The sequence below is a fragment of the Lentzea sp. NPDC054927 genome (assembly GCF_053610285.1).
Map to the genome: position 1 here is coordinate 56,468 of NZ_JBSGXZ010000028.1, position 54,808 is coordinate 111,275.

A 54,808-nucleotide genomic window follows, 5' to 3' on the forward strand; every position below is an offset into this window, starting at 1 on the left:
GGAACCTCGTCCGACTCGTCGTAACCGGCGTGGGAGACCGCCAGGAAACTGCCGGGAGCGAGGCGGTCTCGATAGTCGCCGACGATGCCCTCCGGGTCTTCCTCGTCCGACACGAAGTGCAGCAGCGCGATCATCAGGACCGCGATCGGCTGGTCGAAGTCGAGCTGCTCGGCGACCTCCTTCGAGGCCAGCACGGTCGCCGTGTCGCGGACGTCGGCCTGCAGCACGCTCACCTGGTCGTTGCCGGTGAGCAGCGAGCGGCTGTGCGCGACGGCGACCGAGTCGATGTCGACGTAGACGACGCGGGCGCCGGGGTCGGTGGCCTGCGCGATCTCGTGCACGTTGCCCACGGTCGGGATGCCGGAACCGAGGTCGAGGAACTGCCGGACGCCGGCGCCGACCAGGTAGCGGACGGCCCTGCGGAGGAACGCGCGGTGGTTCAGCACGACGCTGCGGACCTGCGGCATCGTCTCCAGGGTCTGCTGCGCGATGGCGCGGTCGGCGGCGAAGTTGTGCGCGCCACCTAACCAGTAGTCGTAGACGCGGGCGACGCTCGGCCGTTCCAGGTCGATGTCCCCCGGCGCCCAGTTCGGCCGCTCCACCAGCTCACCTCGTTCGCGATCGGAGAGGTTCAACCCCATCATCTGCCGATAAGTCAGCCTGGCACACCACCTGCTTGGCAGAATGCCGATCTCGTGAGGTTCCTGCCGGCCGCCGGTGCGCGCAAGCACCGCCGCGCGCAAAGTTTGCTGCTCGTGACCATTCTCGCGTCGCTGGGCGCGTTTGCCCTGGTCGGTGGCGCCCTGCTGCTCATCGACCCCGGCGCGCCCAAGCACGAGGCGATCAAAACAGGTGGCCTCGCGGGCGGCGCGATCGTGGCGCTGTACGCGTTGTGGCTCAACGACCGGCGGCGCAAGGTCGAGGAGGCCCGCCAGGAGCTCGAGAGCCAGCGCATCGAGCACGACAGGTCCCGCGTGGCCGACGAACGGTTCGCGCGCGCCGTGGAGCTGCTGGGGCACGACGCCGCGCAGGTGCGGGTGGGCGCGATGCACGCGCTGGCCGGCCTCGCGAAGTCCCGGCCGGAATACACGCAAACCGTGCTCGACATCCTCTGCGCCTACCTGCGCCGGCCGTTCCAGCACCACGAGGACGACCTGGAGGACTTCGACGCCGTGCAGAACGAGATCGAGCTGGAGGTCCGGCTCACCTCGCAGCGGCTGATCGAGGACCTGCTGCCACGCGTCGAGGAGAAGGACCCGGTCCGCTACGACCTCAACCTCACCAAGGCGCACCTCGAGTACATGGACCTGTCGTACCGGCACGTCGGCGACCTGATCCTGCGCGTCGCCCGGCTCAACGAGGCGAACGCGTTCCACCACATGGTGATCCACGGCGACGTCTACCTCACCGAGGTCGAGTCGACCGGCCGGTTCTACATGCACCACACCGAAGTCCGCGGCAAGGCGTGGTTCAGCCGGTTCAAGGCTCGCGGCCTCGCGGTGCTCACCGAGTCGAAGTTTCTGGGCGAGACCAAGTTCAAGGGCTCGGAGTGGACGGACGTGAAGGCGGACGGCTGTACGTTCGCGATGAAGGCCGAGCTACCCGAAGCGTGGAGGAACTGACGTGAAGTGGCTGTTCGCGGTCGTCATGGCCGCGGTCGTCACGGCCGCAACCGCGGTCCTGCTGTACTTGCTGCGCGCACCCGCGGTCGAGATGGTGAAGACCGCCGGCGTGGCCGGCGGTGCCGTCGTCGCGCTCTACGCGTTGTGGCTCAACGACCGGAAGCACTTCCTGGAGAGCGAAAAAGTCGCCGACGAACGGTTCGCGCGCTCGGTCGAGTTGCTCGGCAACGAGGCCGACCAGGTGCGGGTGGGCGCGATGCACGCGCTGGCGTGGCTGGCGAAGTCGACCCCGCGATACCGGCAGACCGTGATCGACGTGCTGTGCGCATACCTGCGTCGTCCCTTCGAGCACCCCGCTCATCTGGCCAGGCCGGAGGACCCGGACCAGGACTTCAGCGCAGAGGTGTCGCCGGAGATCCGGCTGGAGCACCAGGTTCGGCAGACCGCGCAACGGTTGATCAAGGACACGCTGTCGTGGGGGAAGAAGCGCAAGCACGACCACCTCGACCTGGACCTGACCGGTGCGAGCCTCGAGTACTTCTCGCTGGACGGCAGGCACGTCAACAGGTTCGTCGCCCGGCGCGCGCAGTTCTACGGCATCACGAACCTGCGCAACATGCACGTGCAGCGGGTGACGCTGTTCTCCGGCGGCAAGTTCCACGGCAGGTTGCAAATGGCCAACGCGACGTTCGAGCACGGGGTCTCGTTCCAGGAAGTCACCTTCGCCGGTGAGGTGGAGCTCAGCAACCCCAAGGACGGCGTCTCGAAGGTCGGCAACTTCTGCCACCCGTCCAACCAGCCGCCCGCACACCAGACCGGTGAGATGGAGGTGCTGGAGGGCACCGAGTTCCGCAGGCCCGCGACCGGCTGGCAGCTAACCGGCCACACGGAGGCGGCCGGACTTGGCCTCTCCGACCATGTCCAGCAGAACGCTCGCGGCGGCGCTGACGGTGTTGCCGGTGACGACCACCGTCTCGGCAACGGGCAGGTCGCCGCGAAGGCTGACGAAGCACGCGCGGTTCGTCTTGACGACGAAGGACTGCGGGACTAGCGCGACCCCCAGGCCGAACCCGACGAAGTCCAGGAGCGAGTGCACGTCGTTGACCTCGACGGCGACGTGCCGCTCGACACCGGCAGCGGCGAGCATGCGGTCGACGTCGTCCCGCGTGCCCCAGTCCGGGTTGAAGTCGACGAAAGCCTGCCCGGCGAGCTCCTCCAGTCCGACGAAGTCCCTGTCGGCGAACGGACTTCCCACCGCGCACGCGAGCATGAGCGGTTCACTGGCCAAAGTGGACACCCGCAGGTCGTCCGCGATCTTCGGCTGCCGCGTGACGAACGCGAGGTCGAGCCGGCCCGCCCGGACCTCCTCGACCAGTTCGGCGTTGCCGGACTGGCGCATCCGGATCTCCACACCGGGGTGGATCTCGTGGAACCGCGCCAGCACCGCGGGCAGGTGCACCACGTGCAGGCACTGCAGGCTGCCGACGGACAACGTGCCGCGCAGCAGCCCCTGCACCGCGGCGACGGCGTCTCTGGCCGACTCGACGCTGCTCAGAGCCCGGCGCGCCTCCGGCAGCAGGGCACGGCCGGCCTGGGTCAGCTCGACCTGGCGGGTGGTGCGCAGGAACAGCGGCGCGCCCAGCTCCACCTCGAGCGCCCGGATCGACGCTGACAGCCCCGACTGGGAGACGTGCATCCGGCGCGCTGCCCTCGTGAAATGACACTCGTCGGCGACCGCGAGGAAGTACTCCAGCTGTCTGAGTTCCACGATTCATCACCCCCAGTGCTCAATGAGATCACTTCTTTGCGTTGGACAGCTTAATCCAGAGGGTCCAGAGTGGAGTACATGCAGAAGCGTCGTATCGGAGAAGTGGAAGTCAGTGCCATCGGCCTGGGCGGCATGCCCATCTCCGTCCAGGGGAGGCCGGACCGCGCGCGGGCGATCGAGACCATCCACGCCGCACTGGACGCGGGCGTGACGTTCATCGACACCGCCGACGCCTACTCGCTCGACGACACCGACTTCGGCCACAACGAGGAGCTGATCGCCGAGGGGCTCAAGGGCCGCTCGGAAGAGGTGTTCGTGGCGACCAAGGGCGGTCACACGCGGGTGGCAGGCGGTGGCTGGGAGCTCGACGGACGCCCGGAGTACCTGCTCAAGGCCGTGGACGCGTCGTTGCGGCGGCTCGGCGTCGACCAGATCTTCCTGTACCAGTTCCACCGGCCTGATCCGAAGACGCCGATCGCGGAGTCGGTCGGCGCGCTGAAGGAGCTGCTGGACAACGGCAAGATCCGCTACGCGGGCGTCTCGAACTTCAACCCGGACGAGATCGTGCAGGCCAACGAGATCCTGGGCGGGCGCCTCGCGGCCGTGCAGAACCAGTTCTCGCCGGTGTTCCGATCGAGCGAACCCGAACTGGAGCTGTGCGCGAAGCTCGGCATCGCGTTCCTGCCGTGGAGCCCGTTCGGCGGCATCGGCAAGGCGGGTGCGCTGAGCGGCCCGTTCAAGGAGGTCGGCGACGTGCACGGGGTCAGCGCCCACCAGGTCTGTCTTGCGTGGATGCTGGCGAAGTCAGAAGTGGTAGTCCCCATTCCGGGTGCTTCTCGACCGGCGAGCATCCGGGATTCCGCCTCCGCCACCCACCTGGAGTTGACCGAGGACGAGCTGGCCCGCCTGGACGGGTGACCCCGGTGGCAAATTAGGACAAATGGTCGGACGATCTACTCCATGCGGACCTTGATCAGCATCGTGGCGATCGTCGCCGGCCTCTCGCCGGCACCCGCGTCCGCGGCGCCCTTGCCCGAGGGCTCCGCGGACCACACCGCGGGTTCCCAGATCCTCAAGCACGAAGGCACCGGCGATCTGCGCTCGGCGGAGTCGCCACCGACAGACGGCAAAGTCCCGGGGATGGACGTCAGCAGCCACCAGGGCGACGTCGACTGGAAGTCCTCCTGGGACAAAGGCGCCCGGTTCGCCTACGTCAAGGCGACCGAGGGCACCCACTACCGGAACCCGAAGTTCACCCAGCAGTACAACGGCTCCCTCAACATCGGCATGATCCGCGGCGCCTACCACTTCGCGCTGCCCGACCGTGCCGACGGCGTCGCGCAGGCGAACTTCTTCGTCAACAACGGCGGTGGCTGGACGCCCGACGGCAAGACGCTGCCTCCCGCGCTGGACATGGAGTACAACCCGTACGGCGAGACTTGCTACAACATGAGCCAGGCCGCCATGACCGCGTGGGTGAAGGCGTTCAGCGACACGGTCTTCGCGCGCACCAAGCGTCATCCGGCCATCTACACGTCCACGAGCTGGTGGAACAAGTGCGTCGGCGGCTCGGTGAAGTTCGGGGACAACAACCCGCTGTGGGTCGCGCACTACAACTCGAAGCTGGGCCCGCTCCCGCTCGGGTTCGACTTCCACACGATCTGGCAGTGGCAGGCGGCCGGACTGTTCCCCGGCGACCAGAACCTGTTCAACGGCAAGTTCGAGCAGCTCCAGCGCATCGCCGCCAGCTGACGGCGATGCGCTGGAACAGTTAGTCGAACAGGGCGGGCAGAGTGCCTTCCCAGGCCTCGCGGAGCTCGTCCAGCGGGAGTTCGCCGAGGCCCTGGATCTCCAGCGCGTTCGACTCCGGGTCGACGACGCCGACCTTGCGCCACGGCAGACGGCGTGCGGTGCACATGTCGGTGAAGCGCTGCTCCTCGGTCCGCGGCACGGCGACCAGCACCCGGCCGGCGGACTCGCTGAACAGCTCGGTGAACAGGTCGCCCTGCAGGAACACCCGCGCGCCCACCTCGCCGATCAGGCACGTCTCGACCAGCGCCTGGGCCAGACCGCCCTCTGACAGGTCGTGCGCGGCGGAGACCATGCCGTCCCGCGAGCCCGCGACGAGGACCTGGCCGAGCAGCTTCTCGCGTTGCAGATCGGCCTTCGGCGGCAGTCCGCCGAGGTGGCCGTGGACGTGGTGCGCCCACTCCGACCCGCCGAACTCGTCGCGCGTCTCGCCGAGCAGCAGCAGCGTCTCGCCGGCCTCTGCCCCGATCCCGGTGGGGATGCGGCGCCGCACGTCGTCGATCACGCCCAGCACGCCCACGACCGGCGTCGGCAGGATCGCCGTGGAGCCGGTCTGGTTGTAGAAGCTGACGTTGCCGCCGGTCACCGGGATGCCGAGCTCCGCGCAGCCGTCCGCGAGGCCCTTCACGGCCTGCTCGAACTGCCACATGACCGCCGGGTCCTCCGGCGAGCCGAAGTTGAGGCAGTTCGTGACGGCGACCGGCGTGGCACCGGTAGCTGCGACGTTGCGGTAGGCCTCGGCCAACGCGAGCTTCGCGCCCTCGTACGGGTCGAGCTTGGTGTAGCGGCCGTTGCAGTCCGTCGAGAGAGCGACACCTCGGCCGGTCTCCTCGTCGATCCGGATCATGCCGCCGTCGCTCGGCTGCGCGAGAACCGTGCCGCCGCGGACGTACCGGTCGTACTGCTGGGTGACCCACTTCTTGGAGGCCAGGTTGGGGCTGGCCGCCATGGTCTTGATCAGCTCGAGCAGGTTCTCCGGCCTTTCGAGGCTGTCCGGCGTGTTCGCCTGCAGCTCGTCCTGGTCGGCAGGGCGCTGGATCGGCCGGTGGTAGACCGGGCCCTCGTGGGCGACGGTGCGCGGCGGCACGTCCACGACGACCTCGCCGTCGTAGGTGATCACCAGCCGGTCGCCGTCGGTCACCTCACCGATCTCGGTGGCGATGACGTCCCACTTCGCGCAGACCTCCATGAACGCCTCGACGTTCGCCGGCTCGACGACCGCGCACATGCGTTCCTGGGACTCGCTGGAGAGGATCTCCGCCGGGGTCATGCCGGTCGCCCTGAGCGGGACGCGCTCGAGGTAGACGTGCATGCCACCGTCACCCGCGGACGCCAGCTCGCTCGTCGCGCAGGACAGACCCGCGCCGCCGAGGTCCTGGATGCCGGCGACGATGCCCTTCTCGAACAGCTCGAGCGAGCACTCGATCAGCACCTTCTCCGTGAACGGGTCGCCGACCTGCACGGACGGCAGCTTCTTGCGCTTGCCGGCGCTGTCGTCGAACGTCTCGCTCGCCAGGACGCTGACCCCGCCGATGCCGTCGAGGCCGGTGCGCGCGCCGTAGAGGATGACCTTGTTGCCGGTGCCGCTCGCGTGCGCGAGGTGCAGGTCCTCGACCCGCATCGCACCGACGCACAGGGCGTTGACCAGCGGGTTGCCCTGGTAGGACTCGTCGAACACGACCTCGCCGCCGATGTTCGGCAGGCCGAGGCAGTTCCCGTAACCGCCGACGCCAGCGACGATGCCGGGGAGGACGCGTTTCGTGTCCGGCGCGTCCGGCCTGCCGAACCGCAGGGGGTCCATGACCGCGAGCGGCCGGGCACCCATGGCGAGGATGTCGCGCACGATGCCGCCGACCCCCGTGGCCGCGCCCTGGTAGGGCTCGACGTACGACGGGTGGTTGTGGCTCTCCAGCTTGAACGTGACCGCCCAGCCGTCACCGATGTCGACGACGCCGGCGTTCTCCCCGATGCCCGCGAGCATCTTGCTGCGCATCTCGTCGGTCGTGGTGTCGCCGAAGTACTTCAGGTGCACCTTGGACGACTTGTAGGAGCAGTGCTCGCTCCACATAACCGAGTACATCGCGAGCTCGGCATCAGTGGGGCGCCTTCGCAGGATCTCCTTGATGCGCGCGTACTCGTCGTCCTTCAGGCCCAGCTCCCGGTAGGGCTGCTCCTGGTCAGGCGTGTTCTCCGCGTTCTTGACGGTGTCGATGCTCATGCGTTCACCACCGTGTCGAGCAGGGACAGGAACATGCCCAGTCCGTCGTCCGTCGGCCCGGTGAGCGCGTCGATCGCGTGCTCGGGGTGCGGCATGAGGCCGACGACGTTGCCCCTGGCGTTGCTGATGCCCGCGATGTTGTTGCGGCTGCCGTTCGGGTTCTCGCCGACGTACCGGAAGACGACCCTGCCGTCACCTTCGAGTTGTTCAAGGGTTTGGGCGTCGGCCTGGTACCCGCCCTCGCCGGACTTCAACGGCACGAGGATCTCGGCTCCGAGGTCGTACCTGCCGGTCCACGCGGTGGTGTTGTTCTCGACCTTCAGCCACTGGTCGCGGCACACGAAGTGCAGCTTGTGGTTGCGGACGAGCGCCCCCGGCAGCAGATGCGCCTCGGCGAGGATCTGAAAGCCGTTGCAGATGCCGAGAACCGGCATCCCCTTGTTCGCGGCCTCGATCACTTCCTGCATGACCGGCGCGAACCGCGCGATGGCGCCACACCGCAGGTAGTCGCCGTACGAGAACCCACCGGGCACGATGACCGCGTCAACGCCCTTGAGGTCGTGATCGCCGTGCCACAACGGCACAGCCTCCCCGTCCGCGTACCTGACGGCGCGCAGTGCGTCCACGTCGTCGAGCGTGCCGGGAAAGGTGATGACACCGACCCTCATGCCTCGACCCTGCGCACGGTCCAGTCCTCGATCACAGGATTGGCGAGGAAGGTCTCGGCGATCTTGGCGAGCGTGGCGTCGTCGACGTCGTCGGCGACCTCCAGCTCGAAGTGCTTGCCCTGACGGACGGCGGTGATGCCGTCAAAGCCGAGGCGCGGCAGGGCGTTCGCCACCGCCTGGCCTTGGGGGTCGAGAATTTCGGGCTTCGGCATGACGTCGACGACGACTCGGGCCACGACAGACTGCTCCCGGGTTTGAGGGGCTGGCGGTACCTCGAGAGCCTATCTGACCTGTGCGTTCATCCTCCCGGCACGTGTGCGGGGGCACATCGTCACGGACTCACCACCGGGTGAACGACCTTGCCTCGGCGGCGCCGTTTGGTAGAGTTGGAGGCAGCCGAGGCCCGTAAGCCGAGGAAGTGTACCCAGCCCACGTCCGGACGGTCGGCGGCTGGGTATCGCGCTTTCTAGGGGCAGTCCAGTTCGACGATCGACTCGACGACTGGCATCACCCGCTCCCGCCATTCACCGCCGGAGCCGTAGCACCACGCCACGACGTCCGCGATCCACAGCAGCTCCTCGTTGGTGCTGCGGCAGTGCTCGTAGACGAGATTCGTGGACAACGCGTCGTGGCCCAACGATGTGCGAATCGTCAGGGCATCATGCCGATCCCGCTGGTCGCGCGAGTCGAGGACCATCCGATGGGCGTCGACGTCCAACAGGTCGGTGACGAGCCGCGCGAGGCACGTTTGGCGCGCCTGCTCGTCACCCCGGTCGCAGCTCCGCGTGTACAGCCGCACGGAGACCTGCTCCGCGACCAGCCGGGAAACGATCATCTTACGTCGGCTGGGTGTCTCCTTCTTGCAGTGCAGCTCGTGCTGTCCTGGCATCAGCAAACCACGCAGGGCTTTGCGGAACTGGTGCAACCGGCCGGGCGAAACCAGGGCTACGGCCAGCAGGTAGGTGTTGTTTCGCCGCGACTCGTCGACGAAGGCGTGCAGACTCACGGAACGTCCATCGGCCGGGCCCGAACGATACTTGATCAAACCCATACCAACGAGCTATTTCGCCGAAAGCGAGACCGGTGGCAGTCCGGCGCGATCGGACGGATGCTGGAGATCATGAAGATCCTGGTGCTCGGCGGAACCGTGTTCCTCAGCAAGGCCATCACGGCGGAGGCCGTCCGGCGAGGCCACGACGTGGTGTGCGGCGCTCGCGGTGCCTCCGGCGGGGTGCCCGAGGGCGCGCGCCTGATCTCGATCGACAGGAACAAGCCCGGCGCGTTCGACCAGTTGGCCGGTGAGCAGTTCGACGCTGTGATCGACGTGTCGAAGTACTCGGTGAACTGGGTGCGGGATGCGTTGGAGGCGTTTGGGCAGACGACGCCGCACTGGACGTTCGTGTCCAGCATCTCGGTCTACGCGGACCACGCGACGGGGAGCGACGAGCTTCTGCCGCCGTTGGAGGACGATCCGGCGGAGGAGTTCACGTCGGAGCGGTACGGCAGTGTGAAGGTGGCCAGCGAGAACGCTGTGCGGGAGGCGGTTCGGGGGCGCGAGTTCATCGTCAGAGCCGGGCTGATCACCGGGCCGGACGACCCGAGTGACAGGTTCGGGTACTGGCCCGCGCGGATGGCTCAGGGTGGGCGTGTGGTCGTGCCGGACAGTCCTGACCTGGGGTTCCAGCACATCGATGCGCGAGATTTGGCGCAGTGGATCGTGTTCGCCGCTGAGGAGCGGGTCACGGGCACGTACGACTCGACCGGGCCGGTCATGCCGTTCCAGATGGCCATGGGGGAGATCGCGGGGGTCACGGCGCCGGCCGGCACGCAGCTCGTGTCCGTGCCCGAGAAGGTCCTCAAAGAGCTGGAGATCAATCCGTGGGCCGGGCCGCGGTCGTTGCCGCTGTGGTTGCCGCAGGAGTGGGCCAAGATGGTCGGCCGCGACGTCAGCAACGCGCTGGCGAACGGGTTGCGGGTCAGGCCGCTGGCCGAGACCGCGCTCGACTCGCTGGAGTACGAGCGCGGCCTCGGGCTGGACCGGCCCCGCAAGGCCGGGCTCACCGCGGCTGAAGAGCAGGAAATCCTTGCCGCGGTGGGCTAGTCAGAGCAGTGAGCCGATCTGCGCGGCGACGAGGTCGATGCGCACGCCCTGGTTCGGGCAGCCGCCGAAGTGGTGGAGCCCGATCACCTTGTGCGTGCGCCTCGACAGGACCGGTGAGCCGGACGAGCCGCCTTCGGTGTCGCACATGTAGCTGATGTCGGACTGCGACGAGCTGCCGTTCACCCGCACCGCGCGCACGATGCAGTAGCCGCCGCCGTTGTTGTTGTCGCGCAACGACAACTTCTTGAGCTTCCCGGCCGGGTGGCCGATGACGTACATCTCTTCGCCAACGGCCGGGACGCGCGCGTCCAGTTCGAGGAAGCCGAACGAGCTGATGGCCGCGAAGTTGTTGACGGTGAAGAGGGTGTAGTCCAGAGCGGCGTCGGTCTTGAGGACCTGCGCCGCCAGCACCTTGGTCGTGGGAGCGGACGCGGTGCCGCCGCAGGTCGGGCACTGGTAGTTGAACCACACCTCGATGCCCGCGGTGCTGGTGAAGCAGTGGTTGTTGGTCAGCAGGCGGTTGTTGGGGCCGACCCGCCACGCGGTGCACAGCGAGCTGCCGTTGCGCAGCAGCTTCGCGACGGACGCGGTCTTCCCGAACTCGGTCGGGTTGCTGGACTGGTAGCAGACCGCGTCCTTGTAGTCGTTCGTGCCGCAGATGCTCTGCACGGACGGCCGCGAGTCCATCTCGGCCTCGGTGTAGCCGCGCGTGATCTTGTCGATCCGCACCCGGCTGAGCGGGTTGCCCACCGAGACGACGGCGCGCGAGCCCGTGATCGACATGGCCCAGAAGCCGGTCGAGTCGGGCGTGGCCGTCAGCGAGCTCTTCAGGTCCCGGTTGTAGGTGTACTTCTCGGTGCCGTCAGGGTTCGACACCGTGAGCACGTCGCCGGGCAGGATCCGGAGGTCGGTGAAGTGGATCTTCACGTACCCGGAACCAGGTCGGTCGATCACGGAGGAAAGGGACTTTCCACCAACACGGACTGAGAGCGATTCCTCAGTTCCGATTTCCTGCGACTGCGGCGACGCAGCCTGTGCAGGTGTAGAGGTGGTGGTAGCAGGGACGAAGGACGTCATCGGCAGGGCGAGCGCCAGTGCCGTGAGGAGTTGCAGGGTTTTCCTCATGCCATTTGATACTTCCGACGTCACCTGGCCGTGTCAGCCCGCCAAACGTCGGTAATGGAGGATTCCGTGCAACTTGTCCATTTCGGTCATGCCTGCGTGCTGCTGGAGTCGGGATCGACGCGAATCCTGATCGACCCCGGCACGTTCTCCGCAGGGTTCGAGGACCTGAAAGACCTGGACGCGGTACTCATCACGCACCAGCACTACGACCACCTGGACGTCGAGAAGCTGCCCGCGCTGCTCGCCGCCAACCCGCAGGCGCAGCTCATCGTGGACGAGGGATCGGCGCCGAGCGTCGAAAATCCGACCATCGCACGACCGGGTGACGTGCTGAAGGTCGGCGACACGACGGTCACGGTCGTCGGCGGCAAGCACGCGATGATCCACCAGGACATCCCGATCGTGCCGAACACCGGCTACGTGGTCGGTGACGGCGCGTTCTACCACCCCGGCGACTCGTTGTTCGTGCCGGACGAGGACGTGGACGTGCTCGGACTGCCCACCGGAGCACCGTGGCTGAGGCTCGGCGAGGCGGTCGACTTCATGCGCGCGATCAAGCCCCGCGTGGCCGTGCCCATCCACGAGAAGCTGCTGTCGATGCCGGAGAACGCCTACCGGATGTTCGACATGCTCAAGCCGGATGGCACCGAGGTCAGGCCGCTGACGCCTGGCGAGGAGACGGCAGTCTGACGTAGGTGGTCGGCGCGGCGTCGTGGGCGAGTGCGATGTCCACGGCGTCGAGCACGGCCTGCCGGGCGCCGGGCCGGTGCAGGTCGCGGGCGTCCACGGTGATCCGGGTCAGGCCACCGCGGCGCGCGGACCGTGCGGTCGCGTAGACCAGCGCCAGCGACCGCAGCTCACCGAAGCTGCTGCGCTCCGTCAGCGCGTGCAGGCGGCCCAGCGTCGCGAGCCCGGTGCCCACCTCGCGGACGGCGTGCGCGTCGGCGCAGCGGGTGAACCGGTGCTTGGCCAGCGCCACCAACGTGCCGGGCGACGCGACACAACGCCGAGGTGCGAACGTGTCGGCGGTGAGGCCGATGGCTTCCATCTGGACGCGAGCACCCGTGAGCAGCAGCCCGGCCTCGTAGGCGGGCAACCGCCGTTGGCCGAGGCCGTGCAACACGACCGCATCGCCGAGCGCGGCACGCTGCCGCACCCATTCCTGTGCCTTGCCGAGCTCGCGAGGGATCACGAGCAGCGACAACGGCACCTTCCGCGGCTCGAGAGCCGCGGCGAGATCAGCGCATCGGTCGAGTGTCTGCGGACCGATGCCGGACAGGGAGACCACGAGCTGTGAGTGCACGCATTGAGTGCGCCATGCCGTGGTGACATCCGCGTGAAACCGGAGCTAACTCACGCGAGCCAGTCAGCGAAAGACCGGCCAGTGAGCCGCTCGTACGCCTCCACGTACCTCTTCCGGGTGGCTTCGACGACCTCCGCGGGCAGCGGGGGCGGCGGGACGTCGCTCTTGCGGTCCCAGCCGGACTCCGGCGACGTCAGCCAGTCCCGCACGTACTGCTTGTCGAACGACGGCTGCACGCGACCCGGCTCGTAGCCCTCGGCCGGCCAGTACCGCGACGAGTCCGGCGTGAACACCTCGTCCGCCAGGATCAGCTCACCGGCAGCGTCCAGGCCGAACTCGAACTTCGTGTCCGCCAGGATCAGACCGCGGCTCAACGCGTACGCGCGCGCCTCGCTGTACAGCTCGATCGTGCGGTCACGCAGCTTCGACGCCAGCTCTTCACCGTGCTTCGCGGCGATGACGTCGAACGACACGTTCTCGTCGTGCGCGCCGATCTCGGCCTTCGACGCGGGCGTGAAGATCGGCGGGACGAGCTCGGAGGCCTCGACCAGCCCGGCCGGCAGCTCGATCCCGCAGACCGCGCCGGTCGCCGTGTAGTCGGCCATGCCGGAGCCGGTCAGGTACCCGCGCGCCACGCACTCGACGTCGACCATCTTCAGCTTGCGCACCAGCAGCGCCCGGCCGCGGACCTCGGCGGGAATCCGCGGGTCGTCGAACGCGACCAGGTGGTTCGGGGCGAGCCGCTCGAACCAGAACACGCTCATCGCGGTGAGCACGCGGCCCTTGTCCGGGATCTCGGTGCTCAGGACGTGGTCGAAGGCGGAGATCCGGTCGGACGCGACGAACAGCAGCAGCTCGTCGTCGACGTCGTAGAGTTCGCGAACCTTGCCGCGGGCGACGTGCTGGTAGTCAGCGAGCGTTGGCACGGCCGCCAGCCTACGTGCCCGCTTGTTCCGGAAAACCGACGCACACCCCTCACCTCTACAGATCAAGCTCGAAGACGCTTAAGGTGCACCCCGTGCTCACCCGTAAGGCGTTGTGGATCCCGGCGTTGGCCAGTGCGGGACTGCTCATCGTGCTGGGCGTGGCCGGCTGGAGCTTCGACTCCACCCCCATCTCGACCTCGTCGTCAGGCTCGCAGGACACGAGCACGGCCCAGCCGGTCAGCATCGTGCCGACCCCGGACGTCGCCGAGATCACGGTCAAGACCTCAGGCTCCGCAACGACCACCACCACGACGACGACCACGCAGCCGAAGCCGCCGCCCGTGCAGGCTCCGCCGCCCGCTCAGCAGCCCACCACGACCACCGCGCCGCCTCAGCGAGGCCTGCTGGTCAACGAGGGTGCGCGGTGCGATCCCGAAGGCGCACAAGGCATCGGCCTGCTCAACGAGCCGTTGGTCTGCCGCAAGGACGCCCAGCGCGGTGACCGGCTGCGCTGGCAGAAGGCTTAGGAACGCCACTCCAGCACGTCGATCTTGTCCCCGATCGCGACGGTGCCGGTGGTGATGACGGCCGCCTTCATCCCGAAGATCACGCCGCCGTCCGGGTCACGCCGGTAGGTGGCGAGCGTCCACGTCGGCTCCGGGCCGTCGCGCAGCCCGGTCTCCTGATCCACCATCGGCACGGCGCATCGCACGCAGTCCTTGGCGTAGGCCAGTTCCACGTCGCCGATCGCCGCGCGCCGCACCCGGTCCTCCGTGTGCGGCTCCGGCCATCCGGACACGACGATGTTGGGGCGGAAGCGGTTCATCGGCACGGGCTCGCCGCCGTGCTCCAGGATCCGCTCGTTCAGCCCGTCCAACGAGGACAGCGAGATCATCAGCAACGCGTGCGCGTCCGCGTACCCGACCAGACCGGCCGTCTCGCCGCCCGACTCCCGGCGCAGGTCCGGGGGCGTGCGCAGGAGCCGCACGGACATCCCGAGCGCGTCCGAGAAGTACGCCGCGGCGGCGTCGCCCTGGTCGATTCCGGAGCCGTGCCACTTGTGCACGACCACCGGAACCCGAGGCCCGTCAACGACAACCGGGAACGACTCCCCGCCGATCACCAGCGAGGAGTCCACAAGAGACGGGCGCAGCGCTGCCATCGCCGGCACCTTGCGCTGCGACAGGAACACGCCGTCGTCGTCGGCCAGCACCATCATCCGGTCGTCCCGCAGACCCGTGAGGTCGACGGCCGACGCCGCGACGGAGAACCCGCCGCAGCCCTTGATCGGATGGACGTGCAGGCCGGACACGATCACAGAATCGGCTCCGGCTCGTAGACCGGGTACTTGTCGACCACCGCCGCGACCTGCTCGACCACGGACGCGACCTGCGCCGACGCCACGCCGGTGAACGACAGGCGGTCGGCCAGCAACGCGTCCAGCGCCGCGCGATCCAGCGGCAGGCGCTCGTCCGCGGCCAGGCGGTCCAGCAGGTCGTTCTGCGCGAGGCCCTGCTCGCGCATCGCCAGCGCCACGGCCACCGCGTTCTCCTTGATGGCCTCGTGCGCGGTCTCGCGGCCGACACCCGCGCGCACGGCCGCCATCAGCACCTTCGTGGTGCCGAGGAACGGCAGGTAGCGGTCCAGCTCACGAGCGACCACGGCCGGGTAGGCACCGAACTCGTCCAGCACCGTCAGGAACGTCTCCAGCAGCCCGTCGAACGCGAAGAACGCGTCCGGCAGCGCGACCCGGCGGACCACCGAGCACGACACGTCGCCCTCGTTCCACTGGTCGCCCGCGAGCTCGCCGACCATGGACAGGTAGCCGCGCAGGATCACCGCGAAGCCGTTCACGCGCTCGCAGGACCGCGTGTTCATCTTGTGCGGCATCGCACTGGACCCGACCTGGCCGGGCTTGAAGCCCTCGGTCACCAGCTCGTGGCCCGCCATCAGGCGAATGGTTTTCGCGACCGACGACGGCGCCGCCGCGAGCTGCACGAGCGTCGACACCACGTCGAAGTCGAGCGAGCGCGGGTAGACCTGGCCGACCGAGGTCAGCACGCGCTCGAAGCCGAGGTGACCGGCGACCGTGCGCTCCAGCTCGGTCAGCTTCTCCGGCGTGCCGAGCAGGTCGAGCATGTCCTGAGCGGTGCCGACCGGGCCCTTGATGCCGCGCAACGGGTACCGCGCGATCAGCTCGTCCAGCCGCGAGAACGCGACCAGCAGCTCGTCCGCGCCCGTCGCGAACCGCTTGCCCAGCGTCGTGGCCTGCGCGGCCACGTTGTGCGAGCGACCGGCCATCACCAGGTCGGAGTGCTCTGCCGCGAGCCGCGCCAGGCGTCCGAGCACCGCCGCGACCTTGGACCTGATCAGCTCCAGCGAGCGCAGGACCTGCAGCTGCTCGACGTTCTCGGTCAGGTCGCGCGAGGTCATGCCCTTGTGGACCTGCTCGTGGCCCGCGAGCGCGTTGAACTCCTCGATGCGTGCCTTCACGTCGTGCCGCGTCACCCGCTCACGCGCCGCGATCGACTCCAGGTCGACCTGCTCCAGCACGCGCTCGTAGTCGGCGATCGCGGTCGCCGGCACCTCGATGCCGGCGGCGGCCTGGGCGCGCAGCACCGCGAGCCACAGCTGGCGCTCCAGCACGATCTTGTGCTCGGCCGACCAGAGCGTCGCGAGCGACGTGGAGGCGTAGCGACCTGCGAGGACGTTGGCGATGCGCGGCTTGCTCACACCGCCAGATTAGTGCACACGGGACTCACTCCCAGTCGATGCTCGGGTCCGTGACCAGCGTTGTGAGGACCCCCACTTGCACCGGAACGGTCGCCCGCAGGCCCCGGCTGGTCGCGGGGTTGTAGTTGTGGCTGGAGATCGTCACGTGCAGCCCGCCCTGGAACCGGCGCACCACTTCCGCCCGCGCGACCTGCGAGCCTCCTTCGAGGAACTCGGCCTCGGTGACGACCGATCCGTCCTTCTGCTGCACGTCCTGGCAGGTGACCGCGCCGGAGCAGAAGCTGTTCAGCGAGAACGGGGCCTTGCCGGCTTCCACCCGCAGCGCCGTCGGACCGATCTCGTCGGTCAGGTACAGCAGGCCGGTGAACTCCGGATCGGACGGCCGCTTCGGCTGAGTCGTCGACGTCGACGACGACGAGTACGGGGGGTAGACGAACCGGCCGGGGTTGAAGCTCCCGTAGACCTCCTTCAGCTGCGGCGCGCTCAGCGCGAGCCTCTCCGCCAGCTTGTCGCCGATGCGCTCGGCCTTCTTCTCCATCGACTCGCTCGGGGGCACGGCCGTGGTCGTCGGGTTGTCGGAGGCGAGCTGGCCGTCCTGGCCGCGCGGCAGCAGACCGGGCAGCGTGAGCGACGCCACGACGATCATCGCCGTAGCCACGCCCACAGTGACCAGCGCTCGTCGGCGACTTTTTTTCTGCTCGACCCGCCTCATCAGCGTGTCCGGGTCGAAGTCGAGCGGCGGCTCGTCCCAGACGGCCAGCAGCATTCCCTCGCGGATCTCCTGCTCACTCACGACGCGACCCTCCCCGAACTGCTGTCGAGCTTCTCCACGATGGCGCGCAACGTCGCGAGGCCGCGCGCCGTCTGGCTCTTGACCGTTCCCTCGGTGCAACCCATGGCCACGGCCACCTCGGCGACCGACAGGTCTTCGAAATAACGCAGCACCAGCACCGCCCGTTGCCTCGGCGGCACCTGCAACAACGCGGTGTGCACCAGCTCGCGTGCCCAGAGCTTCGCGCTGGTCGTGTCGGGATCGGAGGTGGCGTCCGCGGCGTCCGGCAGCTCCCCGTCGCGCTGCTCGGCTCTGCGCCACGGCCTGCGCTTCTCGTCCAGCCAGGTGCGCAGCAGCACCTTGCGGGCGTAAGCGATCAGGTTGTCCAGGTCCTTGATGCGCTTCCAGGCCATGTACATCTTCATCAGGCTCGACTGCATCAGGTCTTCTGCCGTGTGCCAGTCGCCACAGAACAGATAGGCAGTGCGTCGCAAAGACGCGGCATTGGCTGCCGCGAACTCGCGAAAGCCCTGCTCATCGGCCTTGCGCATGCGATCCCCTCTCGCGTCCTCAACCAGGGGAACGCATCAGGGGAACGCGAGGTTGCATCATCGGTGACGCGAAAGGGCCGAACGGAGCATCCTGGCCGCGACGCCGCGCGGATCCGGCTTGAGTTCGATGAACGCGTTCACCATCGAACCGTCCACCAGCGCGATCAACTCCTCGACCCGGTCCTGCGCGATGTCACGGCCGGAGCGGGCGAAGATGTCGGCGATCAGCGCGTGCAGCTCCGTGGACAGCACCAGCATCAACGGCCGCAGGTACGGGCGGCGGCCGGTCGCGACGAGGCGTTCGTAGCGCAGCAGCATCGCCTCGGTGTCGGTGACGTCCTGGCCGACGAGCAGGTCGAGGACCAGGTCCACGAGCACGTCGTCGTCGGTCAGCCGGTCCGAGATCGTCGCCAGGCGTTCGCGGCAGCTCGCCAGTTCGGCGTGGGCGTGGAACTCCACGGCGGCGGTGATCAGCTCGTCCAGCGAGTCGAAGTAGTACGTGGTCGAGGCGAGCGGCAGGCCTGCGCGTTCGGCGACCGCGCGGTGCCTGATCGCGTCGAATCCGCCCTCCACGAGCAGTTCGGCCGCGGCCTCGACGAGCGCCTGCCGCCTGCGCTCACCCTTGGGGGTTGCTGCCGTCATAGTCGCGCCAGAGTACTTGGCTGACGATCAGAACCTCGGGGCCAGTGCGTCGGTGAACCGCTTGGCCTGGCCTTTCAGCTCGCCATCTCCCTGCGTGAAGACGTAGAGGTCCTGGCCTTTCGCGGTTTTCGCCTTCTCCGTCTGCGCGCCGGCCGGCGGCTCGAAGAACTCCGGCGTGACGACCGCGGTGAGCGTCAGGCCGTCGATCTTGAACGTGGCCGCGCGCGAGTTCGGCGAACAGGTCACCGCCGGCGGTTCCGCGTGGTCCGGTGAGACCGAAAGCTCGACGGCGAGGGCGTCGGCGAGCTCTCGGTCCACACCTGCGCAGCCCTGCACTGCGCGTGCACTGGCAGAGCCAGTGCTTCCCGGCGCCGGTACGTCCCCCTGCGTGGACATGCCGTCGCTCGGAAAGTTCTTCGGTGGCGGCTGGGCCTGTTCCAGCGCGGTCATCGGCGATTGTGCCGCGTTGTCCTGCTGCTGCCCATAACCAGCCGTGCTCTTCTCGTTCTGACTGATCCAGTTGTTACCCGCCACGACACCGCCGAAACCGAGCACCACGACCAAGGTGGTGCCCGCGGCGATCGAGTTGCGCCTGCGCATCGTGGCACGGCGCGAAGCCGTACGGACGTCACCTGCGTCGAAGGACGCCGGTGGCGCGTCGTGCGCGGCGTCGCGGAACAGGTCCGCGAGCTTCTGCTCGTCCATCTACGTCCTCCTCTCGCTGGTCATGACGCCGGTCGCAGATCGTCGATCGCGTCGCCCAGAGCTTCCCGCAACGCGGTCAGCCCGCGGGCGGTCTGACTCTTCACAGTTCCTTCCGAGCACTTCAGCACCTCGGCCGTCGCCGTCACGTCGAGGCCCTCGAGGAACCTCAGCACGAGCACCGCCCGTTGCCGCGGCGGAACTCTGCGCAGGCCCTTCATCAACGCCTCACGCGTCGCGACCGTCTCGGCTATCTCAGCGTCCGTCGTCGGTGGTTCCGGCATCTCGTCGGTGAACTTCTCGCGGCGCCACGGACGGCGTGATTCATCGATCACCGCGCGCACGACGGTGCGACGGACGTAGGCGTCGAGAGCCTGCTTGTCCCGGATCTTCCGCCACCTCCTGTGCACCGCTACGAACGCTGTCTGCGCGAAGTCGTCAGCGCGGTGCCAGTCGCCGCACAGCAGGTATGCCGTTCGGCGCACGGCCTCACGGCGAGCCACGAAATACTCCGCGAACTCCTGCTCGTCGCGCTGATCCACGCGGACTGCTCTCCGCTCGTTCTACGAGTTGCACTTACCGGACGGAATCTGAGGCAACAACGGTTGCACGAACCACCGGCGAGAGCTACATCACCCCCTCGGTCGTTCACCGGATGTGATGTGATCGGCGTCGTGACCCTCATCGACCTGCGCTCGGACACCGTCACCCAGCCGGACGAGGAGATGCGTCGCGCGATGGCCTCCGCCGAGGTCGGCGACGACGTGCTGGACCACGACCCGACGATGGCCGCGCTGGAAGAACGGATCGCCGCGCTGCTCGGCGTCGAAGCCGCGCTGTGGGTGCCGTCCGGATCGATGGGCAACCTGATCGCGTTGTTCCTGCACCTCGACCGCGGGGACCGGTTCCTGGCTCCGCTCGGCGCGCACGTGCTGGACGCCGAACTGGGGACCGCGGCCTGGCTGGCCGGTGGGATGCCGCACGCGCTGCCTGTCATGTCTCCGGAGGCCGTGGTGGCCGCCGGCGGTGGTGAGTCTCCCTATTACGGGCTTCGCACCACGTTGTTGTGTGTGGAGAACACGCACAACGCTTCCGGCGGCACTGTGACCACGGTTGATGAGCACGCATCGTTGGTGTCGGCGGCACGGTCCATTGGGCTGGCTGTGCACCTCGACGGCGCACGGCTGTGGAACGCGTCGGTGGCACTTGGGGTGTCGCCCGCTGATCTGGCCGTTGGGGTGGACACCGTGCAGGTGTGCCTGTCCAAGGGGCTCGGAGCTCCGGTCGGGTCCGTGGTGGCCGGGTCCGCGGCCTTCGTGGTCGAGGCTCGGCGCGTGCGGAAGATGCTCGGCGGTGGGGTCCGGCAGGGTGGTGTGCTGGCCGCCGCCGGTCTGGTCGCGCTGGACCGGATCTCCCGGCTCGCCGACGACCACGCGCACGCTTCGGCTCTGGCGGCCGGGTTGCGCGAGCTGGGGTGGGACGTGCCGGAGCCGGCCACGAACATCGTGCTGGCCTCCGTTCCCGACCTGGACAAGACGCTGTTGTCGTTGCGGGAGGTCGGGGTTTTCGCCAGTCCGATGTCCGGCAAGGTCCGGTTCGTGACGCACGGCGACGTGGGCTCGTCCGACATCGCCGAGGTGCTGCGCCGGCTACGAGAGGACGCCTGAGATGCGCTGGATCGTGTTCGACTTCGGCGAGGTCATCAGCCAGCGGAATCCGGCGCTGCCCGCGATCGCCGCGCGGCTCGGGGTGCCTCTGGAGGCCTTCGAGGCCGCGTACTGGGACCGTGACGCCTACGACCGCGGTGGGCAGGACGCCGACTACTGGTCGCTGATCGGGTCCTCTTTGGACCTGTCGTTCGACGATGCCACCGTGCGCGAGCTGACCGCGCTGGACAACGCCGGGTGGCTGGACGACCCGGTGGCGGACACCGTGACGTTGATCGACGACCTGGACTCGCTGGGCGTGCCGCTGGCGTTGCTGTCGAACGCGCCGGTGACGTTCGCGCGGCTGGCCGAGAAGGTGCCGTGGGCCAAGCACTTCCGGCACCTGATCTTCTCCGGTGATCTCGGGTGCGCGAAGCCGGACGTGGCGATCTGGGAGCACCTGTGCACCGTGCTGGGTGCTGCTCCGGCCGACCTGATCTTCTTCGACGACCGGCAGTCGAACATCGACGGCGCGCTGGCGTTCGGGATCGACGCGCGGCTGTGGACGTCAGCTGCCGCTGCGCGTGTTGAGCTCCGCGCGGAGTTCGGCGATCTCGGCGCGTAGGTTCCGGATCTCCTGCGCGATCTCGAGCTCGGCTTCCTCGACGCCGCGCAGCTTCTCCACCAACCAGCTGGCGATCGTTCCGGTGATGACACCGAGCAACGCGATGCCGCCGACCATGAGCAGCCCCGCCACCAGCCTTCCCTCGGCCGTGATGGGGTAGCGGTCGCCGTAGCCGACCGTCGACATGGTGGTGAGCGTCCACCACAGCGCGTCGCCGAACGTCGTGATGCTCGCGTTTTCCGCGTGCCTTTCGGCGTCCAGCACGGCGAGGCTCGCGCAAAAAACGACGATTACCGTCACACCGGCAACGTAAATGCTCACCCGTTGCCGGATTTTGTGCTGGAACTTCTTGTTCAACAGCGTGATGACGGTGATCAGCCGGAGGACCCTGAGCTGCCGGACCATCGGCAGCACGACCGCCGCAAGATCGAACAGGTGCGTCTTCAAGAATTGGATCTTGTTCTGGGCGAGGCTGAACCGGGTCGCGTAATCAGCCGCGAACACGGCCCAGACCAGCCACAACACGATCTCGAGCGCGAAATGCATGCTCCCGTGATCATCGAAAACCTGCCACGCGTAGGCGGCGAGGAAAAGCAGGGCGAGCGCCGTCAGCGGCCACTCGACCTTTCGTTCCCACCGCTCGAGGCGGGCCTCGTTGGACTGCAACACCGCTTCATGGTGAGCGGTGTGTCCCGTTTAGACCAGGGTCACCGCTTGGATTTGATCGCACCGTAAGCAGCCGTGCCTGCGAGGAGTAGTCCTCCAATCACAGCGAGCCAGAAAAGGCCTTTCACCACGGCTCCGACGACGGCCAGCACGATCCAGATCGCCACCAGCCACCCGATGATCGCCCACATGGGTTCCCTCCCCTTCTCCGCTCTGTGAACGTCCGGCGGGCCCGCTTTGTTGCGATCTAGATCCAGGTCTTGAGACGGCGGAGCGCCTCCTCGATGTCCTCAGTGGCGCCCGCGAACGACATCCGCACGAAGTGGTGCCCGTCGACCGGGTCGAAGTCGATGCCCGGCACGATCGCGAGCCCGGTGTCGTCGAGGAGCTTCTTGCAGAAGCCCATCGAGTCGTCCGTCAGGTGCCGGACGTCCGCGTAGACGTAGAACGCGCCGTCCGCCGGTGCCAGCTTGTCGATCCCGAGGTTCGTCAGGCCTTCGAGCAGGAGGTCGCGGTTGGTCCTGTACCGCTGGAGGTGCTGTGCGGTCTCCGCGTAGGCGTCGGGGTGGAACGCCTCGACGGCGGCATATTGGGCCAGAGCGGGCGGGCACAGCGTGAAGTTGCCGGTCAGGCAGTCCACGGCCCTGCGCAGGCGTTCCGGCAGCAGCATCCAGCCGAGCCGCCAGCCCGTCATCGCGAACGCCTTCGAGAACGAGTTGACGACGATCGACTCCTTCGACGTCTCCCAGGCGCAGCGCAGCGGTTCGCCGTAGCTGATGCCGTGGTAGATCTCGTCGCTGACCAGCTGCACGCCGTTGTCCTCGCACCACCGTGCGATCGGTCCGACGTCCACCATGGTCCCGGTGGGATTGGCCGGGCTGGCGACGATCACGCCCTTGAGGTCCTCGTCGAGCATCTCGACCGTGGGCTGGAACCGCGTCTCCGGCCCGCACGGCAGTTCGACGACCTCACATCCGAGCGCCTTCAGGATGTTGCGGTAGGCGGGATATCCGGGGCGCGCCAGGGCAACTCGGTCGCCGGCGTCGAAGGCCGCGAGGAACGCCAGCGTGAACGCGCCAGACGACCCGGTCGTGACGACCACGTCGTCGGCCGTCACGTCCAGGTCGTACTGGCGCCGGTAGTGCCCGGCGATGGCCGTGCGCAGCTCGGGAATCCCGAGCTGCTCGGTGTAGCCCAGCGCGTGGTCGTCGAGCGCCCTCGCCGCCGCCTCCCGCACCGGCCGCGGCGCCGGACTGGAAGGCTGCCCCGCGGCCAGCGAGATCACGTCGCCGTGCGTCCGCTGCCGTTGTGCGGCAGCGGAAAGCACGTCCATGACGTGGAAGGGCGGGACGTCGGCGCGGGCGGCCACGGTCAGCATGCCGCCAGGCTAACTCCCCGCTGCTGATCCGGTCAGTAACCCTGGTACCCGCCGCCCTGGGACATCGCCTTGAGGCCGGGGTGGCCTTCGAAGCCGCCGTAGCGCGAGAACGTGTACTTGACGCCGGCGATGATGTTGTCGACCGGGTTCCAGATGTCGTCGTGGCCGGGCAGCTTGTGGGCGTTGAACGTCGAGTCGATGCACTGCATCAGACCCTTGGACGGGTGCCCTGCCTGGTAGTTGGAGTCCCAGAGGTTGATGGCGTGCGGGTTGCCGCTGGACTCCTTCTCGATGATCTTCCAGATCTCGTCGATGTTCGCGTCGGTGACCGGGATGCCGTTGGCCTGCAGGATCTTGATGGCCTCGCGGATCCACTCCTCGACGTTGCCGGGAGGTGGGCTGCCGGACGGCGGGCCGCCGCTGGGGCCCATGCCGCCGCCACCGCCGCCGCCCTCACCACCGCCACCGCCGCCACCGCCACCGGATGCGCCGCCGCCACCTCCGCCGCCACCGCCGCCGTGGTTCGAGGGCGTGGGCGTAGGCGTCGACTGCGGCGGTGCGTCCGCTGTGGACTGTTTGGTGGAGTCGTCCGGCGGCGCGCTCGGCGCCCACTCGATCGGCTTGCCGGGTTGCGGGACGAAGGCCTGCGTGGCCGGGTCCTGCAGGCCGGAGAACTTCGGTGACAGCGCGCCGGGGCGGCCCTTGAGAGTGCCTGCGGCGGCGTTCACGGCGTTTTCCGCTTGGGAGACAACAGGTTTCGCGTCGCTCGTGGCCTCGGCGCAGTAGCTGCGGATGACGCTGTCGACGTCTTCCTGCGGCTGGTTGTGGAGCTGCTGGCGCGTCTGCCGGGCGCGGCTCAGCAGGTCCTCGCAGATGCGGCTCATCGAGGACTTGGCGGTCTCCAACGCGTTCGCGGCCGCCTCCAGGTCGGCCGCGGCACCGTTGAGCGCGTCCGCCATCGACGTGCCGCACTTGGTGAGGTTGCCCATGTAGGCGACGAAGCCGTCCGCCGACTTGCCCTCCCAGCCGCCGTCGAGCTGGCTGACCGACCGCAGCAGGACGTTCGTCTGGTCACCGCACTTGCCGGCCGCCTGCTTCCAACGGTTCGCGATGTCGCGCACGGCCTGCGGTTGCGCGGTCTCGATCTTGTCAGCGAGTGCGGCCAGCTCCGCTCCGCCGGGCAGCGCCGCGACCTCGTCCATCGCGCTCACGTCACACCGCCTTCATGGAGTTCTTGTTGACTTCCTCGACGTCCTGCACGCCGGTCTGAATCGCGTCGAGCGCGCTTTCGACCTTGCGCAACACCTTCTCCGCCGCCTCGAACTCCTGCGTGCCCGCCTGATCCATTGCGGTCACCGCGCCCGAAACAGCGCCGGAAGCGCCGAGTTTTCCGAAAATGTCCGGATTGCCGTACTGATTGGAAAAGCCGTCACCGATCGCGCCGAATTGCCCGGCCTGACTGCTCACGGTCGTGCGGCACTGTTCCATGGCTTCGCTGTTGAACTTCGCCACAGCCATGCGCGCCTACCCCCTCATGTCTCCTCGAAGACCTTAGAACGAACTGCGCCAGGCAGGGCGCCGATTCGCTCGTTCGTGCCCGCCCCTCAGCTTCGACGGGCGGGCACGGTCAGGGGTTCCGCGATCACACTTCTTGCAGGAGCTCCCAGATGGAACCCGCGAGGCGATGGTTGTCGACCGGCGTGATGGTGCACCACTGGCGCCCGTCACTGCTCGGCTTGAGCTGGCGAAGATAACGCCCGTTGTGCGTGTCGTGAAAAGAAACAACCCGACGGGCACGCCGCCCGTTGCGCTGCACACCGAACTGCCCGCGCGTGGACGTGCCGTCGAGCATTCCGGCGAGCTCCTGCGCGTCACCGAGCCGCATTCCCTGCCGCTCCAGCGCGGTGATCAACCGCTGAGCGTCCTGCCCGACGTTCTTGGAGGCGGCCACGAGTTCGTCGTAAGGCAGGCTGATCGACCGTCCGAACCCGGCGGGCATCTCCCCGGCGACCGACACCGCGGCCTCGGCGAGAGCGGTCCCACGAGCCTCGATCAACCACATCTCGTCGCGATCCTGCACCGCCAGGATCGCCTCGTCGCCGATGGCCGCGGCGAGCCCGCTGATCTGCCGATCCGCCCAGATCCACAGGTCGACGGACGTGGTCGAGTTGGCCAGCAACGCGAACCCGTCCGCGAGCTCGGGCACCACCCGGCCGTTGTCGGCCAAACCCCGAGACTCCAACGACTCCCAGGCCCGCTTCACCACCTCGGCCTTCTCGGTGTGGGTGATGGACGGAATCCGCGTGTCCAGAGCAACGTGCGCGGCCGGGAGGCGTTGCGCCTCCCAGACCACGGCGAACTCCACTGTGGACAAAACCACAGAACCTGGTGAGCTCAAGGGATTACTGATCCTTAGGGTCTTCGCCGATGACGGACTGCACCACCATGCGGTCATCGCCGAACATCTCGTCGGAGTCGACGCCGTACTTGCGCACGTGCTCGCCGTCCTCCTCGCCATCGCCCTTGGCCGCACTGGCCGCGGGCGACATGAGCGACCCGCCACCCTTACCGCCAACGCCACCCTTGCCGGCAGCAGCGCCGGCCCGGTTCGCCTCAGGCCCGACACCAGCCGCGCCACCAGGCGTGACCGCGCCCTTGCCAGCAGCACCGGTAGCGCCAGGCCCGGCCGCGCCGCCCGCGCCACCACCCTTGCCGCCACCCGCACCGATGGTGCTGGGCGCACCCTTCGGCCCGGCGGGCGCGATGGGCGTCTTCGGCGCCTGGCTGGGTCCACGTCCGCCGCCCACGACCTGGGCTCCCCTTGCGGCGCCGGTAGCGCCGGCCAGGCCGGATGCGGCCGCGGTGGCGGCGGTGATGCCGATCGACGGGCCGATGAACGGCTTCGGGAAGCCGGAGCCTGCCGCGAGGGGGGTTGGCGTGCCGGTGCCCGGGATCACGCCGGTGGCGTTACCGGGGATGCCGGGGGTGGGGCCGACCGGGACACCTGGCGAGCCGGGGCTGCCCGGGGTGCCGGTGAAGCCGGGGCCGCCGTGGATGCCTGGGGTGCCTGCGGTGGGGGTGCCGACCGGGGGTCCAACGGGCGTGGCGACAGCACCGCTGGTGACCACCATGTCCGGCGCCTTGTCGGGAGCGCGGAAACCGTCCAACGAGCCTTGGCTGTTCGACACATAACCGTTGAGGGTGTCGATGGCCTGCTGACGCGCTTTGTTGGTCTGCTCGACCTCAGCGGCGTGGTCGGTCTCGATGCCGAAGAAGCCGCCGACCTTGTCCTTGAAGTTCTGCTCGGTGTCGCCGCGGAGGTCCTGCTCGGGAGGCGTGCTGTGGCGGGCGGTGCTGGTGCTCTCGCCCTGCTGCGCAATGGCCTGCGAGTTCTGGTCCGACGTCTGGCTGCTGTTCTCGGCGTTCTTGGCCACGACCGTTGTCGTCTCGCGGCCCTTCTCACCGGCCGCGCCACCCCAGTCGATCTCGAGTGGCTTGAGCTGGGCCTGGATCGTCCTGTCCACGCTGTCCAGGGTGTTGGCAAGATCCCGCAGCGCCGCGGAGGCTTCGCCGAACTTCGAAGCGACCGTGGTGCTCGAGAGCTTCTGGACCTGTTCCGCGAGCTTCTCGTTGGACCAGCCCTCGAAGTTCCAGTCAGTGAGCTGCCGATAACCCGACATGACTCCCCCTCACTTCAATGTCTTGAGCGTCGCGAGTGCGAAATCGGCGGCTTTCTCAGCGTTGCCGCACAACACGGACTGTGCCGGTTTCTTGGCAGAGGTCGGGATGTAGCTGACCATCAATTGCTGACCGTCTGCCACATCGATCGCAACCGAGCAGTCGAAGCCAGACACGCCCTTCAGTTGGATCTCGACCGCGCTGAAGTCGGCAACCTTGACCACCTTGGTGTCGAAGTTGCCCCCTTGTAGCCAGTAGGACACACCGTTGTGCGTCACAGCACCAACTGTGTAGGTGAAACTGTCTTCACTGCGGTAATGACAACTGGGCGATTTCGCTCCGTCCACCAGAGGAAGTTCCACCGACCTGGTGGCGACTGTCTGGAGCTGCGCCATCTGATCTGAGGTCAACAACTTGCAGGCATCCACTGAATCCAACTTGAGACTCGACGGACGCGCAGGAAGATTACTCCCGGATTCATTACCAGAAGCAGAGCTCGACGGAGGGGCCGGTGTCGGCGTCCCCTTTTCACCACCAGTCGAACAGGCCGCTACCGTCGCCGCAACGAAGACTGTGGCGGCTAGTTTGGAAATACGCATCTTCACGCTTTCGGCCTGAACGTCGTCTTGATGTCTTCTTCGGTGAGACCGTACTGCTCGGCAGACGCCTTCAGCTGATCGGAAAGACTCTTCAGAGCGTCCTTGTAGAGCCCGATCCGCTTGACGTAAGAGTCCTCACGCTCGCCAACAAGACGGTCATTCCACGCCTCGACAACGTCTGCTGTGACGTCGTCGCCGCTGAAGTTGATCCGCAACATTGGCACAATGTCTTCGTATGCCTGGTCAAGCAACAGCCACTGGTCATGAATGATCTTGCCGGCCTTCAGGACGGTGTCCTTCTCGACGTGGAACTTCTGGGTTCCCCCGCCGGCCATGCTCTCCGACACTCGGTCCATGACCGAGTTCGCGGCCCTGAGCGCGGTGACCGCACCGGCCATCGCGCCACCAGCCAGTCCCGCAGCGGCACCGAGAACGGCATCCGCCCCCGCGTTCTCCTGTGTCACGACGTCCTACCCCCGTACGGTCGGTAACGGTTCGGTCCCGCTTCGCAGGTTACCAACGCCTGCGTAAGACGTACCTGTGGTTGGACGAAGACCACCCCTGGTTGGTTCCACGTCACTCTCAGTTCCGTTTCCGATGGCGGTGCGTCGCGATTCCGGTAACTTCCCCGGCCGGGGGAGGAAGGCTCACGACTACCTGGGGGAACACGTGCACGGTCCACAACAGCCTTACCCACCGCAACAGCCGTTTCAGCAGCCCTATCCGTTTCAGCAGTATCCACAGCAACCCTTCCAACAGCCGCCACGCAAGAGGCGCGTTGGAATGATCGTCGGTGCTGTTGTCGGGGTGCTTGTGCTCTTGGGTGGTGGCATCACGGCGGCGGTGCTGGTCACTAATGACCAGAAGCCTGCGGCGAAACAAGAGGCCGGTCCACCGGACGACGACGTCCTCGAGGAGACGACCTCGGCCGAGGTGGTGAAGTACGGGGACCTGACCGTCATCGACGCCTGCACGCTGATGCCGGCGGCGGTGCTGGAGGAGACCGGCTTCGGTGATGTGGCGCACGACCTGCACAGCCAGACGTACGTGGAGAAGTCCGTGCCGGTGGCTGAGGCCACCGTGAAGGACGCGAACGACGGGATCTCGGTCTGCCGCTACGACGCGTCGAAGCAGGATCGGACCGAGATGCTCGTGCTCACCGTGGAGCAGCGGCCGTTCAACGACCTCCTACCTCCCCAGGTGATCGGCGATGACGTCGAGATGACCGTCGGTGGGCTCAGGGCGTTCGCGAAGAAGCCCGACGACAGGAACCCGGACGACTTCGTCACGCGCATCTACAGCGCGGACGGCCGGACCTCTGTGCACCTCAACGCCGCCCGCCTTGGGGACAACAAGGAACTCGACTTCAAGGCTGCGCACGCCAAGTTGCTGGAGAAGATCGCGGGCAACCTCGCGAAGGCGACCGGCGCGCAGACCAGGTACGCGTACACGGGGCGTTTCCAGAACGTGCCGTCGGCGTGCTCGATCCTCACCGACGAGCTCTTCGAACAGTTGGCACAGGCCAAGGACTCGGGTGTGGTGCAGGCCGAGATCAACGAGGCCGAGGGGCGCCAGGAGTCGACGCCCAAGGACACGAACGTGACGCAGTACTTCTACTTCACCACTCAGATGTGCCAGCGCAGCTCACCGGAGCAGCTCGAGCGCAACCGCGGCGTCAGCCTGAAGATGCAGCTGAGCGTCCATCGGGACGCCGGCATGGCCAGGACCTACGAACCTGACTGCGATCCGGACTCGCCGTCGCGGAAGCTGCTCGGCGAGTCGAGGAACGCGACGGAGAAGGTCGGTGACGGCGACGCCTGCGCGTTCCCCATCGGCAACTCGCTCGTCTTCTCGTCGGTGGCCGGACGCACGCAGATCAGGCTCACCCCGTACGGATCGTGGGCGCCCGAGAACGTCGACGAGTTCATCGCCAAGTTCACGCCGATCGCGCAGAAGGTGGCAGACGAGGTTCGCAAGGCGATCGGATAGGGCACGAGAAGTCGGGTGAGACGGCCGCGCAGCCCATAGCGTTGGGGACGTGTTGGAGCGACTCAACGAGGCCATGGCCCGGATCGAGCAAGACCTCGAGAGCGAGGTCGACGTCAGGTTGCTGGCGCGGATCGCGGGCACCAGTGAGTACCACCTGCGCCGGTTGTTCAGCGCGCTCGCGGGGCTTCCGCTGAGCGAGTACGTCCGGCGCAGAAGGCTCACGAAGGCCGCCAGCGAGGTCCTCAGTGGACAGGAATCCCTTCTCGACATTGCGACGAAGTGGGGTTACGGGTCCAACGAGGCCTTCGCGCGGGCTTTCAAGGCCATGCACGGCGTTGGGCCGCAGGAGGCTCGCAACGACAAGAAGGCGTTGCAGTCGCAGCAGATTCTCACGTTCAAGCTGATTGTCGAGGGGAGTACGAGCATGGAGTACCGGATCGTGGAGAGGGACGCGTTCCAGGTCGTGGGCCGGGGGACGCGGGTGCCGTTGGTGCACCTGGGGATGAACCCCGCGATCGTCGAGTTCATCAAGGGCATCGGCATGCCGAACCTGGAACGGATGAAAGCCCTCAGTGACGGGGAGCCGGAAGGGCTCGTCGCGCTCACCCACAACCAGGAGGGCGTCGAGGAAGGAGATCACCTCGACTACTTCCACGGCGTGGTCACGGACAAGGAGGCCCCGGAGGACTTCGAGACGATGACGGTGCCCAAGAACACCTGGGCCGTGTTCACCACCGAAGGGCCGTATCCCGAGACGATTCAGTACATGTGGCGGGACGTCTACACGCAGTGGTTCCCGTCGAACAGCTACCAGAGCGTTGAGGGACCGTCGATGTTGCGCACGCAGATCGAGGGCGACACGGCCAAGGCCGAGTTGTGGATTCCGGTCACCAGCTGAGGGCCAGGCGTTCGATCTCGTCTCGCAGTTCCAGGACCGACAACCACGACGCGGGGATCACGGTGACGCCGTCACGGGCGCCCAGGATGTTGCCGCAGATCGAACCGGTCGAGTCCGAGTCGCCTGAGTGATTCACGGCCAGGCGCAGTGCGGCGGGGAAGTCCGCGCCGACCAGGGCGGCGTGCAGGCCGATGGCCAGGGCCTCTTCGCCCACCCAGCCGCCGCCCAGTTCGGATTCGATCTCTTCCGGGGTCAGTGGACCCACGCCGATCGCCTTGTCCAGCAACGAGGTCTGTTCCTCGTGGCCGTCCCAGCGGACCAGTTCGGCGCGTGCGATGGCGACCGCGCCGGGCAGATCGGAACCACCGAGCAACATCTGCACGATCACTGCCAGCACGCCCGCGGACAGGTAGCCGCTGGGGTGGTGGTGGGTCAGGCGCGCCGTCTCCGCCGCCAAGCCGAACACCTCGCGCACGTCGCGGGACCACACGGCGACGGGGGCGGCGCGCATCACGCCGCCGCAGCCTTTCGAGTTGTTCTTCTCGTTGTGCTGCAACGCGGTGATGCACGTGTGGCCCGGCGCCCGCCGTGAGTGCAGGCGCTGGTCCGCCATCAGCCGGCCGTCAGAAGCCACGACAGGGCCGCCTTGCGTGTGCAGCCAACGCAGATAGGCGGCGTGCACAGCGGCAACCGGGTCGGCCCCGCGTTCACGGGCCAGCAACAGGCCTTCCAGCGTGAACAGCGTCATCTGGGTGTCGTCGGTGATCTCCAGCTGAGGGAGGTCGACGACACCGTCCGGGCCGTAGAGCCGGCGGATCACGTCGATCGACGAGAACTCGATCGGCGCGCCCAGCGCGTCACCGACGGCACCGCCCAACAGCGACCCGAGCAGGCTCACGGGACGGTGATGGTGCCGTCGACGGCCTTCGACGCGATGTCCGAACGGTGGTGCGAGCCGGTGAGGTGGATGTCCGCGATCCGCTTGTAGGCGCGCTCGCGGGCCTTGGACAGCGACTTGCCGGTGCCCACGACCGACAGCACGCGGCCACCGGCGGACACCACGGCACCGTCTTCACGGCGGCGCGTGCCGGCGTGCAGCACGCCATCGGCCTCGGAGCCGGTGATCACGTCACCAGTGCGCGGACGGCCGGGGTAGCCCTCGGCGGCCACGACGACGGTCACCGCGTAGCCGTTCTCCCACTCCAGCGCGGGCAGATCCGCGAGAGTCCCAGTGGACGCAGCCAGGAACAACGCGGAGATCGGCGACTTCAGCAGCGCGAGCACCGACTGGGTCTCCGGGTCGCCGAAGCGGCAGTTGAACTCGATCACCTGCACACCGGACGACGTCAGCGCCAGGCCCGCGTACAGCAGCCCGACGAACGGCGTCTCACGGGCGCGCAGCTCGTCGACGACGGGCTGGACGCACCGCGACACGATCTCCGACACCAGGCCCTCTGGCGCCCACGGCAGCGGCGCGTAAGCACCCATGCCACCGGTGTTGGGGCCGTGGTCCCCGTCACCCACGCGCTTGAAGTCCTGCGCCGGGATCAGCGGAACGACGGAAACACCGTCGGTGACGCAGAACAGCGACACCTCGGGACCGTCCAGGAAGGACTCCAGCAGCACGGGGTGCCCGCCGTCGAGCAACGTCATCGCGTGCGCACGGGCCAGCGCCAGGTCGGACGTCACCACGACGCCCTTGCCGGCGGCCAGGCCGTCGTCCTTCACGACCCACGTCGGGCCGAAGCGCCCCAGGGCGGCGTCCAGCCGGGCCGGGTTGTCCACGACCTCGCTGTGCGCGGTCGGCACCCCCGCCGCGTTCATGACGTCCTTGGCGAACGCCTTGGACCCCTCGATCTTCGCCGCCGCACGGGACGGCCCGAAGCAGGGGATGCCGAGCGCACGAACAGCGTCGGCGGCCCCGGCGACCAGTGGTTGCTCGGGGCCGATCACGACCAGGTCGGCCTTCCACTCCTTCGCGAGAGCGGCGACCGCCGAAGCATCTGCGACGTCCACGCCGTAGATCTCGGAGTGTCCCGCGATGCCGGCGTTGCCAGGCGCGCACGCCAAAGCAGTCAGCTGCGGATCGCGCGACAACGCGAGGACAAGGGCATGCTCACGGGCTCCAGACCCGATGACCAGGACGCGCACGATGCCCGAGCCTAGTTCAGCCGAGCGCCTGCTTCGCTCCAGGGTGCAGCGGAACCGGTTCGGAAGACGCCGCCTTGTCGCGGGAGATGTCCTTCACGGCCGGGTGCACCTTCTCCAGGTCGGCCTTCTTGTCGAAGATCAGCTTGGTCACGGCGCACGCGTTGTTGGCCGCGAAGTCCTCGCGCACGAGCAGCAGGTTGGGCACCACGATCGTGGGAACGTCCGAGGTCCCGTAGGTCGCGGCGGGGATCGTGGCCGTGTCGTACACCGGGCTGATGTTCTTCATCTCCGGCAGCAGCGGGGTGATGTCGACGAACTTCACCCGGTCCTTGAGCGACGTGGTGATGTCGGTGATCTGCGGCGTCGGCAACCCTCCGGACCAGATCAGGCCGTCGATGCTGCCGTCCTTCATCCCGTCCGCGGTCTTGGTCAGGTCCAAACGCTGGGCCTGGACGTCGGAGTCGATGTTGAGCCCCGCCGTCTTCAGCAGCCTGCCCGCGATCACCTCGGTGCCGGACTTCGGCGACCCCGTCGAGATCCGCTTGCCCTTCATGTCCGCGATCGAGTTGATCCCGGAATCCGCCCGGACGAGCACCTGCGTGTAGTTCGGGTAGATCCGCGACAACGCCGCGATCTTCTCCTTCTTGCCGTTGAACGCGCCGGCGCCGTTGATGGCGTCCGCGGCGGTGTCCGCCAGCGAGAACGCGATGTCGTAGGTGCCGGACACGAGCTGCTGGATGTTCTGCACGGACGCGCCGGTCTCGGCAGAAGAGGCCTTCAGCTTCGAGTTGTCGGAGATCAGCTTGGCGAGGCCGCCGCCGACCACGAAGTACACGCCACCGGAGTTGCCGGTCGCGATCGTGATCCGGCCGTCGGACGCCTCACACGACGCGCCGCCGCCCGACGCGTCCGGGGTCGTGGGTGTGCGCTTGCCACCACAACCGGAAACAGCCAGCGCGAGTGCGATCGCACCGATCGCGTACTTACGCAGCATCACGAACCCTCCCACGGGTAACCAGGTGGACCGCCACGGCCACCACGAGGAATCCGGCCCCGATGGCGATCGTCAGCGGTTGCAGGTAAAGCAGGAACAACGCCGCCGGCACGCACAGAACGCGTTCCGGCCAGCGCGCGGGACCGAACAACCAGCCGCCCGTCAGCACAGCCAGGGCGGCAACCCCCAGAGCGGACGCACCGAACGTCCACACCGAGTCGAGCAACGGCCCGCGCAACAACAGAGCGGCACCGGAATCAGTCAGCACGAACGCCAGCGGCACGAGGAACGCCGGCAGCGTGTACTTCCACGTCTGCCACATCGTCTTCATGACATCGCCGCCGGTCAGCGCGGCGGCAGCCACCGCAGCCAGCGCGGTCGGCGGCGTCACCTCGGACAACACCGCGTAGTAGAAGATGAACATCGCGGTCTCGGCGGGCTCGACGCCCAGCGTGATCAACGCCGGCCCGATGACGACCCACGAGATGATGAACGACGCCGTGACGGGCACGGCCAGGCCCAGCACCGACACCGCCACAGCCGCCAGCACCGCGGTCAGCATCAACACGACCACGGGTGACGACGACACCGCCGAAGCCAGGTCGACCAACGACCCCGCAAGCGCTTGCCCCAGCCCGGTCTTGGTGATCGTCGACGTGACCACACCGGCCGCCGCGCACACCGCGATCACCGGGAACGCCGAGCGCACACCGACTGACAGCGCGTCGGCGATCAGCTTGAACCAGTCACGCCGGTGGTTGATCAACGCGAACAGCGCGGCCACACCCGTCGCGTACACCACGGCCTTGTAGACGGGGATGTCCAGCGCCAGGAACACGATGATGATCCCGAGCGACAGGAAGTGGTACCAGCCGAGCTTCAGCACGTCCCAGAACCGCGGCGCGTCCACGTCGACCGGCTGCGCGCCGAACCGCCGCGCGTCGGCTTCGACCGCCAGCGCGATGCCCAGGTAGTAGAGCAGCGTCGGAATGATCGCCCAGATCAGCACCTCCAGGTACGAGACCTGGAGGTACTCGGCGATGATGAACGCCGCCGCACCCAGCGTGGGCGGCGACAGGATCGCCCCGATCCCGGACGCCGCGAGCAGCCCGCCCGCGTTCTCCTTGGGATAACCGGCCTTCTGCAGCATCGGCCACGTCACCGCGCCCAGCGACACGGTCGTCGCCGTGCCCGAGCCGGAGACCGTGCCCAGCAGGAACCCCGCGGTCGCCGCCGTACGCCCAGGAGCGGTCCGCGACTTCCTGAAAGCAGCGAAGCTGATGTCGACGAAGAACTTCCCGGCACCGGAGGCGTTCAGCACGGCGCCGTAGATCGTGAACAGCACGATGTAGGTCGCCGCGACGTCCAGCGGTGTCCCGTAAAACCCGCTGGCGTCGTTGAAGAAGCCGTTGATGATCTGCGGGAAGTCGACGCCGGAGTGCGAGATCGACCACGACGGCGGCAGGAACCCGCCGTAGTAGGCGTAGGCGATGAACGCCACGCACACCACCGGAAGCACCCAGCCGGTCGTGCGCCGGCACGCTTCCAGGATCAGCAGGAGCAGCACCGAGCCCGCGATCACGTCGAGCGTCGAGAGCTGGCCCTGCCGGTTGAGGAACTCGTCGAAGCCGCCGAACAGCGGGTACGCGCCGGCCAGGAAGGCAAGGCCCGCCAGCACCCAGTCCCACCAGGGCGGCGTGTGCCCGCGGCCGTACGCCAGGAACACCAGCGGCAGGGTCACCGCCAGGAAGATGATCAGGTAGTACTGGCTTCCCTTGGCGAACGGGAAGAACACCTGCTTGAGGACCAGAAGCGCGATCAGCAGACCGGCGATCCACAGCGCCCGCTCCCACCGGGGTGAGAGCGAGCGCGACGGCATCTCCTCGTCGTGCTCCGCGACGATGCGGGCGAGGTCCGGGTTGGCCACGCTCGAACCGTACTGTGGGCGCGATCACATGGGCAGACGATCAATCCAAAGGAACTGCAAAGACTCACACGATGGCACTGTCCACATAGCACCAGCGCCAGTCCTCGCCCGGCTCGAACGAGCGCATGACCGGATGCTGGGACGAACCGAAGTGCGCGGTCGCGTGCCGGCGCGGGCTCGAGTCGCAGCACGCCACGTGCCCGCAGGACAGGCACATCCGCAGGTGAGCCCAGTTGTGCTCACCCAGAGCGAGGCAGTCGACACAGCCTTCGGTGGACTCGGGTTCCACCAGCCGAGGCAGCGCTTCCACATGCGAACAGGTCATGCCGTCCATCTTTACGCAGAATGAGCGGCATGGTCGGGCCTGAACTACTGCTGCTGTTGCTCGGGGCGCTGGTCGTCACCTCCATCGCGCGCCGCCTGAACTGGTCGGCGCCGCTGGTGCTGGTCGCGGTCGGGCTCGTGGTCTCGTTCATCCCGGGGGTCCCGGAGTTCGCGCTCGATCCGCACCTGATCCTGGTCCTGGTACTGCCGCCGCTGCTCTACAGCGCCGCGCTGGACAGCTCGTACCTCAACATCCGGGCGAACCTGCGGCCGATCGGGCTGCTCGCGGTCGGGCTCGTGCTGTTCACGACGTTCGCGGTGGGCGTAACGGCGAAGTTCGTCTTCCCGGACCTGCCGTTCGCCGCGGCACTGGTCCTCGGCGCGGTGGTCGCCCCGCCGGACGCCGTCGCCGCCGTCGCGATCGGGCGCAAGCTCGGCCTGCAACGCCGGGCGATGACGCTGCTGGTCGGCGAAAGCCTGATCAACGACGCCACGGCGCTGACCGCGTTCAAGGTGGCCGTGGCGGCCGCGGCGGGCACGGCCATGCACCCGGTCGCGAGCGTCTGGATGTTCCTGTACATCACCGCGGGCGGCATCGCGGTCGGGCTCGTCGTCGGCGTGGTGGTCCGCTTCCTTCGCAAACGGCTCTGCGAGGGCGTGCTGGAAAGCGCGCTCGGCTTGCTCGTGCCGTTCGGCGCCTACTTGCTCGCGGAAGAGGGCCTGCACGGGTTCGGCATCCAGTTCTCCGGTGTCCTCGCGGTCGTCGTCGCGGGCCTCTACATCGGCCACAACGCGCCGCGCGGCACCTACACGACCCGGCTGCAGGACGCGGCCGTGTGGCGTTCGGCCGACGTGCTGCTCGAGTCGTTCGTCTTCGCGCTCATCGGCCTGCAGGTCTCGTCGATCATCAGCGACGTCGACCTCAACGTCAGCCTGCTGCTCGGTGCGGCCGCCGTGCTGCTCGCCACGATCCTGGCGCGGTTCGTGTGGATGTACCCGGCCACCTACCTGCCCAGAATCCTCTTCCCGAAGCTCAAGGAACGCGAGGACCGGCCGCCGCACCTCGGTCAGGTGACGGTGATCTCGTGGGCGGGCATGCGCGGCGTGGTCACGCTTGCCGCCGCGGCCGCGATCCCGGAAACAGTTCCGGGCCGCGACATCATCCTGTTCTGCGCGTTCGTGGTGACGGTCGCCACGCTGCTGCTGCAGGGCACGACGCTGCCGTGGCTGATCAACAAGATCGGGTTCGAGGGCGACGACGCGCGGCAGGACGCGCTGGCCGAGGCCCAGGTGCAGCACCGGGCCGCGCAGGCGGCCGTGACGAGGCTGGACGAGGAGATCGAGGACGTCCCCGAACACGTGCGCGACCAGCTGCGATCGCTCGCCGAGCACCGGGGCAACGCCGCCTGGGAACGGCTCGGCCGGCAGGAGGACGAGAGTCCCGCGGCCGCGTACCGGAGGCTGCGCACGGCGATGCTGATGGCCGAGCGCGACGAGTTCATCAAGGCGCGGGACGCCGGCGAGATCGACGACGAGGTGCTCTTCCGCGTGCTGCGCGAGCTGGACTTGGAGCAAGCCGCCCTTTCTCGTGAGTAACCGTTCACCTGCTTTTCGTGTTGCGATGCTTGGGTGCGCTCTCAACACAAAACGGGAGGTCGAACGATGTATCCCAGAAAGATCTGGGCCCGCGGTCTAGCAGCCGTCGTGGTCATCTTCGCGGGTGCGGTGGTGGCGTCGCTGCCTTCCGCGTCGGCACACGACGACAAGGGTCCGATCGTCATCGGGCACCGTGGCGCGTCGGCGTACCGGCCTGAGCACACGCTCGCGTCCTACGAGCTCGCCGCTCGCATGGGCGCCGACTTCATCGAGCCCGACCTGGTGCCGACCAAGGACGGCAAGCTCGTCGCCCGGCACGAGAACGAGATCGGCGGCACGACCGACGTCGCCACGAAGACGCAGTTCGCCGACCGCAAGAAGACCAAGACCATCGACGGCGTCGCCGTCACCGGGTGGTTCACCGAGGACTTCACGCTGGCCGAGCTGAAGACGTTGCGCGCCAAGGAACGCATCCCGGCGCTCCGCCCGCGCAACACGCTCTACGACGGCCGGTTCGAGGTGCCGACGCTGCAGGAGGTCATCGACCTGAGCAAGCGCCTGTCCCGCGAGCTGCACCGCGAGATCGGCATCTACCCGGAGACCAAGCACCCGACCTACTTCCAGTCGATCGGTCTCGCGCTGGAGCCGAAGCTCGTCGACGTGCTCAACCGCAACGGCCTCAACCGCCGCGGCGCCAAGGTCTACGTGCAGTCGTTCGAGGTGGCGAACCTCAAGCAGCTGAACAAGTCGCTGCGCGTGCCGCTGGTCCAGCTGGTCAACGGTTCCGGCGCGCCGTACGACTTCGTCGTGGCCGGTGACAAGCGCACCTACGCCGACCTGGTCACCCCGGCAGGCCTGCGCGAGGTCCGCTCGTACGCGGACGGCGTCGGCCTGACCAAGGACCTGATCATCCCGCGGGACGCGGCCGGGTTCCTCAAGGCGCCGACGACGGTGGTCAAGGACGCGCACAAGGTCGGCCTGATCGTGCACTCGTGGACGTTCCGCAACGAGAACTCGTTCCTGCCCGCGGACTTCCGGTCCTCGACCGACCCGGCCGCGTACGGCCGGGCCTTCGAGGAGTACGACCTGTTCTTCAAGCAGGGCCTCGACGGCGTGTTCGCGGACAACCCCGACACGGCCGTGGAAGCCAAGGTCAAGCGCTAGCCAGTTCGAGCGTGCGGTCCTTGTCGAGCAGACCTCGCTGCTTGAGCAGGGGCCGCACGCCCTCGCCGAACCAGTAAGCCTCTTCCAGGTGCGGGTAGCCGGAGAGGACGAACTCGTCGATGCCGATGGAGTGGTACTCCTCGATCAGGTCGGCGACTTCTTCGTGTGAGCCAACGAGAGCAGTGCCCGCGCCACCACGCACGAGCCCGACGCCCGCCCAGAGGTTCGGGTAGATCTCCAGACCACGCACGCCACGGCTGAGGTCACCGCCGTGCAACGCCAGCATCCGTTGCTGACCAACGGATTCCGACGCGCCCAGCTGTTCCTGCGCCTTCGCCACCACCGCCGGGTCCAGCGCGTCGAGCAACTTCGCCGCCGACGCCCACGCCTCCGCCGACGTGTCCCGGCTGATCGTGTGCAGCCGGATGCCGAACCGGATCGGCCGGTCCGTCAGCGCCCGCACCCGCGCGATCTTCTCCGCCACGTCCTGTGGCGGCTCGCCCCAGGTCAGGTAGACATCGGCCCGCGCGGCCGCCACCGGGAGAGCAGCGTCGGACGAGCCACCGAAGTAGATCGGCGGCACCGGGTCCGGCGCGGCCAGCACCGTGGCGTCCCGCACCTGGTAGTGCTTGCCTTGGAACGAATACGGCTTGCCGGTCCAGATGCCGCGCACGACCTGGAGGAACTCGTCGGTGCGCTCGTAGCGCTGGTCCTTGTCGAGCCAGTCGCCGAACCGTTGCTGCTCAACGGAATCGCCGCCGGTCACGACGTTCAGCAGCAACCGCCCGCGCGAGATCCGCTGGTACGTCGAGGCCATCTGCGCGGCCAGCGTCGGCGACAGCACACCCGGCCGGAACGCCACGAGGAACTTCAGCGTCTTGGTCTGCGCGATCAACGCGGACGTGGTCAGCCACGCGTCCTCGCACCACGTGCCGGTCGGCGTGAGCACGCCGGTGAACCCGACCTGCTCGGCCGTGCGCGCGATCTGGGCCAGGTAGTCGATGTCCGCCTCACGACGTGCCCCGGCAGCAGGTGCGCGGTTGGCGTGGAAGTGCTCCACGACCGTGCGCCCGTCACCGGACGTCGGCAGGAACCAGTGCAGCGTGATGCTCATGCGAGATCTCCCTGGAACCTCGTGTCGACGAACTTCGCGAAGTCGACCTTGCCCGGCAACGTCTTTTCCTCGGTGAAGGCGTCCGCGAGCTCCTGCTCCGACTTGATCAGCGTGTCGTCGATCTTCACCGGCAGGTCGCCGTTGCGGTTCACCGCGGCGAGCGCGACCTCGTACTTGAGCCCCGTCTCCGCCGCCCACGCCTTCGCCCACTCCTCGCGGTGCGTGTCGGCCCACTTCTGCGCCTTGTAGTAGCGGATCAGGTATTCCTTGAGCGCCAGGTTCTTCCCCTTGTCGTCCAAGGCCTTCTTGCCGGCGACCTGGAAGCCGTACCCGTTCGACCTGCCCTCACCCGTGGTCAGCACACGAGCCTTGGCTTCCTGCTGCGCCTGTGCGGTGTAGGGATCCCAGACCGCCCACGCGTCGACCTTGCCCTGGGTGAACGCGCCGTACGCGTCCGACGGCTGCAGGAAGTTCAGCGTCACGTCCTTGGTGGTCAACCCGTTGGCGCGCAACGTGAGCAGCACCTGACCGTGCGCCGAGCTGCCCTTGGCGACCGCGATGTTCTTGCCCTTCAGGTCCGTGACCTTCTGCAGCGGGGAGCTCTCCGGCACCAGGATCGCGTCGGCCTCGACCTGTCCCTTCGACGCGCCGACCGCGGCGATCTTGGCGTTCGCGGCGGCGGCGAAGATCGGCGGTGTGTTGCCCACACCGCCGATGTCGATGGCTCCGGCGGACGCGGCTTCGAGCAGCGGCGGACCCGAGGTGAAGGTTGACCATTCGAGCTTGTACGGGAAGTCGTTCAGCAGACCGGCGGCCGTGAGCAGCGCCTTCGCCCCGCCCTTCTGGTCGCCGACCTTCAGCACGACGTCGCCGGCCGGGGTGTCCTGCGCGGTCGCGGCGCATCCGGTCGTGAACAAGATCGCCGCGAGGAGGCTAAGCAGCTGTTTCAACATCCACTCCCAGATCAGCGAGCACGCGGGTGCGTTGCTCCACAACGGAAGCCCGGCGGCGCGGGCGGGGCAGGTCGACGTGGTGCGTGGCGACGATCCGGCCCTCGTCGAGCACGAGGATCCGGTCGGCCAGCAGCAACGCCTCGTCGACGTCGTGCGTCACGAGCAGCACGGCGGGCTTGTGCCTGGTCCACAGGTCTTCCACCAGGTGGTGCATGGCGAGCCTGGTCAATGCGTCCAGCGCGCCGAACGGTTCGTCCAGCAGCAGCACGTCGGGCTCGCGCACCAACGCCCGTGCGAGCGAGACCCGTTGTGCCTCACCGCCGGACAACGTCAGCGGCCACGCGTCGGCGTGATCGGTCAGCCGCACCTCTTCGAGTGCCTTCAACGCCACCGAACGACCGTCCGGCTGATGCAGGCCGAGCGAGATGTTCCGCCAGACCTTGCGCCACGGCAGCAGGCGCGGCTGCTGGAACGCGACCGACACGGTGCCGGGAACCGTCGCGGCTCCGTCGAACTCGCTGTCCAGCCCCGCGAGGATGCGCAGCAACGTGGACTTGCCACACCCGCTGCGCCCCAGCAGCGCCACGAGCTCACCGGGAACGATCTCCAGGTCGATCCCGTCCAGCACGGTTCGCGGGCCGAAAGCCTTGCGCAGACCGCGAACGCTCACCGCGCTTGCCATCGCAGCACTCTCCTTTCCAGCATGCGCACCAACGCGTCCGTCGTGAGACCGAGCAGCGCGTAGACCACGAGGCCGACGACCACGACGTCGGTGCGGAGGAACTCACGGGCGTTGTTGATCAGAAAGCCGAGACCTGCGTCGGCGTTGATCTGCTCGCCGACGATCAGCGACAGCCAGGCCGTGCCCAGCGCGATCCGCAGTCCCACCATGGTTTGCGGCACCGCGGACGGCAGCACGACGTGCACGATCTGTTCGACACGGCTGTACCCGAGCACGCGGGCGGCCTCGACCAGGCCGGGGTCGGTCTGCCGGATGCCGGCGTGCAGGTTGAGGTAGAGCGGGAACGCCACACCGGACGCGACCAGCGCGAGCTTGGGCTCCTCGCCGATGCCGAACCAGAGGATGAACAACGGGATCAGGCCGAGATGCGGAAGCGTCCGCAACATCTGGACGGGCGGATCCAGCAACGTCTCGCCCCACCGGGAAAGACCGGAAGCCAGCCCGAGTGCGACACCGATCGTGCCACCGATGAGAAATCCGAAGAAAACACGGCCGAGCGACACGGCGAATGCCTCGCCCAATTGGCCGTCCGCGATCAGCTCACCGGCGGATTCGAGCACGGTGAGCGGAGAGGCCAGTTTCTCGGGCGAGAGCACACCCGTTGAGCTGGCCAGTTGCCACAGCAGAACCAGCGCCACCGGGCTGATCCACCGCAACGGCAGCGTTGGTTTTCGAACCAGAGAAAGGGCCACGGCCGAAGTACAGGCGAGCCCAGAGCGTGAGTCAACGACGCCCAAATCGTGAAAATGCGTCGTAGTTCGAGATAATCGGACCCTGGGTGGTTTCCCAGATATCGGAAACCACCCAGGAACCGTGGTATTAGCCGAGCACGTCGTGGCGGACGATCGTCTGGTCGCGGCCGGGGCCGACACCGATCGCCGAGACCCGCGCGCCGATGATGCTCTCCAGGTACTCGACGTAGGCCTTGGCGTTGGCCGGCAGCTCGTCGAACGTGCGGCAGTGCGAGATGTCCTCGAACCAGCCCGGCAGCTCCTCGTAGACCGGCGTGGCGTGGTGCACGTCGGTCTGCGTCATCGGCATCTCGTCGACGCGGCGACCGTCCACTTCGTACGCGACGCAGACCGGCACCTTCTCCAGGCCGGACAACACGTCCAGCTTGGTGAGGAAGTAGTCGGTGATGCCGTTGACGCGCGAGGCGTAGCGGGCGATCACGGCGTCGAACCAGCCGGTGCGGCGCGAGCGGCCGGTGGTGACGCCGAACTCGCCGCCCTGCTTGCGCAGGTACTCGCCCATGTCGTCGTTGAGCTCGGTCGGGAACGGCCCGGAGCCCACGCGGGTCGTGTAGGCCTTCAGGATGCCGATCACGGTGCTGATGCGGGTCGGGCCGACACCGGAGCCGACGGTCGCGCCGCCCGACGTCGGGTTCGACGACGTGACGAACGGGTAGGTGCCGTGGTCGACGTCGAGCAGGGTGCCCTGCGAGCCCTCCAGCACGACGATCTCGTCGCGGTCCAGCGCCTGGTTGAGCAGCAGGCGGGTGTCCGCGATGCGGTGCACGAAGTGCTGACCGTGCTCGAGCACCGAGTCGACGACCTGCTCGGGGTCGAGCGCCTTGCGGTTGTAGACCTTGACCAGCACCTGGTTCTTGAAGTCCAGGGCGGCCTCGACCTTCTGCCGCAGGATCTTCTCGTCCAGCAGGTCCTGCACACGGACCCCGACGCGAGCCAGTTTGTCCTGGTAGGCGGGCCCGATGCCGCGGCCGGTCGTGCCGATCTTCGCCTTGCCCAGGTAGCGCTCGGTCACCTTGTCGATGGCCACGTGGTACGGCATGATCAAGTGCGCGTCCGACGAGATCAGCAGGCCGCTGGTGTCGACGCCCTTCTCCTCGAGCCCCGCGAGTTCCGTCAGCAGGACACCGGGGTCGACGACCACGCCGTTGCCGATGACGTTCTTCACACCAGGCGTGAGGATGCCGGACGGGATGAGGTGCAGGGCGAACTTCTGACCGTCCGGGAGGACCACGGTGTGACCCGCGTTGTTGCCGCCCTGGTAACGGACGATCCACTGGACACGCTCACCGAGGATGTCGGTGGCCTTGCCCTTGCCCTCATCGCCCCACTGGGCACCGATCAGCACGACGGCCGGCATGTGAAACTCCAAGCGCTTGGACTGGTTCGAGCGAACGCCGGTAAGCGAGGGTAGACCAGGAGATGACCGTGCACGGAATCGTGTTGGCCTGCGGAAACCCGCAGTTGCCAATGATCACTCAACGTGACGGCGTGCAGGTGGTCCCTGCCCGCCCCGGCAAGGACCACGTCGACCCCCATCTGGACGCGGAACGGCTCGTCGTCGTGGGTACGGACGCGGACCTCGCCGCCGTCGGGGTTCGGTTGCTGCGCAAGGAGAAGCTCGGTTCGATCACGCTCGGCTACGTACCGGTGGGTGATTCGCCGGTTGCCGCACTTTGGGGGCTTTCGACCGACCCTGCGCGCGCGTTGGACATCGCGCTCAACGGTGACGTAGATCCCGTTCCGTTCGTGCGTGACGACGTCGGTGGAGTCCTCATGGGACTCGGCGTGTTGTCACCGGTTCGTGGCGTTGGTTACAGCGACGCGGACAACGTGCTGCGCGGCCAGGCCTCGCGGATCGAGTGCACGCCCGACCCGGAAGGCGGCCTGGGCCTCGTCGTCCGCATCGTGAACAAGCGGCTCATCGGGTCGAAGGTGCGGGAGAGCCGGCCGCGCGCGTTCCAGCTCGGCTGCCTGCCCACGACCGCCGTGCTGGACGGCAACAAGCATCCGCGGCCGGTCGACAAGTGGACCTGGTACCGGCACACCGAGGACTTGAGGCTCGTGCGAGGCGTGTAGTGATGTGGCTCGCCGTCCGCTTGTCATTCACTTGAGTGTCACTCGAAGGCATTGCCTAATTCCACAATGTGACTGAGGGTGGTCCCGAAACTTCCAACCAGGAAGGCCGGGACAATGTCAAAAGTTAACCGAACCATTGGCGTTTTAGTTGCCGCCGCAGCTCTCACCTTTGGTTTTGTTTCCCCTGCACTTGCGACACCGCCGAACATCCCCAGTACCGCCACCGCCCTGTCCGAACTGGCCTCCCTGACGGTCGCCAACGAGGGTTCCAGCACGGGCTATTCACGCGACCTGTTCCCCCACTGGGTAACCCAGTCGGGCACCTGCAACACCCGTGAGGCCGTGCTGAAGCGCGACGGCACGAACGTGGTGACCGACTCGGCGTGCGCGGCCACGTCGGGCCGCTGGTTCTCGCCGTACGACGGCGCGACCTGGACCGTGGCCTCCGACGTGGACATCGACCACATCGTGCCGCTGTCGGAAGCCTGGAAGTCAGGAGCGGCGTCGTGGACCACGGCGCGGCGCCAGTCGTTCGCGAACGACATGTCCGGCCCGCAGCTCATCGCGGTGACCGACAACGTGAACCAGGCCAAGGGTGACAAGGACCCGGCCGCGTGGAAGCCTCCACTGTCGTCCTACTACTGCACGTACGCGAAGATGTGGGTGCGCACCAAGAAGAACTGGGGGCTCACCTTGCAAAGCACTGAGAAGACCGCACTGAACGGAATGCTCGCGACCTGCTGATGACCACACTCTCCTCGCTTTTCGTGGCCGGCCCCGGCGGCGTGATGACCGACGAAGTCGGTGTCGTCACCGGGGACCTGGAACTGTGCACGGAACTTTCCGACGACGGAAAGCTGCGTGCACTGGTCCGCTACGAGGGTGCGGAGGAGTGGTACGCCGTCACGGGTGCTTCTTGTGTGCTGACTGATCCTCGCGATCACGAGCCGGTTCACTCGCTGCTGCTGGGTTTGCTGAACCGGCCGGAGGGCTGAGAGGCGGCAACGCCTCCATCGCCTCGCTCCTGCTCAACCCGGTCGCCTGCAACAGGTCCACGGCCACGCTGCGGATCTGCGCCAGCACGACCTTGGACGAGAACCCGTCCCCGCCGAGACGCCGCGCGGTGAGATGCCGCGCGGCGTTTCGCACGGCCTCCCTGGTGTCCTTGGGTGTGATGCCCTTCTCCAGCTCGCCCTTGAGGCAGTCGACGGCGTCCGCGTAGTCCTTCAGGACGTCCGGCACGCCGTCCGGGATCTCCTCGTCGGCCTTGAGCGCGGCCATGGTCCGGCGCGCGAGCACGCGGGTGTTGCGGATCGCGTAGTCCACCGGGCCGGCCGCGGTCTGGTACCTGCTGAGCTCGTCCTTGGAGCGCCACCGGATGGGCGCGATCTTCGCGATCTCCGACCCGGTCTGCAGCGCCGCCTTGTAGTCGTCGATGGTGGCCTGGCTGGTCCGCAGCTCCGCGAGCACCCCCGCCGCCTTGACCGAGTCCTTCTCGGTGAGCGCCTCGGCGAGGTTCCGCAACGCGCCGCTGAGGGTGTTCGTGAGCGCTTTCAACTGCCGTTGGGCCACGGTGACCGGGTTCGCGGGCAGAAGTGCCGCCACCGCCAGTCCCACGAGACCGCCGGTCAGCGCGTCGATCATGCGGTCGAACCCGCCGCCCGCACTCGGCGGCAGCAGCGTCGCGACCAGCACCGCACTGCTTCCGGCCTGCAACGCGATGACCGAACCGCCGTCCAGCAGCACCGCCGCCGACATCGCGAGCCCGACGACCAGCGCGATCTGCCACGGACCGCTGCCGATCCAGCTGATCAGCGCGTCCCCGACACCGACGCCGACCGAGACGCCGACGACGAGCTCACCGACGCGCCGCAGCCGTTGCCCCAGCGAGACGCCGAGGCAGACGACCGCGGCGATCGGCGCGAAGAACGGGTGCTCGTGCCCGATGACGAGGGTCGCCACCAGCCAGGCGATGCCGGCGGACAGGGCACTTTGGACGATCGGCAGCGCGGCCTTGCGCCACCGCGTCAGCCCGCGCCCGACCGCGTCCCTGACAGCACCCACGACTCACCCCGACCTGGTCGACTCGCCGCCCAGTCTTGATCCAACGGCCACCAGGCACAACCTGCGGGGTGCTCGGTCACATACCCGGCACGACCAGCGTCACACGTGCCACGCCGCAGCCGGACCAAGGCGAGACCGGTGTGCTGTTTTCGTGTGACAAGCAACCGGACCCCTGACTCCGCGAGCAGCGGCGTCAAGGGTCCGGAGCAGGTGAACCGCGGCCTGGATCAGACCAGGCCCAGCGCGGCCGGGGCCTTGGGGTCGGAGTCGGCGAGGAACTTGCTGCAGCGCTCCCACTCCTCGTCCTCCCCGATCTCGCGGGCGGCACGGGCCAGCGCGGCCAGCGCGCGCAAGAAGCCCTGGTTCGGCCGGTGGTCCCACGGCACGGGGCCGAAGCCCTTCCAGCCGGACCTGCGCAGCTGGTCGAGGCCGCGGTGGTAGCCGGTGCGGGCGTAGGCGTAGGCGGCGACGGGGTCGCCGGAGTGCAGTGCGCGTTCGGCCAGCAGGGCCCAGGCTTCGGAGAAGTCCGGGTATGCCCGCACGATCTTGCCGGGGTCGGTGCCACCGTCCGCGGCGGCCTGCGCCTCAGGGCGGTCGGGGAGACGGGTCGGCTCGGGCCCGAGGAGGTTCTCAACCATGCGGCCCATCGTGCCGCACGAACGCGTCCTGCTAGAGGAAGACCCTCATGACGGCGGCCACAACGGCCAGCATCAACGCGGTCACGAGCACTCCGGCGACGATCTTCTTGCTCATGGCCGTGCACTGTGCCGCGCTGGACCGAAGAGAGCAACGCCGTTCACCCGAAGGTGCACACGAATTGGAAACATCAGGGTAAAGCCAGGGTGAGTTGGGGTTCCTGGAGACCCGAACGCAGCTCATGATGTTCGGATGATTCAGGGGGTAAGGCAGTTCCGGGACCAGTACTGGGAGCGAGGCGCGCCGGGCAGGGACACACCGGTGAAGCTCACCAAGCAGCTCTACCAGCTGTGGCTCGTCGGTCTGCTGCTCAAGTTGCTCGGATCCTCGTGGGACGTCTCGTGGCACTTCAAGTGGTTGCGCGACGACCTCGCGCCGCCACACCTGATCAACACGGTCGGCACGGTGATCGTGGTCGGGCTGACGTTGTTCCACACGTTCACCGGCTACGGCGTCGACAAGCTGACGCTGCGGCTGATGCAGATCGGGTGCGGGATCTTCCTGGTCGCACTGCCGATCGACGTCATCAACCACCGGATCAACGGGCTCGACATCACCTCGTGGAGCGGCTCGCACGCGCTGCTCTACCTGGGCACGGCCGTGATGCTGGCCGGCGCGATCCGCGGGTGGATGAAGTACTTCCCCGAGGGCAACGCACGGACGTTCGGTCTCGTCGCCTTGTGGTTCTTCTTCCTGGAGAACGTCTGGTTCCCCAACCAGCACCAGGAGTACGGCGTGCGCGCGCTGCAGGCCTGGGACAGCGGCAAGGCCGAGGCCGAGCCGATCCTGCTGCAGTTCGCCGCCGACCAGCTCGGGGTCCCGGTCGGGCGCGAGGCGGTCGTGCACTTCGCGCTGCCCATCGCGGACTGGGTCTACCCGGTGTGGGGCCTCGTCGCGGCCGCCATCGTGCTGGTGATCGCCCGGCGCACGATCAACAAGCCCTGGGCCGCCACGGTCGTCGTGGGCGGTTATGTCGCGTACCGGTGCCTGATCTGGCCGTTGCTCGCGGGCATCGACTTCCCGAAGTCCGCCGTGCCGCTGTTCCTGATCTTCGTCGGGCTCGCGATCGACGCGGCGCACGCGATCAAGATGCCCACGCCGGCCGCGGCCGTGCTGGGGTCGGCGGCCGTCACCACGGTCGGCTACGTCGGCATCTGGTTCCAGCAGGAGTACCTGTGGGGGCCGCCCATCTCGTTCTCGTCGGCGGCGGTCACGGCCGTGCTGCTGGCGGTGTTGTGGACGGTCGGGGACATGCTGATCCACCGGCCGGAGACGCAGATGATCGCGTCGAGACTGAAACTCAGCTGAGCAGGTCCGCTGACAGCCGCTTGGTGATCCGGCCGAACAGCTCGGCCAGCGGCTCGCCGACGTCCCGCCCGAACTCGGTCAACCCGTAGGTGACCTGGGGCGGGGTCGTCGGCTCAACCTTGCGCCAGATCAGGCCGTCCTCGACGAGCCCGCGCAGCGTCTGGGAGAGCATCTTCTCGCTGATCCCCCGGATGCTCTCGCGCAGCTCGAAGAACCTGAGGTCGTTGGTCTGCAGGGAGATCAGCACCCAGATGCCCCACCTGCTGGTGACGTGGTCGACCATCTCGCGCGCCGGGCAGTCGGTGTGAAACACCTCATACCGCTCCGTCGACTCGGACCGCGTGAACTGAGTTCCGACCGCCATGTCTGGAGCTTACCTCCAGGTACGTCCTTACAAAAAGTAAGCCCGGTTCCTAACGTCGTGATCACAACGACGAAGGAGCTGGAAATGATCGTGGTGACTGGGGCGACCGGGAACATCGGCAGGCCGCTGACGCAGGCACTGGCCGAGTCGGGCGAGCAGGTGACGGCCGTGTCGCGGCACGCGGCGGAAGTGCCGGACGGCGTGCGGCACGTGGTGGCCGATCTCGCCGATCCGGCGAGCCTCGACCCCGCGCTGGCCGGCGCGAAGGCGTTGTTCCTGCTGCTGTCCGGCGACCTGCACGCGGCCGGCACCAACCCGGCCGACGTCATCGCCAGGGCCGCGGCGAGCGGGGTGCGCCGGGTCGTGCTGCTCTCCTCGCTGGGCGTGGTGACCAGGCCGTTCGGCCCGACCCGGATCGCCATGCGCGAGCTGGAGGACGGGCTGCGGGAGTCCGGTCTGGACTGGGCGATCCTGCGGCCGGGCGGCTTCGCGTCCAACGCCCTGTGGTGGGCCGAGCCGGTCCGCACGCAACGGGTCGTCGCCGCACCGTTCGGTGACGTCGGCGTGCCGATCATCGACCCGGCGGACATCGCCGAGGTCGCGGCCGCCTGCCTGCTGGACGACCGGCACACCGGTGGCGTGTACGAGTTGACGGGCCCAGAGGTGATCACGCCGCGCGAGCAGGCGGCGGCCATCGCGGCGGCGCTGAGCGAGCCGGTGCGCTTCCACGAGCTGACCCGTGCCGAGGCGAAGGCCGGCATGGAACGGATGATGCCGGGCGAGCTCGCCGACGACACCCTGGACATCCTCGGTTCGCCGACGCCGGCCGAGCAGCGCGTCAGCCCGGACGTGCAGGCGGTCCTCGGACGGGCGCCGCGCACGTTCGCCGACTGGGCCGCCCGCAACGTGGCCGCGTTCCGCTGAAACGAATGAAACGAAAAGGGCCCCGGCGTGCGTCGCCGGGGCCCTGGTAGTTCAAGCGGTTCAGCCCGCGATCATGCGGCCCGACGACTTGAGGTGCTCGCACGCCTGCGCGATGCGCGCGCCCATGGCCGTCTCCGCTGCCTTGAGGTAGCTGCGCGGGTCGTAGGCCTTCTTGTTGCCGACCTCGCCGTCGACCTTCAGCACGCCGTCGTAGTTCGCGAACATGTGCGCCGCGATCGGACGGGTGAAGGCGTACTGCGTGTCCGTGTCGATGTTCATCTTGATGACGCCGTACGACACGGCCTCGTGGATCTCCTCGAGCAGCGAGCCGGAGCCGCCGTGGAAGACCAGGTCGAACGGCTTCGAGCCGGCCGCGAGGCCCAGCTTCTCCGCCACCACGTCCTGGCCCTGCTTGAGGATCTCCGGGCGCAGCTTCACGTTGCCCGGCTTGTAGACGCCGTGCACGTTGCCGAACGTCGCGGCGAGCAGGTAGCGACCCTTCTCGCCGGCGCCGAGCGCCTCGACCGTCTTCAGGTAGTCCTCGGCGGTCGTGTAGAGCTTGTCGTTGATCTCGTTGTCGACGCCGTCCTCCTCGCCACCGACGACGCCGACCTCGATCTCGAGGACGAGCTTCGCCTTGGCGGACAGGTCGAGCAGCTCGCTCGCGATCTGGAGGTTCTCGTCCAGCGCGACCGCGGAGCCGTCCCACATGTGCGACTGGAACAGCGGGTTGCCGCCCTTGTCGACTCGCTCCTGGCTGATGGCGATGAGCGGACGCACGTACCCGTCGAGCTTGTCCTTCGGGCAGTGGTCGGTGTGCAACGCGATGTTCACGGGGTACTTGGCCGCGACGACGTGCGCGAACTCCGCGAGCGCCACGGCGCCGGTCACCATGTCCTTGACCTTGGTGCCCGAGGCGAACTCGGCACCGCCGGTCGAGACCTGGATGATGCCGTCGCTCTCAGCCTCGGCGAAGCCGCGCAGAGCCGCGTTGAGCGTCTCCGACGACGTGACGTTGATGGCGGGGTAGGCGAACTCGTTCGCCTTGGCCCGGTCCAGCATCTCCGCGTAGACCTCGGGAGTTGCGATGGGCATCGGTGGTCCTCCTCAGGCGCCCTGAACGGGTGTCAGCCCGCATCCTACGAGGCCGAGTCACGGGGCCAACTCGGCGGCCGACCCTATGACAGTGATCGATCAAGTAGCAGTTGACCAGGCGGTCCGCGCTACTCGCCGGTACGGGCACACTGGATGACATGGCAACCGCTCAGTGGAACGGCAAGATCATCGCCTCGAGCGACGACACCGTCGTGGTCGAAGGCAACCACTACTTCCCGCTGGAGTCCGTAGACCCGGCCGTGCTGAAGCCGGCCGACCACACCTCGCACTGCCCGTGGAAGGGCGACGCGAACTACTACTCGTTGCAGGTCGACGGCTCCGAGAACACCAACGCGGCCTGGTACTACGCGGAGCCGAAGGAGGCTGCCGCGCAGATCAGGGGCCGCGTGGCGTTCTGGAAGGGCGTCGAGATCAGCGCTTGAGCCCGAGGGCGTCGGCCAGTTCCGCGTGGTGGCCGTTCAGCGACTGGATGGCCACGTGGTCGGCGCCCGCGTCGACGTGCGCCCGCAACTTGGCCGCCACCTGGTCCGCGCTGCCGTGCGCGACCAACGCGTCCACGAGGCGGTCCGACCCCTTGACGTCCTCCGCGGTGAACCCGTAGCGCTGCCAGTTGTTCGTGTAGTTGGTGAGCGAGAAGTAGAACGAGAGCTTCTCGCGCGCGATGGCACGCGCGACTTCCGCGTCCTCTTCGACGACGACGGTCACCTCGGGCGCGAGGAGCTTGTCGCCGAGCACCTTGCGGGCCTCTGCCGTGTGCTCGACAGGCACGAGGTACGGGTGGGCGCCCGCGGTCCGTTCGGCGGCGAGCTTGAGGACCTTCGGGCCGAGCGCGGCGAGCACCAGCCGGTCGGCGGGCACGTCGAGCCGGTCGAGGTAGGACACGAGCTTGTCGTAGGGCTTCTCGTAGGCCTGGTCGAGCTGCGGGTGACCCACACCGACGCCGAGCAGGAACCTGTCGCTCGCGAGCCGGTGGAACTCGGCGGCGACCGCCTCCGGTTCCGACTGCCACACGTTGACGATGCCGGTCGCGATCGTGATCGACTTCGTGGTGTTCAACGCCTGCTCGACCAGGGTGATGTCCGGCGAGCCGCCGATCCAGAACGCCCCGTAGCCGAGCGCTTCGATCTCGCCGATCTTCCCGGCCCACTCGTGGTGCGAGCCCCATACCCCGAACGTTCCCAACATCCGAACTCCGATCGTCGCGACGGACTACCTTCGCAGTATGCCGATCTTGAGCACCACTGACTTGAACGTGTCCCGACTTTGCCTGGGGGGCAACGTCTTCGGCTGGACGGCTGACGAAGATGCCTCGTTCGCAGTGCTCGACGCCTACACCGCGGCGGGCGGGAACTTCGTCGACACCGCCGACGTGTACTCGGCCTGGGCGGACGGGAACTCCGGCGGCGAGTCGGAGACGATCATCGGCAGGTGGCTGGCCAAGCGTGGAACCCGCGACGACGTCGTCGTCGCCACCAAGGTCGGCATGCTCGCCGGGTTCAACAACCAGAAGCGCGACACGATCCTGACCAGCGCCGAGCGCTCGTTGAAGCGCCTCGGCACCGATCACATCGATCTCTACTACAACCACCTCGACGACGCGAACACGCCGCTCGAGGAGACGCTGGCCGCCTACGACCAGCTCGTCCGCGACGGCAAGGTCCGTCACCTCGCGGCGTCCAACTTCTCCGCCGAGCGGCTGGAGAAGGCCCTGGAGATCCAGGAACGCGAGGGCTTCGCGAAGTTCGTGGCCCTGCAGCCCGAGTACAACCTGGTCAGCCGCGACCAGTTCGAGGGCGAGCTGCAGGACACCGTCGCGAGGCACGGCCTGGCGACCGTGCCGTACTGGTCGCTCGCCAAGGGCTTCCTGACCGGCAAGTACCGGCCCGGCGTCGAGGTCCAGAGCGCACGGGCCGGCGCGGCCTCGAAGTACCTCGACGAGCACGGCCTGCAGGTTCTGGAGGTGCTCGACGAGCTGGCCGAGACGCACGAGACCACGGTGGCCTCGGTCGCCCTGGCGTGGCTTGCCCAGCAGCCGACGGTGGCCGCGCCGATCGCGTCCGCGCGCACGTTGGAGCAGCTCAGCGACCTCCTGCCGCTGCTCACCCTGGAGCTCACCCAGGCAGAGGCGGACCGTCTCAGCGCAATTTAACTTGCCAGTAGCTTACCGGGAGTAGGTTGCGTTACCGTGACGGCATGGACGTCACGGGCAAGGTGGTACTGATCACCGGCGCGGCCAGGGGCATCGGCGCCGAGGTGGCGAGGCAACTGGCCGCGCGCGGGGCTCGGCTCGCGCTCGTCGGGCTCGAAAAAGCCCAGCTCGAAGAGGTCGCCCAGCAGACCGGTGGCAAGGCGTGGGAAGCCGACGTCACGGACTGGGACGTCCTCGAACGCGTCATGAACGAGGCCGCGGACCACTTCGGCGGCATCGACGTCGTGGTGGCGAACGCGGGCATCGCGGCCACCGGGTTCGTGCGTTCGATGGACCCCAAGGCGTTCGAACGGGTCATCGAGGTCAACCTGCTCGGCGTGTGGCGCACGGTCCGCACGGCGCTGCCACACCTGATCAAGAGCCGCGGCTACTGCCTGGTCGTGTCGTCGCTGGCCGCGATCGTGCACATCCCCGGCAACGCGGCCTACTCGGCGGCCAAGGCGGGCTGCGAGGCGTTCGCCGACAGCCTGCGGGCCGAGGTCCGGCATCTCGGCGTGGACGTCGGCACCGCGTACTTCTCGTGGATCTCCACGGACATGGTCAACAGCGCCGACGAGCACCCGGTCTTCGGCAAGCTCCGCCAGGGCATGCCGGGCCTGGCGAGCAAGAAGTACCCGGTCCGCAACGTCGGCAAGGCCGTCGTGAGGGGCATCGAGAAACGTGCGAAGGCGGTCCACGTCCCCGGCTGGGTGGGCGCGCTGAAGTTCTTCCGCGCGTTCACGCCGATGGTCGTGGACCGCCAGGCGGTCGAGGAAGTGGCCGACGCCGACCGGCAGATGGCCGCGAGCGACACGTCAGGGCTGGTCGGGCCGGGCGGTAAGGCTGCTGCTCGCTGATTCGCGAGTTCGTGTCGGTCGTCCGGTCAACCGCTCGTGCCGAAATCGGCGAAGCCCATTTCGGCACGAGCGATTCGGCCGGACGACCGACTTGAAGACGAACTCGCCGCCGCGCCGGGGCGCGGCTATGTCACTGGAGCCAACTGCCGAGCAGCGCGTTCCAGACGCGGATCTCCCACTTCGTGATGACGTTCGCCGGCGTGTAGGGGTCGGCGGAGATGATCTCCTTCAACGCCGCCTCGTCCGCGGCTTCGTAGATGATCAACGCGCCGGTGTCGTCCGCGTAGGGACCGGCGGCGAGGACCACGCCTTTCTCCGACAGAGAAGCGATGTACTCGCGGTGCGCGGGACGTACTGCGAGACGCTTCTCGCGATCGGGACCGAACACCAATTCGACTGCAAAGCGGGCCATGCGACCACCGTAGCGACGGTGACCGGTACCGTCCTACCTTGTGGTTGGCGACGAAACACCGCGCACCGTGCAGGACACCCTGACCAACCTGCGAATCAAGGACGGCGTCGCAGGACCTCCTACAGGGCCCCTCACGCTCGAAGACCTGTACAAGCAGCACCGCATGCGCCTCGTCCGGCTCGCGCTGCTGCTGGTGGACGAGCCCTCGACAGCCGAGGACGTGGTTCAGGAGGCGTTCGCCGGCCTGCACCGCAACTGGAAGGGCCTGCGCGACGCACAGGCGGCCGTCGGTTACCTCCGCACGGCCGTGGTCAACGGGTCCCGCAGCGTGCTGCGCCGGCGCAAGACCGCCCGCGACTACACCCCGCCGCACGTCGCGAACGCGCGTTCGGCCGAGTCGCTCGCGATGCTGACCGCGGAGCACCAGGCCGTGGTCAAGGCGTTGCAGCAGCTGCCGCCGCGCCAGCGCGAGGTGCTCGTGCTGCGCTATTACGGCGACCTGTCCGAGGCGGAGATCGCCGAGGCCACCGGCATCTCGAAGGGCACCGTGAAGTCGACGGCCTCGCGTGCGCTGGACGCCCTGCAGAAGATCATGGCCGGCTGAGTCACCGCGGAACCGGACAGTAAGCAAACTTCACAGTCTTCCCAGTTGAGCCGTTTTGCCCGC

At 67.9% G+C, this 54,808-nt stretch carries 61 protein-coding genes and 1 pseudogene (1 of these 62 only partly in view); 21 read left to right on the forward strand and 41 right to left on the reverse strand.

From position 1 onward, the window contains the following. On the reverse strand, positions 1-605 hold the 5' portion of the coding sequence (locus tag ACWGE0_RS29865) for an SAM-dependent methyltransferase (RefSeq protein ID WP_452264293.1). It extends 214 nt beyond the left edge of the window; 605 of the gene's 819 nt are visible here — the first part of the coding sequence; it begins with the start codon at positions 603-605; the stop codon falls past the left edge of the window. A 90-nt stretch (positions 606-695) separates the two neighbouring features. On the opposite strand from ACWGE0_RS29865, the gene ACWGE0_RS29870 reads away from it, so the two are divergent. Next, a complete protein-coding gene (locus ACWGE0_RS29870; RefSeq protein ID WP_452264223.1) occupies positions 696-1,622 on the forward strand; it encodes a pentapeptide repeat-containing protein in 927 nt (308 codons plus the stop codon). 256 nt (positions 1,623-1,878) lie between these two features. Next, a pseudogene (locus ACWGE0_RS29875) lies at positions 1,879-2,331 on the forward strand (hypothetical protein); the annotation flags it as partial. Between the two features lie 165 nt (positions 2,332-2,496). Here ACWGE0_RS29875 and ACWGE0_RS29880 read toward each other — a convergent pair. Continuing rightward, positions 2,497-3,390 carry a LysR family transcriptional regulator gene (locus ACWGE0_RS29880; RefSeq protein WP_452264224.1) on the reverse strand — a complete coding sequence of 298 codons (894 nt, stop codon included), beginning with the start codon at positions 3,388-3,390 and terminating at the stop codon, positions 2,497-2,499. 78 nt (positions 3,391-3,468) lie between these two features. On the opposite strand from ACWGE0_RS29880, the gene ACWGE0_RS29885 reads away from it, so the two are divergent. Together ACWGE0_RS29885 and ACWGE0_RS29890 are read left to right on the forward strand one after the other, a co-directional pair. Beyond that, entirely contained in the window at positions 3,469-4,308 is an 840-nt protein-coding gene (locus tag ACWGE0_RS29885) for an aldo/keto reductase (RefSeq protein WP_452264225.1), read from the forward strand. Between the two features lie 42 nt (positions 4,309-4,350). Beyond that, on the forward strand, positions 4,351-5,142 hold the full coding sequence (locus ACWGE0_RS29890) for a lysozyme (RefSeq protein WP_452264226.1): 792 nt from the start codon (positions 4,351-4,353) through the stop codon (positions 5,140-5,142). A 19-nt stretch (positions 5,143-5,161) separates the two neighbouring features. Here ACWGE0_RS29890 and purL read toward each other — a convergent pair whose 3' ends face one another. From purL to ACWGE0_RS29910, 4 genes are all read right to left on the reverse strand, one after another. Then, positions 5,162-7,417 carry a phosphoribosylformylglycinamidine synthase subunit PurL gene (gene purL / locus ACWGE0_RS29895; RefSeq protein ID WP_452264227.1) on the reverse strand — a complete coding sequence of 752 codons (2,256 nt, stop codon included), beginning with the start codon at positions 7,415-7,417 and terminating at the stop codon, positions 5,162-5,164. Beyond that, complete coding sequence (purQ, locus tag ACWGE0_RS29900; RefSeq protein ID WP_452264228.1) at positions 7,414-8,085, reverse strand: phosphoribosylformylglycinamidine synthase subunit PurQ; 672 nt, start codon at positions 8,083-8,085, stop codon at positions 7,414-7,416. Before purQ ends, purL begins: the two co-directional genes overlap by 4 nt. After that, on the reverse strand, positions 8,082-8,321 hold the full coding sequence (gene purS / locus ACWGE0_RS29905) for a phosphoribosylformylglycinamidine synthase subunit PurS (protein ID WP_030465889.1): 240 nt from the start codon (positions 8,319-8,321) through the stop codon (positions 8,082-8,084). The genes purQ and purS overlap by 4 nt, the downstream gene beginning before the upstream one ends. Positions 8,322-8,551: 230 nt before the next feature. Beyond that, complete coding sequence (locus ACWGE0_RS29910) at positions 8,552-9,091, reverse strand: DUF3800 domain-containing protein (protein ID WP_452264229.1); 540 nt, start codon at positions 9,089-9,091, stop codon at positions 8,552-8,554. 114 nt (positions 9,092-9,205) lie between these two features. On the opposite strand from ACWGE0_RS29910, the gene ACWGE0_RS29915 reads away from it, so the two are divergent. Next, complete coding sequence (locus tag ACWGE0_RS29915; RefSeq protein WP_452264230.1) at positions 9,206-10,186, forward strand: NAD-dependent epimerase/dehydratase family protein; 981 nt, start codon at positions 9,206-9,208, stop codon at positions 10,184-10,186. On the opposite strand, the gene ACWGE0_RS29920 is transcribed toward ACWGE0_RS29915, so the two are convergent. After that, complete coding sequence (locus tag ACWGE0_RS29920) at positions 10,187-11,140, reverse strand: trypsin-like serine peptidase (RefSeq protein WP_452264231.1); 954 nt, start codon at positions 11,138-11,140, stop codon at positions 10,187-10,189. Between the two features lie 237 nt (positions 11,141-11,377). Between ACWGE0_RS29920 and ACWGE0_RS29925 the strand changes: the two genes are divergently transcribed. Beyond that, on the forward strand, positions 11,378-12,001 hold the full coding sequence (locus ACWGE0_RS29925; protein ID WP_452264232.1) for an MBL fold metallo-hydrolase: 624 nt from the start codon (positions 11,378-11,380) through the stop codon (positions 11,999-12,001). Here the strand turns inward: ACWGE0_RS29925 and ACWGE0_RS29930 are convergent. After that, positions 11,964-12,614, reverse strand: coding sequence for a DUF2334 domain-containing protein (locus ACWGE0_RS29930; RefSeq protein WP_452264233.1), 651 nt, complete (start codon positions 12,612-12,614; stop codon positions 11,964-11,966). The genes ACWGE0_RS29925 and ACWGE0_RS29930 overlap by 38 nt on opposite strands. Positions 12,615-12,664: 50 nt before the next feature. Beyond that, positions 12,665-13,540, reverse strand: coding sequence for a phosphoribosylaminoimidazolesuccinocarboxamide synthase (locus tag ACWGE0_RS29935; protein ID WP_452264234.1), 876 nt, complete (start codon positions 13,538-13,540; stop codon positions 12,665-12,667). A gap of 92 nt (positions 13,541-13,632) precedes the next feature. On the opposite strand from ACWGE0_RS29935, the gene ACWGE0_RS29940 reads away from it, so the two are divergent. Next, positions 13,633-14,067, forward strand: a complete 435-nt coding sequence (locus ACWGE0_RS29940; protein WP_452264235.1) for a hypothetical protein — start codon at positions 13,633-13,635, stop codon at positions 14,065-14,067. Here the strand turns inward: ACWGE0_RS29940 and ACWGE0_RS29945 are convergent. Genes ACWGE0_RS29945 through ACWGE0_RS29975 form a run of 7 tightly spaced genes read right to left on the reverse strand, consistent with a single transcriptional unit; the run spans position 14,064 to position 19,482 of the window. Then, positions 14,064-14,852, reverse strand: coding sequence for an MOSC domain-containing protein (locus ACWGE0_RS29945; RefSeq protein ID WP_452264236.1), 789 nt, complete (start codon positions 14,850-14,852; stop codon positions 14,064-14,066). The two genes, ACWGE0_RS29940 and ACWGE0_RS29945, sit on opposite strands and share 4 nt — an antisense overlap. 2 nt (positions 14,853-14,854) lie before the next feature. Next, entirely contained in the window at positions 14,855-16,273 is a 1,419-nt protein-coding gene (gene purB / locus ACWGE0_RS29950; RefSeq protein WP_452264237.1) for an adenylosuccinate lyase, read from the reverse strand. 25 nt (positions 16,274-16,298) lie between these two features. Beyond that, a complete protein-coding gene (locus ACWGE0_RS29955) occupies positions 16,299-17,066 on the reverse strand; it encodes a hypothetical protein (RefSeq protein WP_452264238.1) in 768 nt (255 codons plus the stop codon). Then, entirely contained in the window at positions 17,063-17,596 is a 534-nt protein-coding gene (locus ACWGE0_RS29960) for a SigE family RNA polymerase sigma factor (RefSeq protein WP_045316796.1), read from the reverse strand. The genes ACWGE0_RS29955 and ACWGE0_RS29960 overlap by 4 nt, the downstream gene beginning before the upstream one ends. Positions 17,597-17,653: 57 nt before the next feature. Further along, complete coding sequence (locus ACWGE0_RS29965) at positions 17,654-18,238, reverse strand: TetR/AcrR family transcriptional regulator (protein WP_452264239.1); 585 nt, start codon at positions 18,236-18,238, stop codon at positions 17,654-17,656. A 27-nt stretch (positions 18,239-18,265) separates the two neighbouring features. Further along, positions 18,266-18,943 (reverse strand): hypothetical protein, encoded by a 678-nt coding sequence (locus ACWGE0_RS29970; RefSeq protein ID WP_452264240.1) that lies wholly within the window; start codon positions 18,941-18,943, stop codon positions 18,266-18,268. A gap of 20 nt (positions 18,944-18,963) precedes the next feature. Then, the gene (locus tag ACWGE0_RS29975) at positions 18,964-19,482 is read right to left on the reverse strand and encodes a SigE family RNA polymerase sigma factor (RefSeq protein ID WP_452264241.1); all 519 of its coding nucleotides are present in this window, start codon (positions 19,480-19,482) and stop codon (positions 18,964-18,966) included. Positions 19,483-19,665: 183 nt separating this feature from the next. On the opposite strand from ACWGE0_RS29975, the gene ACWGE0_RS29980 reads away from it, so the two are divergent. Both ACWGE0_RS29980 and ACWGE0_RS29985 read left to right on the forward strand, forming a co-directional pair. Then, complete coding sequence (locus ACWGE0_RS29980) at positions 19,666-20,607, forward strand: threonine aldolase family protein (protein ID WP_452264294.1); 942 nt, start codon at positions 19,666-19,668, stop codon at positions 20,605-20,607. Position 20,608: 1 nt separating this feature from the next. Further along, positions 20,609-21,211 (forward strand): HAD-IA family hydrolase, encoded by a 603-nt coding sequence (locus ACWGE0_RS29985; RefSeq protein WP_452264242.1) that lies wholly within the window; start codon positions 20,609-20,611, stop codon positions 21,209-21,211. Here the strand turns inward: ACWGE0_RS29985 and ACWGE0_RS29990 are convergent. The 9 genes from ACWGE0_RS29990 to ACWGE0_RS30030 form a co-directional block, all read right to left on the reverse strand. Next, positions 21,155-21,880, reverse strand: coding sequence for a potassium channel family protein (locus ACWGE0_RS29990; protein WP_452264243.1), 726 nt, complete (start codon positions 21,878-21,880; stop codon positions 21,155-21,157). The genes ACWGE0_RS29985 and ACWGE0_RS29990 overlap by 57 nt on opposite strands. A gap of 38 nt (positions 21,881-21,918) precedes the next feature. After that, a complete protein-coding gene (locus ACWGE0_RS29995) occupies positions 21,919-22,068 on the reverse strand; it encodes a hypothetical protein (RefSeq protein ID WP_166049133.1) in 150 nt (49 codons plus the stop codon). Positions 22,069-22,124: 56 nt separating this feature from the next. Then, positions 22,125-23,255, reverse strand: coding sequence for a pyridoxal phosphate-dependent aminotransferase (locus ACWGE0_RS30000; RefSeq protein WP_452264244.1), 1,131 nt, complete (start codon positions 23,253-23,255; stop codon positions 22,125-22,127). A gap of 32 nt (positions 23,256-23,287) precedes the next feature. After that, positions 23,288-24,466 carry a transglycosylase SLT domain-containing protein gene (locus ACWGE0_RS30005; protein WP_452264245.1) on the reverse strand — a complete coding sequence of 393 codons (1,179 nt, stop codon included), beginning with the start codon at positions 24,464-24,466 and terminating at the stop codon, positions 23,288-23,290. A gap of 1 nt (position 24,467) precedes the next feature. Further along, positions 24,468-24,773, reverse strand: a complete 306-nt coding sequence (locus ACWGE0_RS30010) for a hypothetical protein (RefSeq protein ID WP_452264246.1) — start codon at positions 24,771-24,773, stop codon at positions 24,468-24,470. Positions 24,774-24,897: 124 nt separating this feature from the next. After that, positions 24,898-25,635: an ESX secretion-associated protein EspG gene (locus ACWGE0_RS30015; RefSeq protein ID WP_452264247.1), complete on the reverse strand. Its 738-nt coding sequence runs from the start codon at positions 25,633-25,635 to the stop codon at positions 24,898-24,900. Positions 25,636-25,657: 22 nt separating this feature from the next. Then, positions 25,658-26,935: a hypothetical protein gene (locus ACWGE0_RS30020; protein ID WP_452264248.1), complete on the reverse strand. Its 1,278-nt coding sequence runs from the start codon at positions 26,933-26,935 to the stop codon at positions 25,658-25,660. 9 nt (positions 26,936-26,944) lie between these two features. Beyond that, entirely contained in the window at positions 26,945-27,532 is a 588-nt protein-coding gene (locus tag ACWGE0_RS30025; protein ID WP_452264295.1) for a DUF3558 domain-containing protein, read from the reverse strand. Positions 27,533-27,534: 2 nt separating this feature from the next. Next, on the reverse strand, positions 27,535-27,996 hold the full coding sequence (locus ACWGE0_RS30030; RefSeq protein ID WP_452264249.1) for a hypothetical protein: 462 nt from the start codon (positions 27,994-27,996) through the stop codon (positions 27,535-27,537). 343 nt (positions 27,997-28,339) lie between these two features. On the opposite strand from ACWGE0_RS30030, the gene ACWGE0_RS30035 reads away from it, so the two are divergent. Together ACWGE0_RS30035 and ACWGE0_RS30040 are read left to right on the forward strand one after the other, a co-directional pair. Continuing rightward, the gene (locus tag ACWGE0_RS30035) at positions 28,340-29,521 is read left to right on the forward strand and encodes a hypothetical protein (protein WP_452264250.1); all 1,182 of its coding nucleotides are present in this window, start codon (positions 28,340-28,342) and stop codon (positions 29,519-29,521) included. Between the two features lie 49 nt (positions 29,522-29,570). After that, positions 29,571-30,419: an AraC family transcriptional regulator gene (locus ACWGE0_RS30040; protein WP_452264251.1), complete on the forward strand. Its 849-nt coding sequence runs from the start codon at positions 29,571-29,573 to the stop codon at positions 30,417-30,419. On the opposite strand, the gene ACWGE0_RS30045 is transcribed toward ACWGE0_RS30040, so the two are convergent. The 5 genes from ACWGE0_RS30045 to ACWGE0_RS30065 form a co-directional block, all read right to left on the reverse strand. Then, positions 30,409-31,317 (reverse strand): ADP-ribosylglycohydrolase family protein, encoded by a 909-nt coding sequence (locus ACWGE0_RS30045; RefSeq protein ID WP_452264252.1) that lies wholly within the window; start codon positions 31,315-31,317, stop codon positions 30,409-30,411. The two genes, ACWGE0_RS30040 and ACWGE0_RS30045, sit on opposite strands and share 11 nt — an antisense overlap. After that, positions 31,314-32,570, reverse strand: a complete 1,257-nt coding sequence (gene purD, locus ACWGE0_RS30050; protein ID WP_452264253.1) for a phosphoribosylamine--glycine ligase — start codon at positions 32,568-32,570, stop codon at positions 31,314-31,316. The genes ACWGE0_RS30045 and purD overlap by 4 nt, the downstream gene beginning before the upstream one ends. Positions 32,571-32,586: 16 nt before the next feature. Next, complete coding sequence (locus ACWGE0_RS30055) at positions 32,587-33,564, reverse strand: TAXI family TRAP transporter solute-binding subunit (protein WP_452264296.1); 978 nt, start codon at positions 33,562-33,564, stop codon at positions 32,587-32,589. Further along, positions 33,554-35,443, reverse strand: a complete 1,890-nt coding sequence (locus tag ACWGE0_RS30060) for a TRAP transporter permease (RefSeq protein ID WP_452264297.1) — start codon at positions 35,441-35,443, stop codon at positions 33,554-33,556. Before ACWGE0_RS30060 ends, ACWGE0_RS30055 begins: the two co-directional genes overlap by 11 nt. A 112-nt stretch (positions 35,444-35,555) precedes the next feature. After that, a complete protein-coding gene (locus ACWGE0_RS30065; RefSeq protein WP_452264254.1) occupies positions 35,556-35,816 on the reverse strand; it encodes a UBP-type zinc finger domain-containing protein in 261 nt (86 codons plus the stop codon). Between the two features lie 29 nt (positions 35,817-35,845). Here ACWGE0_RS30065 and ACWGE0_RS30070 point away from each other — a divergent pair, with 29 nt between their 5' ends. Further along, complete coding sequence (locus ACWGE0_RS30070; protein WP_452264255.1) at positions 35,846-37,411, forward strand: Na+/H+ antiporter; 1,566 nt, start codon at positions 35,846-35,848, stop codon at positions 37,409-37,411. Between the two features lie 66 nt (positions 37,412-37,477). Continuing rightward, positions 37,478-38,575, forward strand: coding sequence for a glycerophosphodiester phosphodiesterase (locus tag ACWGE0_RS30075; protein WP_452264256.1), 1,098 nt, complete (start codon positions 37,478-37,480; stop codon positions 38,573-38,575). Here ACWGE0_RS30075 and ACWGE0_RS30080 read toward each other — a convergent pair. The 5 genes from ACWGE0_RS30080 to ACWGE0_RS30100 form a co-directional block, all read right to left on the reverse strand. Continuing rightward, on the reverse strand, positions 38,565-39,689 hold the full coding sequence (locus ACWGE0_RS30080; RefSeq protein WP_452264257.1) for an LLM class flavin-dependent oxidoreductase: 1,125 nt from the start codon (positions 39,687-39,689) through the stop codon (positions 38,565-38,567). The genes ACWGE0_RS30075 and ACWGE0_RS30080 overlap by 11 nt on opposite strands. Next, a complete protein-coding gene (locus tag ACWGE0_RS30085; RefSeq protein ID WP_452264258.1) occupies positions 39,686-40,642 on the reverse strand; it encodes an ABC transporter substrate-binding protein in 957 nt (318 codons plus the stop codon). The genes ACWGE0_RS30080 and ACWGE0_RS30085 overlap by 4 nt, the downstream gene beginning before the upstream one ends. Beyond that, positions 40,623-41,324 (reverse strand): ABC transporter ATP-binding protein, encoded by a 702-nt coding sequence (locus tag ACWGE0_RS30090; RefSeq protein ID WP_452264259.1) that lies wholly within the window; start codon positions 41,322-41,324, stop codon positions 40,623-40,625. The genes ACWGE0_RS30085 and ACWGE0_RS30090 overlap by 20 nt, the downstream gene beginning before the upstream one ends. Beyond that, positions 41,309-42,076 (reverse strand): ABC transporter permease subunit, encoded by a 768-nt coding sequence (locus tag ACWGE0_RS30095; protein ID WP_452264260.1) that lies wholly within the window; start codon positions 42,074-42,076, stop codon positions 41,309-41,311. The genes ACWGE0_RS30090 and ACWGE0_RS30095 overlap by 16 nt, the downstream gene beginning before the upstream one ends. A 127-nt stretch (positions 42,077-42,203) precedes the next feature. Beyond that, on the reverse strand, positions 42,204-43,493 hold the full coding sequence (locus ACWGE0_RS30100) for an adenylosuccinate synthase (RefSeq protein ID WP_452264261.1): 1,290 nt from the start codon (positions 43,491-43,493) through the stop codon (positions 42,204-42,206). Positions 43,494-43,555: 62 nt separating this feature from the next. Between ACWGE0_RS30100 and ACWGE0_RS30105 the strand changes: the two genes are divergently transcribed. Together ACWGE0_RS30105 and ACWGE0_RS30110 are read left to right on the forward strand one after the other, a co-directional pair. Next, on the forward strand, positions 43,556-44,212 hold the full coding sequence (locus tag ACWGE0_RS30105) for a hypothetical protein (RefSeq protein WP_452264262.1): 657 nt from the start codon (positions 43,556-43,558) through the stop codon (positions 44,210-44,212). Between the two features lie 114 nt (positions 44,213-44,326). Beyond that, positions 44,327-44,956, forward strand: coding sequence for an HNH endonuclease family protein (locus tag ACWGE0_RS30110; RefSeq protein ID WP_452264263.1), 630 nt, complete (start codon positions 44,327-44,329; stop codon positions 44,954-44,956). Positions 44,957-45,115: 159 nt separating this feature from the next. Here ACWGE0_RS30110 and ACWGE0_RS30115 read toward each other — a convergent pair whose 3' ends face one another. Further along, positions 45,116-46,276 (reverse strand): FUSC family protein, encoded by a 1,161-nt coding sequence (locus ACWGE0_RS30115; protein WP_452264264.1) that lies wholly within the window; start codon positions 46,274-46,276, stop codon positions 45,116-45,118. A gap of 227 nt (positions 46,277-46,503) precedes the next feature. Further along, positions 46,504-46,914 (reverse strand): DUF3151 domain-containing protein, encoded by a 411-nt coding sequence (locus tag ACWGE0_RS30120; protein WP_452264265.1) that lies wholly within the window; start codon positions 46,912-46,914, stop codon positions 46,504-46,506. A 250-nt stretch (positions 46,915-47,164) separates the two neighbouring features. Between ACWGE0_RS30120 and ACWGE0_RS30125 the strand changes: the two genes are divergently transcribed. Continuing rightward, the gene (locus ACWGE0_RS30125) at positions 47,165-48,280 is read left to right on the forward strand and encodes a hypothetical protein (protein WP_452264266.1); all 1,116 of its coding nucleotides are present in this window, start codon (positions 47,165-47,167) and stop codon (positions 48,278-48,280) included. Here ACWGE0_RS30125 and ACWGE0_RS30130 read toward each other — a convergent pair. Next, entirely contained in the window at positions 48,273-48,644 is a 372-nt protein-coding gene (locus ACWGE0_RS30130; RefSeq protein WP_452264267.1) for a winged helix-turn-helix transcriptional regulator, read from the reverse strand. The two genes, ACWGE0_RS30125 and ACWGE0_RS30130, sit on opposite strands and share 8 nt — an antisense overlap. An 84-nt stretch (positions 48,645-48,728) precedes the next feature. On the opposite strand from ACWGE0_RS30130, the gene ACWGE0_RS30135 reads away from it, so the two are divergent. Beyond that, positions 48,729-49,568 (forward strand): SDR family oxidoreductase, encoded by an 840-nt coding sequence (locus ACWGE0_RS30135; RefSeq protein ID WP_452264268.1) that lies wholly within the window; start codon positions 48,729-48,731, stop codon positions 49,566-49,568. 60 nt (positions 49,569-49,628) lie between these two features. Here the strand turns inward: ACWGE0_RS30135 and fbaA are convergent, their stop codons facing one another. Further along, positions 49,629-50,663, reverse strand: coding sequence for a class II fructose-bisphosphate aldolase (fbaA, locus tag ACWGE0_RS30140; RefSeq protein WP_452264269.1), 1,035 nt, complete (start codon positions 50,661-50,663; stop codon positions 49,629-49,631). 158 nt (positions 50,664-50,821) lie between these two features. Here fbaA and ACWGE0_RS30145 point away from each other — a divergent pair, with 158 nt between their 5' ends. Continuing rightward, positions 50,822-51,106, forward strand: a complete 285-nt coding sequence (locus tag ACWGE0_RS30145) for a DUF427 domain-containing protein (protein ID WP_452264270.1) — start codon at positions 50,822-50,824, stop codon at positions 51,104-51,106. Here the strand turns inward: ACWGE0_RS30145 and ACWGE0_RS30150 are convergent. Further along, positions 51,096-51,869, reverse strand: coding sequence for an LLM class F420-dependent oxidoreductase (locus tag ACWGE0_RS30150; RefSeq protein WP_452264271.1), 774 nt, complete (start codon positions 51,867-51,869; stop codon positions 51,096-51,098). The two genes, ACWGE0_RS30145 and ACWGE0_RS30150, sit on opposite strands and share 11 nt — an antisense overlap. Before the next feature lie 37 nt (positions 51,870-51,906). On the opposite strand from ACWGE0_RS30150, the gene ACWGE0_RS30155 reads away from it, so the two are divergent. Next, positions 51,907-52,833 carry an aldo/keto reductase gene (locus tag ACWGE0_RS30155; RefSeq protein WP_452264272.1) on the forward strand — a complete coding sequence of 309 codons (927 nt, stop codon included), beginning with the start codon at positions 51,907-51,909 and terminating at the stop codon, positions 52,831-52,833. Between the two features lie 44 nt (positions 52,834-52,877). After that, positions 52,878-53,729 carry an SDR family oxidoreductase gene (locus ACWGE0_RS30160; RefSeq protein WP_452264273.1) on the forward strand — a complete coding sequence of 284 codons (852 nt, stop codon included), beginning with the start codon at positions 52,878-52,880 and terminating at the stop codon, positions 53,727-53,729. A gap of 130 nt (positions 53,730-53,859) precedes the next feature. Here ACWGE0_RS30160 and ACWGE0_RS30165 read toward each other — a convergent pair whose 3' ends face one another. Then, complete coding sequence (locus tag ACWGE0_RS30165; RefSeq protein WP_452264274.1) at positions 53,860-54,141, reverse strand: YciI family protein; 282 nt, start codon at positions 54,139-54,141, stop codon at positions 53,860-53,862. 40 nt (positions 54,142-54,181) lie between these two features. Between ACWGE0_RS30165 and ACWGE0_RS30170 the strand changes: the two genes are divergently transcribed. Continuing rightward, a complete protein-coding gene (locus ACWGE0_RS30170; RefSeq protein ID WP_167972523.1) occupies positions 54,182-54,745 on the forward strand; it encodes a SigE family RNA polymerase sigma factor in 564 nt (187 codons plus the stop codon). The last annotated feature ends 63 nt before the right edge of the window (positions 54,746-54,808 follow it).

Bases quoted from the DNA above. Each gene is read 5' to 3' on its own strand.
- ACWGE0_RS29885 (WP_452264225.1), top strand. From the start codon at position 3,469: ATGCAGAAGCGTCGTATCGGAGAAGTGGAAGTCAGTGCCATCGGCCTG.
- ACWGE0_RS29890 (WP_452264226.1), top strand. From the start codon at position 4,351: ATGCGGACCTTGATCAGCATCGTGGCGATCGTCGCCGGCCTCTCGCCG.
- purL (WP_452264227.1), bottom strand. From the start codon at position 7,417: ATGAGCATCGACACCGTCAAGAACGCGGAGAACACGCCTGACCAGGAG.
- purQ (WP_452264228.1), bottom strand. From the start codon at position 8,085: ATGAGGGTCGGTGTCATCACCTTTCCCGGCACGCTCGACGACGTGGAC.
- ACWGE0_RS29915 (WP_452264230.1), top strand. From the start codon at position 9,206: ATGAAGATCCTGGTGCTCGGCGGAACCGTGTTCCTCAGCAAGGCCATC.
- ACWGE0_RS29960 (WP_045316796.1), bottom strand. From the start codon at position 17,596: ATGCGCAAGGCCGATGAGCAGGGCTTTCGCGAGTTCGCGGCAGCCAAT.
- ACWGE0_RS29965 (WP_452264239.1), bottom strand. From the start codon at position 18,238: ATGACGGCAGCAACCCCCAAGGGTGAGCGCAGGCGGCAGGCGCTCGTC.
- ACWGE0_RS29970 (WP_452264240.1), bottom strand. From the start codon at position 18,943: ATGGACGAGCAGAAGCTCGCGGACCTGTTCCGCGACGCCGCGCACGAC.
- ACWGE0_RS29980 (WP_452264294.1), top strand. From the start codon at position 19,666: ATGCGTCGCGCGATGGCCTCCGCCGAGGTCGGCGACGACGTGCTGGAC.
- ACWGE0_RS29985 (WP_452264242.1), top strand. From the start codon at position 20,609: ATGCGCTGGATCGTGTTCGACTTCGGCGAGGTCATCAGCCAGCGGAAT.
- ACWGE0_RS29995 (WP_166049133.1), bottom strand. From the start codon at position 22,068: ATGTGGGCGATCATCGGGTGGCTGGTGGCGATCTGGATCGTGCTGGCC.
- ACWGE0_RS30000 (WP_452264244.1), bottom strand. From the start codon at position 23,255: ATGCTGACCGTGGCCGCCCGCGCCGACGTCCCGCCCTTCCACGTCATG.
- ACWGE0_RS30010 (WP_452264246.1), bottom strand. From the start codon at position 24,773: ATGGCTGTGGCGAAGTTCAACAGCGAAGCCATGGAACAGTGCCGCACG.
- ACWGE0_RS30020 (WP_452264248.1), bottom strand. From the start codon at position 26,935: ATGTCGGGTTATCGGCAGCTCACTGACTGGAACTTCGAGGGCTGGTCC.
- ACWGE0_RS30025 (WP_452264295.1), bottom strand. From the start codon at position 27,532: ATGCGTATTTCCAAACTAGCCGCCACAGTCTTCGTTGCGGCGACGGTA.
- ACWGE0_RS30055 (WP_452264296.1), bottom strand. From the start codon at position 33,564: ATGCTGCGTAAGTACGCGATCGGTGCGATCGCACTCGCGCTGGCTGTT.
- ACWGE0_RS30060 (WP_452264297.1), bottom strand. From the start codon at position 35,443: ATGCCGTCGCGCTCGCTCTCACCCCGGTGGGAGCGGGCGCTGTGGATC.
- ACWGE0_RS30065 (WP_452264254.1), bottom strand. From the start codon at position 35,816: ATGACCTGTTCGCATGTGGAAGCGCTGCCTCGGCTGGTGGAACCCGAG.
- ACWGE0_RS30070 (WP_452264255.1), top strand. From the start codon at position 35,846: ATGGTCGGGCCTGAACTACTGCTGCTGTTGCTCGGGGCGCTGGTCGTC.
- ACWGE0_RS30075 (WP_452264256.1), top strand. From the start codon at position 37,478: ATGTATCCCAGAAAGATCTGGGCCCGCGGTCTAGCAGCCGTCGTGGTC.
- ACWGE0_RS30080 (WP_452264257.1), bottom strand. From the start codon at position 39,689: ATGAGCATCACGCTGCACTGGTTCCTGCCGACGTCCGGTGACGGGCGC.
- ACWGE0_RS30085 (WP_452264258.1), bottom strand. From the start codon at position 40,642: ATGTTGAAACAGCTGCTTAGCCTCCTCGCGGCGATCTTGTTCACGACC.
- ACWGE0_RS30090 (WP_452264259.1), bottom strand. From the start codon at position 41,324: ATGGCAAGCGCGGTGAGCGTTCGCGGTCTGCGCAAGGCTTTCGGCCCG.
- ACWGE0_RS30100 (WP_452264261.1), bottom strand. From the start codon at position 43,493: ATGCCGGCCGTCGTGCTGATCGGTGCCCAGTGGGGCGATGAGGGCAAG.
- ACWGE0_RS30105 (WP_452264262.1), top strand. From the start codon at position 43,556: ATGACCGTGCACGGAATCGTGTTGGCCTGCGGAAACCCGCAGTTGCCA.
- ACWGE0_RS30110 (WP_452264263.1), top strand. From the start codon at position 44,327: ATGTCAAAAGTTAACCGAACCATTGGCGTTTTAGTTGCCGCCGCAGCT.
- ACWGE0_RS30120 (WP_452264265.1), bottom strand. From the start codon at position 46,914: ATGGTTGAGAACCTCCTCGGGCCCGAGCCGACCCGTCTCCCCGACCGC.
- ACWGE0_RS30125 (WP_452264266.1), top strand. From the start codon at position 47,165: ATGATTCAGGGGGTAAGGCAGTTCCGGGACCAGTACTGGGAGCGAGGC.
- ACWGE0_RS30130 (WP_452264267.1), bottom strand. From the start codon at position 48,644: ATGGCGGTCGGAACTCAGTTCACGCGGTCCGAGTCGACGGAGCGGTAT.
- ACWGE0_RS30135 (WP_452264268.1), top strand. From the start codon at position 48,729: ATGATCGTGGTGACTGGGGCGACCGGGAACATCGGCAGGCCGCTGACG.
- fbaA (WP_452264269.1), bottom strand. From the start codon at position 50,663: ATGCCCATCGCAACTCCCGAGGTCTACGCGGAGATGCTGGACCGGGCC.
- ACWGE0_RS30145 (WP_452264270.1), top strand. From the start codon at position 50,822: ATGGCAACCGCTCAGTGGAACGGCAAGATCATCGCCTCGAGCGACGAC.
- ACWGE0_RS30150 (WP_452264271.1), bottom strand. From the start codon at position 51,869: ATGTTGGGAACGTTCGGGGTATGGGGCTCGCACCACGAGTGGGCCGGG.
- ACWGE0_RS30155 (WP_452264272.1), top strand. From the start codon at position 51,907: ATGCCGATCTTGAGCACCACTGACTTGAACGTGTCCCGACTTTGCCTG.
- ACWGE0_RS30160 (WP_452264273.1), top strand. From the start codon at position 52,878: ATGGACGTCACGGGCAAGGTGGTACTGATCACCGGCGCGGCCAGGGGC.
- ACWGE0_RS30165 (WP_452264274.1), bottom strand. From the start codon at position 54,141: ATGGCCCGCTTTGCAGTCGAATTGGTGTTCGGTCCCGATCGCGAGAAG.